We start from the raw sequence: 53,098 nt of genomic DNA on the forward strand, positions 1-53,098 counted from the left end.
GAATTCTTGGTTCTTTTCTGGTCAATATGGAGAATATCGACTATCATAATCTAATTTATAAAAAATGAATTCCTTCGAATAAAACCCAATATTATGTCCATAATGTTGATAGGCTGTATGCCAAAATTCATTTAGTTTTCTCTGTATCTCCTTGTATTGAGCAGTTAGCCTTTGCTAGTTGCTCTTTGTTTGTAAAAAGCACTCAATTAACTGAACGCGCATATAATATTCTGAGTTCCTTTCTTTATAAAATAGTCGTTACAAAATGAATCTCGTCACGAGAGCACTTTATTAAGTGCTCTTTTTTGGTTTTAAAATAAAACAAAATGAAATTTTTGTTTAAAACCATCCTTATTTTTAGCTATAGTCTTACTAACACTTTTGTGTTAAAATCCTCTAGAATATTGATCTTTATATTATTTTTTGGAGGATTTATGAATAATCAAAACAATAATGAAACAAACAACATCAGTAGACTATTGGCAATTTTTCTAATAGTATCACCACTGTTAATACCTATTGTGCTCCCTACAGCTATAATTGTGGGAATGAAACAATGGATGCCTGATGACGTTGAATATCCAAGTATAATATCACTATTGACATTATGTATTGGATTTTTCATAGTAGGAATCATCTTCTCTTTAGTATTACGAGTATTCAAATTATCTGAGGAAAAGCTAAAAGAATTAGGTTTCTTAGGGTTTACAATTTCAATTGTTAGTACCTTCCTGACGATGTATGTCGGATATTTTTGGCTAGCTAATCTTAATTTTACAACTGTGAAATTAACACCTCATGCTGTATTGATTTTTGCTATTTTATCTACGGTTCTTCTAGAGGCTATCTTTAAATTAATCGATAAATTTGATACCTCCGATGAAAGAGAATCAATAAATTAAAATTCAGCACCTCTTATCCAAGAGCACATACTCAAATGTGCTCTCTTTTATTTACTTATTAAAATAGCATTTTTATTGAAAAATCAATTTGATTCATTTTCCATATGGTATAATCTGTATTATTTACTTTTCGAGAAGGGATAACGCAATGAGAGAATACTTTGGTTTCATTTCAATGTTTTTAACTGCATTCTTATTTTTCAATCTGTATTTTGCCGGTCCTTTTTTAATTTTGATACCTATCTCAATTGTTTTAGCTATTTTGGCTCCGAAAGGTACAGCCAAAACATTAGCTTTTATTAGTTTAATAATTTTAGGCATTGTCTTCACTTGCATATACATTCTCCTTTCTATGATTGGTTCGGGATTAGCTGAAACTCATCTCAGATAATCCCTTTCTCTCAAATAAGGATTTTGTTTAGTTTATATGAATCTTTTCAAATACAATTTCTTCACCAATAATGCTCGATTCACAACCTTCATATCCGCAAGTTTCTTCCCATATTAAATAGTAAGCCCGCTTAATTAAGTTTTCTTTGTGAGGAACTCTCTCTATTTTCCATGGAGAGTTCCCATCAATATCTTCTGGTTCTGCTAATTCTTCACGATCTTGGATGACTGAACCTAATCGCTCATAAAACTCACTTTCAGCTTTCTTATAATCTAAAAAGTACATATCGCCATAGCTATATCCCATTACATCAAGAGTTGCTATTTTGTAAGCTTCCATTTTTCCTTTCCCTCCCAATTAACTATTTTATTAATTTTCATATATACAACCGCTTGTCCATTTCACTTTGCTCTATCACTGCATTTACTATTAGTAATACGAATTTTTCAGAGGTGAATTATATTGGACGAATTTTTATCATCTGCTGCACTAAATCCAGGTTCAATCGGACCTACACTCCCACCTATGCAACCTTTTCAATTTCCTACTGGGCCGACTGGTTCAACTGGGGCTACGGGTAACACCGGACCTACTGGAAGTACCGGTCTCACTGGAGCAACAGGGACGACTGGACCTACGGGTAGTACTGGATTTTCTGGTGTGACTGGACCCACTGGGCTTTCTGGCGATACAGGGCCGACCGGTAACACCGGACCCACCGGCATTACTGGACCTACTGGACCCACTGGACCCACTGGACCTACCCTATTTTTTACTCCCCTTGCACCAGAACCTGAATCTATAGATCTTCCACCAAATACAACTAACTTACTAATTATGGAGGTCTTTGTCCCCATAGAAAATGCTGGTGACAGAGTCTTATTAAACGCGACAATCGGTACAGAACTTCTTATTCAAATAGGAGCTGATGAAAGTACATCTTTTAACTTGGATGCCATTACGTATCAGTTATTCCGTAATGATGTGTTGCTAGCAGATACACTTGTATCTGGTAAATACGAAGTCGGTAGTAACATAGATATGATTTACCCCTTTAATTCCACATTTACATGGGTAGATGCCCCAGGCGATCCAATAGTACCACCAGACCCAATTCATTATCGTGTTGTTGCGAATATAGGGGAAATCAGCGAGACTATAACATCGGTTCAAGTTAGAAATCGTGGATTTTCTGCTATCAAACACCCTGGTGATCCAGTTTAATTAAAAATAGGAATCACTTTTCTCACTATAAAAATGGAATCACTAGATTATCTATGTTTAATTAATTGAACAGTTAGCTTTTGCTAGCTGTTCTTTTCTGTAAAATAACGCTTTTGTTAAGAAATTTGTTTATCTAATTCTCGTAATTCAGTGAGAGACATTTTATCTATTTTTATCTTTAATCCCATCCGTAGCGATTTCCGTTCTTTATTTCTTTCAATCATTCCCCAATATTCATTTTCAGTAAGGTATGCTTTACGATCATCTCCCCAACCATTACTATGAGTTAAATCTTTTTGACTAAATTTATATGGAGATCTATCTTCTACACCTTCGGGATTAGCATAAAAACTTGTACCATTCGCTTTAACGACAATCCATTTTTCTAAGTTAGGTTCAGGTCTTGAATACCATCCTCCTAAGTTAGTAACGAATATCTCTTGACCTTCTTGCACTTTAATTTTAGCCATTTCCATTTCCCCTCAATTCTGTACAAAATTCAAATTGTATTATTTATCAATAACTTAAAATATATAAACGATACGTAAAACTCATGTTAAGCTTGCTGTCATTAGCACTATTCGTCCAAAAGTTGTTATATAGTAAAGGTGTGGCAAGCGTTCTACTTCTACGTTGCCCCTTCCTTTATAAATGGCGAGTTGCTTGAGTGCTAGGAGAAATCCTAGCCTTTTTTAATTAGTTCCTGTAGATCCAAATCCACCCGAACCACGCTCACTATCCGATAGCTCGTCTACTTCTTCAAAATGAGCTGTTACCACTGGCGCTATGACGCCTTGAGCAATGCGTGTGCCCTTTTCGATTACATGAGCTTGCATGCTTAAACTTAATGGTCTCTCAGTATTATCCACTAACACTCCAACCTCTCCACGGTATCCACTATCCACCGTTCCAAGTACTACTCTTAACTTTGTATCACGCGTCATACCGCTACGCGGGCGCACCTGCAATTCATATCCTGGCGGAATCTCAAATGCCAATCCAGTTGGTACAACCTTTGTTTCATCCGGCCATATAATCGTGTCCTCTGCTGCTACAAGATCAAATCCAGCATCGCCTGGTTTCGCATACTTCGGCAATTCCACATCTTTCAGTCGTTTAATTTTCACTCTCAACTTCATTTTCCTCGCTCCTTATAAATAACTTTTCAATTTCTCTTTCTGTTTCTTCAACACTTCTAAGGAAAGCTGCGTTTTCCACTTCTCGTTATTCAATCCTACCAAATGATATTCCATCTTACGGATCTCGCTTTCCACCGCATTGAGTTCACTTCGCACCTGAACCGCAGTTTCTTTTTTCATTACTTACCTCCCTTTGCATCGCTAATTAACTTAGTGATTTCAAATACACCATTCTCCATTGCTTGCATTACTTTTCATCTCCTTTCAATAGCTGTTTTAGTTCCTCACATGACCCCTCATATAAATCACGGCCATCAGATAATTTAAATACATGCCTATCAATCAAACGTTCTATTAACCTGTCTTGCTCGCTCATGTTGCCTCCTAGCTGATTTTGTGTACTTTCTTTCGGATTACTACCGGCTTCGTAGCTGCTTCGTAAGGCTTCATGCCTCTATGGATTCTCTGATAAAATGTAACGTCCTTAATTCCATTCTTCCTTGCCAATTCTAAGTGCGCTGCGTATCCTACTGGTTTCGTAGCCGCTTCGTATAGATCCATACCATCTTTAACTCTTTTGAAAAAAGTTGGTTTACTTATTCCATTTTGTTCAGCGAAAACTATCATCCCCGCATAAATTCCACCGTTTCTCTTTCTTACAGGTACCGTTATAGCGCGTTCCAAATCCCATCTATACTCATTAACCCGTTGATATACATTCGATTTGCTAATGCCGTTTTTAGCAGCTTTCTCGTAATCTTCATTAGTAATAAAAGGTCCGCCATAATTCACAACGCTTCCTCCTTAACTTTTACCGTGCAATTACGCCCTGTCTTAGTTATTGGAGTTGTTGCTGCCTTTTCTATATCCCATTTACGAGTGATTACCCTGGTCATAAAAGTTTGGTAACCAATCCCGTTTGGTTTCGCTATTTCTAACCATATTTTTCCTAGCCCTTTATTTTTTTTCGGTGGTGTTGTTGCTGCCTCTTGGAATCTCCATCCGCTATTCACTCTGCTATAAAAGGTCCCTTTACATATCCCATTTTCCACAGCTAGTTTAATCCATTCAGCATACTCTCCTTCCGGGCTGTGTCTAACTGTTCTAGGTGGTGCCGTTAATGCTGTTTCTAAATCCCATTCCGCTTGATAAACACGATAATTAAGTAGTTTTCTATTGATGCCTTTAGAAGCGGCCCTTGCATACTCTTCATCTGTCAGCCATCTATTTAAAGCCATTTTCTTTTCCCTCCCGATTTAGCTAATTTCTTTCAGTTCACCGTTTTCATCGTAGCGATTCCCTTGTTTACCTGGTGGCTTCGTGGCTGCTAATTCATAGGACCAACCTCTTTTTAATCGGCTATAGAATGTATAGCGTGAGATACCATTTTGTTCAGCTATATGCATCCATTCTCCATGCTTTCTATCAAAGTCCATTTTCTTTGTGCCAATTGGTTGTGTCATCGCTCTATCAATATCCCAGTCATAGCGGTATACGCGTTGTTGCAATCTCTTTTTACTAATACCGTTAGACTTAGCTGTTTTATAATGCTCATCCAAGATAACCAGGAACATTTCCCTTCTCCTTTCTTAATCAAGATCCATAATCTCTGCTAAAGTCCTAGCACTCACTACTGTTTTTATAATTTGAATTCTTCCATGCTTTGCTATGGCATCGTTCTTTGCATCTTCTTCACTTTTTGCTTCAAACCAATCAATTTTTTGTTTCAGATCGTGATCATAAAAGTGAACTTCAAACGTAGGCGTTATAGCGTTATGACTGCCACTACACAGAAATTGTTTAGAAGTACTAGTAGCTGTATAGTCAAAACTTCCTATGACATCCTCAAAAGAGAGTTGGCCGCTTCTCATGCCACAACGCCTGTTTTCTCTTCCTGCTGCATACGATGAGTTTCTATCAACCTTGCTATAACGGCATGACGTTTTCTATCCACTTCTTCAGGTGTTCGATTCGCAGCTTCACAAACACATGGTCCGAACTGATACATCCCCATTCCAATACTGTTTTGAATTACTCCCGTTCCATTACATACGCACATAATCGTCACCCTTTCTTATTACAACTTCGATATTGCGATCCGATATTTGAGCTACTGCAAAGGCCAAATTATTGTGACCCGCTATTTGTAAGCGTAATTTGTTGAAGATATATAGTAATTCTTTGTCTGAAAATTCTGTTTTTTCTCCTGTTGGCTGTCGCAGTAATTGCCCTTCCGTTTTTTCAAGTACATCAATTTCTATAGCCTTCTTATCTTCTGCTATTTGCTGTTGTACTTCTCTTATACTTTTACGGTACCCGTAGCGCTTGCCTACCGCTTTGATTAAATCAAACAATGTTTTCGTTTCGATCCTTCTAACAGTTGGATCACCGTAGCATATTGAGCAAGCAGTTATCATTTTTTCTTCAATATGCACTTCGTGAATATCGACGTTATCAATCGCTGCACCGCATATATCGCAATATGGTTTAGATGGAGCTTGTACATCACCGTATAACATTATTCATCCCCCTTTATGCTTCTATGAATCTTTGTAAACGTTGCTTTGCTATTTCTCTTCTATAACTTGTGGCTTCGTTTTTTACAGTTAGACTTGTTTCAACCATTCTGTCATACGAACGCTTCCCAACTTGATTTTTCAGCTCTTTAGGTTCTAAATTACTTGTATATAGAGTAGGAAGTTCTTTTCTATAACGGCCATCTATGATGTTGAACAATTTCTCTTCTACCCATTCCGTAGTCTTTTCTGCGCCAATATCATCTAATATAAGTAAGTCACATTCTAAAAGTGCTCTCATAATTTGCGTTTCATTTTCCTTATTTTCGCTATTAAATGTACTGCGAATGCGTTGCAATAATTCTGGGACACTTTGAAATACTACGATATAACCTTTCTCAGAGAGATCATTTACAATTGCCGCAGCTAGGTGGGTTTTTCCGTTGCCAGGTTCTCCCCAGATCATTAGCGATTCACCGTTCCATTCTTTAAATGTCTTTACATATTTCATTGCTATTTTGTGAGCTGTCTCAGAACCATTTCTATCTAAAAACGCTTGAAATGTACTCTTGGAGAACCTTTCACCTAAATTACTGATGCTGAACAACTTTTCTATTTCACGTTTTTTAGCAAAATTTTGAGCTTCACGTATTTTTGCTTCCTCTCGTTCTACAACACATTCACAAGTGGGCAATATTTTGTTTTTAATACGTAACTGCGGTACTTCTACAGTTATTGCTGCAATGTATTTATTGCAATGCTCACATGTATATCCTTCTGTTTCTTCATTACAAGCCGATGTATTCACTATCCGAGTCATCACATTTCCGATTGATTCCGACACGTTTATTCGCTCCTTTTCTAGAATTCATTTGAATCGTTAACTGATCGAACTTTTCACGTAGTTTTTTAGGAGATAAGATGTTCCCTCGCCAAAACACATCTGCTTGGCACCAATCTATAACATCTTTAATATCTTGAAGTTCCCTGTTATCACGTTCTCGAATTAACCTAAATTCATTTGCCCATGATTCGAAGTTAGGTTCTTTTTGATTAGGATTATTACCCTTAATCAGTTCAAATAAATATTTCGCTGCATTAGTGTCGCAAGTTTCAAACTTGAGACGAGAAGTCTTTTTATCTGTAGTAATCTCTGTAGTATTCTTTGTAGTAATCTCTGTATTTGTCCCACGTTTCAATGTGGGAGCCTCTCCCGTTTTAGTGTGGGAGCCTCCCTCGTTATAATGTGGGAGGGTGTCACTTTCTAATGTGATAGGGTCTTGATATAAAATTGAAATTTTTTCAATATTCTCAACAATAGGTTCTACATACATTACATTGTTGTGTCTTGTTCCGTTAACTATGATGGTGCGAAATTCAATCAAAATTAGTTTTCTTTTTAGTAAGTATTTACACGCTTCTAATACTTGTCGTTTCGTAAATCCGAACGAATCTGCCAGTTGCTGATAACTCTTCTGAAGCTTGTCCGCCTTGAATTTTTGTTTGTAACGAATTTCGTTTGTTTTCTCATCACGTATCTCAGTTGGTTTATACCAATAAAAGATTTCACTTAATACGGTAATGGCGACCATATACGGTTTACCGTTATCTAAAGTAAGGTGCTTAAACCAACCTTGGTCCATCGTATTACCACGTAAGTTTATTCTTGCGATTTTCATCACATTGTTGTTCATTCAGTTCACCTTCTTCATTAGACGCTTTCTCTTTCGCATACCGCTATGTCGCCTTGGATTTCAATTATTTTGTATCCTGGATAGCGATCTGGAGTAATGTACTTAATCGCCCTCAATTTCGCTTCTTTTTCGTTTTTCACGCCCTCCCATACCCATGAAGGGAGAACGACTTTTGACTGATTTTTATCTAACATAGGCTTTCACTCCTTATTTACTTAGAAGAAACGACCCTGTTATAATAGAGGTACATAATAATCTATCGTTTCATGAACCAGTCGATTTGGCGTAATCGGCTGGTTTTCTTTTGTTTTGATGCTTTCACGCATCTGAATATCCAGGAACCCATTAGGTGGGGGAATACCGTTAGATTCCTGAACATTCCGACAAGCGAAGGCTTGTCCTATTTAGCTAGAGTTATATAGTGATACTTCTCGATGACTTTTACACTGTTATGTACACCTCTAGCTTTTAAATCTCGTATCATTTTTATGATGTTTTCTTTTTCTTCTTTGTCCCGCTGCTGTTTATCCATCCATTTCATCCTTCATCAACTGCTTTATGCGTTTGTAATTTAATCCTACAAAGATGAGAAATACAACCAATACCATGAAATATGAGTATGTGCTTTCTTCCATTGTTTACACCGCCTTCTGTTCTTGTTCTTTCTTCAGTCGGTCTATGATGTAGGCTTGTCCTTTTGGTGTTACGTATGTTGTTGTCCATGTGAAAGGCTCTCCGCTTGGTTTCTGTTTAACACCTTGTGCAATTTCGAAGTATCCTTTTTCAACAGCTGGTTGCGTCGGTTCAGTGGATCGCTTGAATAGTAGATTCCATTCTCTAAGTTTTGCGAATAACTGACGTTGTCCAATTTTCACATTGTGTTTAGCTACCAACTTAGCTACTTCACTCACTTTTAACGATTCATTTGATTGCATACACGCTTCTGCAAATGTTACTAGCGGTTGTTGTTGCACAATTTGTTGTTGTGCTGCTGCAAGCTTTTCTTTCTCTTCTTTTAATTTAGTGAGAAGACCGATTGCGAAATCTGGATTCGTTACTGCTTGTTCCAGAACTTGATCTGTCATGTATGCTCCATGTTTTCTAATAGAAGGAAGTACTTCTTCGAATACCCAAGTTTCGAACTGTTCCGCTTGTGGAAGTTTCGATTTAACAATTAAGCGATATAGGTTTGGTTCATTGATGAATTTTTTTGTTTGTACACCACTATTAGTAGGGACTAACGTTTCGTTCACCCCTTCAGGTTTACAATGATCTTTTATTGCTTTGTGTGGATTTGAATACCCAAGCACTTTTGCGACATCTGTTGCTGGGAAGAATTCTTTCCCTTCTTTAATAAGGATTCCTAGATTTCCAAACATGTTATGTGAAAAAATTTTAACTTCATTCATTTGGTTTACTCCTTTCATTTTGTAAATCTCAGGTTTACTTTAATTGTTAAAAAAAAGGTCTTTCGGATTTTCCTCAAGAGCTATTGCTATTTTCTCTGCTAAGTCTATTTTCAATGTTCTTTTTTCATTTTCAATGTACCAGTAGTGCATTTTTGTGATTCCGACTTTATCGGCAACGTCTTGGCAAGACATCCCTTTTTCTAGTCGTTTTAGTTTTAACTGCTTCAAGTTATTTCCTCCCTTCGTTGCCTGTGATTTCATTATAAGTAAACCTTTAGTTTATTTCAAGTGCTTTTTTCGAAAAAACACAAATAAATTTTATCTTGTAGTAAACACTATGTTTACTTTATACTTTATATATTATATACACTATTTAAAAAGGGGACATTAATGTGATCGGGGAAAAGATTAAAGAACTCAGGAAGAATAGTAAGATGACTCAAGAGCAACTAGGCGATGCTATTGGCGTATCTAAAATGGCTATTTCTTATTTTGAAAAGGGTAAAAAGTCACCTGGGCGAGAATCATTAGAAAAGATAGCTGATTATTTCGGCGTAACTACAGATTATTTATTAGGGAGATCGGAAGACCCTGAACTAAATGAAGAAGAAGATAAAACTGTATCTGAAGAAGGAAAGAACATATTAGCAATAATAGAGAGTCTTCCTGAGGATGAGCGAAAGAAAGCTTGGGAGCAATTAGAAATGTATGTGAATTACATGCAAACAAAAAAGAATAGCTAAAAAAAGAAGACTACCTTATATACGGCAGTCTTCTTTTTTTATGTATTTGATTTTTCTTTGTATGATTCATCTAGGACAATTTTCAAAATATCCTCCGCTTTAGGATTCCCCTGTTTTAATCCTAATTTCGCAGCCATTCTCACTAATTGCTCTTTCGTCATCCCCAACATCCTCCAATATCTTCATAGTAGCTTGTGAATTGTTTCACAATAATTCTATAAAACTTCATTTTCAAAAATACAGAACTTCCCCAGAAAGCACGAATGCGATTGCCCATTGATATAGGCAATCGCATTCTAATTCATATATATATCTATTACAGGCCGCCGCCACCTGGATCAACCATCATACGTTGAACTGCAGGTTTTTGTGCGTCTTGTTTAGGTTCTTCTTTTTTTGTGTCAGCAGAGAAAGTGAACATTCCTGCCATTAATAAAATAGGTAAAAGCGCTAAAATCTTCTTCAATCATTTCACCTCTTCTTTCAAGATAATTATACCATTTTTTAAAGAATATCCCAAGTATCTTTTAGGCAGTTGAGAATAAAAAATATTCCCTTTCTCCTCGAATATCTCAAGAGATTCTTCCATGAGTTTACGATCATTACGAGCAAGACCTAAATAAAATTTTTGAAACGCTGAAAGTCTCCCCTGCACTTTAAGCAAATCCATCAATATATCTTCTGCCTTTTTGTTATTACCTAACTTTATTTCTAAATAGGCCTTTTCAGCAGGATGGACTTCTAAATTCCCTACCGGCTTGTCCCAATATATTTTTAGAAATACCATTGTTTGAAGAATAAGCTTCTTTTTGGCCTTTAAACGTTGGTTAAATGGATCCCCTAAGTTTTCTAGTGATTCTTGTAGATATTTTAACGATTTATTGTAATCACAAAAAATATATGACTCTCCGAGGTTACAAAAAGCGTTTACTCTCTGAATATTGAATTGCGGATTGTTACCACATTGTTCAATTAACTTCAAAGAAAACTCTCTGCATTCAATCACATTACCACGAAGTAAATGTATCGCAGAAAGTATTTCAATAATTCGATGATTATAGCTTGATTTTATAAATCGGTTTTTTCTCACACTAATTTGTTTGACCTTTTCTTCTGCGTTTTTCACATAATTTAGGATAGATCTATAATTGCCAGTATCGTACAACAAGTAACACATCAACAAGTCACACATAGCACTGTTTTCCACATATTTTACTTTTTTACGAACATCTTCTAGCTGATTTAACAATTCATCACCGTTAAATCGCTCTAAACTTCTTTTATACAATATTTCATATACAGTGGCTGCTTCACGGTTTTTTGCATAAGATGAACCTTTTTCTTTTTCAATCATAGTATTTAACAATTCTAATTCTCCACGATAAGAAGTATATTCTAATGTTTCTCTATAACTTCCATAATCTTTCACAGAGTTCAAATTTACATATTCCATAATCATCTTTCTCCTAAGATCATGATCATCGTTGTACGCACACATAAGCGCACCGGAGAACTGATAGAATTTCATATCTCTCTTGCCACTAAAAGTCTCTGATATTGTACTTTTACCAACTTGTAATTGCTTAGCTAATTCGCCATCTGTAATGCCAATTGCAAATAAATCATCATGTAGCTTATTCAATAATCTTTGCACTGTTTTGCTCCTCCTTGCCGGAACAAAAGACACGTTATACCCATTTTTTAACTTTTGAGGAAAACGCGTCACTACATTCAAAAGATGTGTTATAATTTATGTAAGACTTGCAGTAAGTGTTTTCCCTAATGCCGTAGGGAAAGCGGTATAAGAGTGTTAGCGCACTACTTATACACGCTGTGAGTCTTTTTCACGTCCGTTTTTAGTTATTTACATAATACCACAACTTTCCCAATATTCAGTCGTGTGGTTATCAGAAAAATGTTGAGAAAGTTTTAAAATCGCTATATAACAACATCCAACACGTGGAATAAAAAATAAAAATATATATCGATAATGAAACGTATGAAGACCTCACATGCATATTTTACCACTAAACAAACATTTGTTCTATACATATTTATCAAGTCCGTAAAAATACCTAAATACTTTTTAAAAGTCAGAGTATCGACCAATTATGGTATAGTGATAAGGCGATTATTATACTCAAACTATGAAAACTACAGTCGGACAAAACATTAAAAATCTCAGAAAGTCTTTCGATTTAACGCAAGAACAATTATCTGAGAGAACAGGTTTATCACGCGGACAAATTAAAAATTGGGAAACTGATCGTCATGAACCTGATCTTGAAAGTTTAAAGGTACTTGCGTCGTTTTTTAACACCTCCACAGATGCTCTTCTTAACTTCGAGAACAGGAAAGAAGATGCGTTATTAGGATTACTATTTAATGACATCCAACGGGCTTATGAGGAGCTAGATGGACGTCAGCAAGGTCGTTTTGCAAAACAAGTTTCATTGTACGTGAAAATGTTGCAAAACAACAAGGATATATTGTGATTTGATTTCATGATAAAAGAAATCATTTCCATTTGCTAGAGGTAAAATTTTACATAATTTTACCAATCCTACCAAGAGAGCCGTTTGGCTCTCTTTTTTTACTATTCATCTTCTTATTAAAATTATTTCTCTAACACCCGATATTAATCTGCAATTCTTGTTACCACTAAAGATGGATTTCCATAAGTAGAAATTTCACCTTGTGCAACATCAATTATAATACTTAATGAATCATTTGCATTTAATCTAATTAATACTGTTTTCCCAATGGTAAATGCATTCGTAACGGATACAGGGACATCTGCACTTATAGATGTTGTGCCTTCAAATTCACTTTCTTGAACAGGTGTAAGATCATTAATATATAACCTAAATCTTAAGATAGTATCTACAGGCGTTAAATCGCGATTAAAGACTCTTGCTGTTAAATCCATATTAATTTCATATATTCCACCACTCAACACTTGGATACTATTATTTAATAAATTAAGATTTGTTCCCAAAGATGGACCAAGATTCTGAAACACTACTTTTTGGCCTACATTTGCTGTACGAAGTGTATTAGATCTATCATACAACGCTCCATAAGCTATAGTACTTCCCACTGTGCCAGTAGGTCCTGTGGGACCAGTAATTCCGATTCCTGTTGGACCTGTTGGACCTGTTGCTCCCGTTTCTCCCGTTGGACCGGTAATTCCAGTTCCTCCTGTTGGACCTGTGGGACCAGAAATTCCAATGCCAGTTGGACCTGTTATTCCTGTTGCTCCCGTCGGTCCGGTTACACCTGTACTCCCAGTCGGACCAGTAGGTCCTGCAGGTAAAGTAAGCGCTGGAATTGGTGGCAATGTAGGGCCCAACAAATTAGGATCAAATGCTGCTCCACTTAAAAACTCATTTTCTTCATTCATGTAAACACCTCCTTACAATGCTTGTACTTATCATAATTATTAAATGCTCAATACTAGAGAAATGATCTTCACATAAGCGGAATCTCTCTTTTTTATTTTCGTTCGACAAAATATGACAATATACGAATACTTTATTTGCTATGATTAGCTCGGAAATCTTACATTTTACATAATTGGAGGAACTGAGATGTACAAAAAACTAGGTACGATTGCTTTAACTGGAGCACTTGCTTTTAGCTTGGCTGCATGTGGAGATACGGACGAATCAGCAAAGAAAGTCTCTACCAATGAAAATAAAACAGAACAACCAAGCGAGAAGAAAGAGGAAAAAAAAGAATTTAAGGTTGGAGAAACAATTCAATTGGGCAATCACAAATTAACTGTTTCTAACATTGAAAAGTCTCAAGGTGGAGAATTCGATAAACCTAAAGAGGGCCATGAATTTATAATAGCTAACTTAACTATTGAGAATGGTGGCAAAGAGGAAATCAGTTATAACCCTTTCGATTTTACCTTACAGAATAGTGAAGGAAATATTGTGAACGAAACATTTACTACTGTAAATCAAAATACACAATTAAATGCCGGACAACTTGCTCCGAACGGGAAAGTTACAGGGAGTATTGCCTTTGAAGCGAAACAAGGCGATCCAAAACTTCAATTAATCTTTAAACCTAACTTCTTATCTTCAAAAGAGATTAGAGTTAATCTTCAATAAATACATACGTAGGAGAATTTAAAATGAAAAGAACAGCTGAATTTGTATTAGGACTTATTGGTGGTATTTTTGGTATTATTTGTGCATTTATTGCATTATTAATCGGTGGTATGGGGGCTGCTTTCGAAGCTGAAGGCGCAAATACGATTATCGGATTAGGTTGGGGAGCTGTAGGCCTATCAATCTTAGGAATCGTTGGTTCTGTTATGGTAAGAAATAAAGCGAAAGTTGGCGGTATCATGATGACTATCGCTGCTATTGGTGGATTTATTTGTATTTCTATCTTCTTCTTATTACCAGGAGTTTTATTATTGATAGGTGGATTAATGGGTATCTTCCGTAAAGATAAAGTTACTGTATCTGCTTAATCATACGTTATGTTAATCAAAATTAGAGGGCAAAGCTCTCTTTTTTTGTATATTCTAAATATCTTGTACTCAAATACTGGAAATTTTGATACTATTTTATTATTAAAATCTAATATATAAGGGGAGAAATACAGGTGGAAGTTGAAAAGAAATCAAAGGTTTGGGAATATATTGGATGGGGAAGCTTCATTTTAGTCGGTTCTTTCTTATTTTTTTGTGCGTTGATATTAGTATTTGGTGATCCGAAAACTAAATACCAACCTCAAGAGGTGACAGCCCAAGGTCAAGAAGTTAAAAATGCTGAAAAAGATTCGAAAAAGGAATATTCGATTGGCGAGACTATTAAATTAGGTGATCACAGATTAACTGTAACCGAAGTTAAAAAATCTCCTGGTGGAGAATTCGATAAACCAAGACAAGGCCATGAATACATATTGGTAGCAGTAAACATATATAATGGTGGAAAAGAGGATATCTCATACAATACGCTTGACTTCGAAATGAGAAATAGCCAAGGGAATATCACTAGACCTACCTTATCAATGATCAATCAAAATACCGCACTTAATTCTGGCCAATTAGCGCCCAAAGGACAAGTGGCAGGAACTCTTGTATTTGAACAACCTATAGGTGAAAAATTAAAATTACAATTCACACCTAACTTCTGGAGTAAGAAAAAGATCATCATTAATCTTTAAAATAAAAAAAGCACAGGGGAAGGAAATCCCATGCGCAATAATAACTTAGGTAATTACAGTATAACATAAAACTTCCAATACATGTTGTTTTTATTTTATTCAAATACACAAATATTAATTAACATGAACAATAATATTCGGATGAGAGTCCAATACATATTATTAAAATTAAAGTGGTTCAAGTCGGAGGAAGACACCTTAGGGTGTCTTTTTTATTTCCTTTCGACAGAATATGACAAAATAGTTGTAACTATTTCTGTTATGCTTATGCAGGAAATCTTACATTTAACAACTGGAGGGCATACATAATGGGTAAAATTTTTAAGTTTGGGTGTTTAGGGGTAATAGCAATTGTAGTCATCATTTTTATTGCTGCTGTTATTGATGGCAGTAATGATCCTAAAGAAAAGACATCTACTAATACAAAACAAGAAACGAAAAAAGATGAACCGAAAAAGAAACAAGATGAAGAGAAGAAAAAGGAAGAGATTAAACCAGCTGTAAATGACGATAAAGCTACATACGAAAAGGAAATCAAGCCTACTATCGATGAAATGATAAAGGAATATGATGAAATTTGGGAGCAGGACTGGAGACCTATTTGGGGAGAAGCGAACAAAGACCCTGAATCTCTTGACAAGAACGCTTTAAAAGAAAAAATGGAGTCAGTTGCAAATCGATATGATGCACTGTCCAATAAAAATACAGCATTTAAAAGCGGGTCAAAACTAACTGATCCTGCATTAAAAGAAAAGATTGAGAAATTCAGAGTGGAGTTTGGACTAGCTACGAACTATAGAAGTAATGCTGGAAGAGCTGTAACTCAAGGAATAAAAGGTTTAGCACCTATGAAAGACAGAATGAATGAAGCTCAAAAATCAGTCAAGCTTTCTGATCAGAAGCTTATCAATGCTGTAGCTAGCTTAACTGAAGTCGAATCAAAACTAGGTGTTAAACGTTAAAAAGCACTCGAAAGAGTGCTTTTTAATTTGTTCTCAGACATAAATAAAATTAGGGGTGATGTATATGAAAAAAAGATTTATGGGCTTATTGATAGCTACTACTTGTCTCGTATTTACGGGATGTTCAGCAGACATGAAAGTTGTAGAAGAAGATGCTACAGAGAAATTACAAGATAGCAAGTTGTCACCATACATTGAAAAGGCTAGTTACAAAGAAGGTGGTAAAACGGAAAATAGAACTTCAGTAAACATTAATATAAATGTAGATGAACGATTCTCTGATTTAGAAACAATGGAAAAATATGAAGTGATGCAAGATGCTATTACTAAGATACAGGGAACGGTAATTGACTGTGGTAATGACAACCGTTGTTTATATGATAATTTGCATATTACTTACGGCGATGACAAATACACAATGGGTGTCTATGACAAAGAATTAATCATTAATGATAATGAAAAATATACAAAGTCAAATTATTATTCTGATATGAATCAAATAAAGAAAAAAGAAGAGCCTGTTAATACTACTACGAATTCCAACTCAGTTCCTTCTTCATCTGCAGGTCAAGGGGCACCATCTACATATGACCCCAAGAAAGATTCCGCTAACTACGACTCTAATGGTAATTATAAACCAGTGGACCAAATGAAACCTGAGGAAATCAAAAAGGAACTAGAAGGAATGCTGGAAGAATCTTTAACAAGATAAAGTGAATAAAATATAGATTTGAACTATATCTCTCAATAAGATAATCAATAAAAAAGGTTCAACCACAAATTATGAAAGTTGAACCTTTTTTAAAATTAATAAAATATTCCATCAGCCTTTAAAATTTCACATGCTTGTTCATTAATATAAATTATTTCCGCTAATATTACTTCTAAATTGAATTTATAATCTTTAAAACTAATTTGTCTTTTACTTACATCATAAAATTTCAAATGTGCCTCTGGATCTATATTAAAATTTTCTTTTCGACCAATACAAGCATTATTATACTGATCAGACTTTGAACTCCTAGCCCAATCAAATAATTGTTCATCAAAATGTTCAAAACAATTTCTTACTGTTTTTGATTTTATCGGCGAATCACTTCGTACTTTCAATATTGTTCTTAAAAATTTCCTATCCTTATCATCTTGTTTTTTTCGTTCTTTTTCATCTTTAGTTTTTAAAAACTTATAAGACCCCCATAAAATTTTAGAGATATTAGCACAAGAATTCAAAGATGCTTGTGCATAAAACCAAAATGCAGGTGCATCTGCTTCTCCTACAATATCTAATTCATTTAAGGCGATATTCATTTGATCCTTAGCGTATAATACAAACTTACACTGTAAATGTATTTCCAATAAAAACGCATGTTTTGTTAAATCATTCATAAAATCACTCCCCATAATTACTAGGGGTCCCGTATATAACCATTACTAATCGGCTCTCAGAATCCCATGTATTTCTATTAGCTATTCAAGTACAAATGTATCTGTTGACAAGATTCGGACACTATCTTCACGCATATGGTGTCGGCTTGAAGGGACAGCGGTTTTCCCATATACATATCGTTCTATTTCACTTTCGTTTAACGGTGTGTCACCATCAATGTTCTTTTTAAAATCAAAGGGTGTGTCTTCCTCGAAACTCACCATAAGGTCGTAGTGGTATCGTGCATAAGGACTCTTTGCACTTGCCATTGCTAAATTTCTAGCACTAATTAAGTATAAATGATCTACAATTGTGGGGTGTGTACGAATTATTTCTTTTAGTAGATGTGTATCTTTTTCTACTAATGTTGTATTAATCTGGAAAACAGGTGAAAGTCGAAAGCCTATTGGCAACTTAGTAGTGTCTTTCGTTGTTTCTAATGATCCCATATATTTGGCTTGTAATAGAGATTCTACTAAAAGTTCTACTCTTTGTTCACAACAATGTTTGAATTTTAAGTTTGATCTGCATGGGCAAAACCCGCTAGATTTGAGTCCATCGAATAAAAGGTAATTCTTTGGACTGTACTCTACTGAATTACAAAATCCGTTTTTTAATACAAATGCGTAATCATCTTTCTCTCCATCTTCTTCCGATTTTCTAAGTGGCTCTTTTGTGATGTTCTTCAACATCTTTAAATATTGTTTCTCGGTCGTCACATTGTTTCTATTATAGGTTCTTCTTTTCACTTCCAGTCCTTCCTTTCTTTTGAATATACTTTATATATAAAGTATATGTTTGTAATAAATGTAGAAGAATTTTTGTCTTCTACTTCAATCCTTTAATTGTATTATTTTTATATTATATTTTCTATCATAATATAAAATATACTGTTCCTAATACATCAGAACAGTATATTTTCACACATATATCCCCTTATATTTATTAATAGAAATCATCTATCGCTTAATCAAGTATATCTTGATTAATACCAATATACCTTAAGATCACTGGGAGTCCCCGCCAACGTACTAACATAAAAAAACATGATAAGGAAAAGAAACCTTGATATAAAACAGGGTGTCGCGTAACAAAAATCAAAGTTTTTCATTTCCAATAAATGTATTAACCTAGATTTTATGTCATTTGGTTGGTAGGACCCTTGCTATAAAATTTCACGTACTATATCCAATGTGTAAAACCTAATTCTGCAATAAGGCCTATTCTACCACCCGTCCCCCTTATCCTCTAACAAAGTTAGTAGTAAATCCCTTATTTATTCCTCTATCTTAGCAAGTTGTTCCCCTAGGACTTATACAATCTCATGTATTTCTGCTTTTCTTCGTATTTAAGCTTGACTGAATGTCTTGAGGGTTTTTATCATGTGGGAACTATTATGGAATACGGCTGGAAGACAGATTTATCCCCTACTTTGAAAGACTACAAAAAAAGTAATCGATCAAAATAGATGGATAAGTGTCTTGTTTTCGCCATGCGGTCACTTATAAGGTATCCGTATGTATAGACCCTGTTCACTCAGCGATCTTCACCGCATACATCCTTTTACTATGGCTTGTCCTTGTAATATCGTCCCTACACGACAAACTGAATGTACTCCCTAGCACCGTAATGCTAACGATAACCACCCGAACCTTTTAGAGAATCGTCCCTGGGCAAGTTCTCGCCCTCCCTTACCAGAAGAACAGGATTCCAATGAGGGGTGCTGTTTTTGTAGGCGTATACTTTGTACCCCCTGCACGACCAACAGCTAGCCACGCCGTAACACGTTCCCTCTATATAGAAGCACGGAATTACGGCTTATCAGTTTTTATTTACGTGGTATCAGGCAATTCCACGCGAACAAAAAACAAAAAGGCATCCCAAATTCCTAAATGGCCTGTACAATCACAAGACTTCTAGGATTAGAGATGCCCGATATATATCTTTTGGACTATAAAATAATCAAAACTAGTATTTACTAGTTGATATTTATCCAAACAATGATAAAATGGGTATATCAAAGAAGCCTCGTGAAAAGGCATAGTTGTTTAAGGTTAGTGGTGGTACACTACTTAAACGTAAACACTGCAGGTTAATACAGTTAATTTCTAGCTAAGTGGTGGTACACTTGCTAGAAGAGTCATTCCCGCTAAAGGTTGGTAGCCGATAGCATATGGGAGTGGCTTTTTGTTTTGTGTTCTTATTCAATTGTCCTTAATTTATCTCGTTCGATCTTCATGATCTTCGTTTATGTAAAATATCAAATTGTGTTTTGTTTTGTAGAATGTTGCTTGTTGTGTACTACGTTACAACAAGCTTTTTTGTTTGTAAACAGCGAAATAACAACTTAAAACTACGTATAAGTGTAAATGTATACTTACGAAAAAGTGTAAAAGTATACTTTTCTACCATACTTTTAAGTTTAGTATACTCTTTCTAACTTACGTATAAGTAGAAATGTATACTTAGAACATTATATTTATAATTGATTCCTTCTTAAAAATTACCACTAACCCTTTATTAACGGTATATAGAGAATCGCTCTCTAAACTACGTATAAGTAGAAATGTATACTTTTCTACCTTTAAAATCACCCACTCTATAAAATACGCATTAGTAGAAAAGTAGAAAAGTATACTAAAATATTTTACGCTTTAGTATACTTTTCTACCTTTTCGATAAATCCGTTGAAAAAATATAAACTTTTCTTCGGTATACTGTTGCGAATATTGTATGTAAATGTTACATTTTACTCAAAGGTATACTCATTCGGAGTTTTATGGAGGAATGTCGAAAATGACTAGACAAGCAACTACATACGTAATCGGTAACTTTAAAGGCGGAGTTGGAAAAACAAAAACAGCCACAATGTTAGCTTATGAAGCAGCTACTGTATTTAACGAGAAATGTCTTTTAGTGGATATGGACCCTCAGGGTAATGCTACAAGAGTACTTGCTAAAACAGGTGACATTGAACAAATAGACAAGTCTATTACTGATGGATTTCTAAATCAAAATTTAGAGAATGAGATTATCCCAGTTATCGAGAATTTGGATATCATTCCATCTAATACTTCATTTAGAAAGCTTTCGAAAATCCTCTTCGATATGTTCCCAGAGGATGAACTTGCACAAATTACATATCTAAAGAAACTACTCGAGCCATTAAAAGATAAATATGATCGTATTTACATTGATGTACCACCAACAATCAGTGACTACTCAGATAATGCTATGATAGCAGCTGATTATTGTATCATTGTTCTACAAACACAAGAGCTATCTTTAGAAGGAGCTCAAACATATATCGCTTATATGCAGTTCTTAGCAGAAACATATGATGCAAACCTACAAGTTTTAGGTATTATTCCAATGATGCTACATCAAGGAAAACGAGTTGATAATAAAGTATTACAACAAGCTCAGGAAATGTATGGTGGAAACGTTCTAGAGACGATCGTGAGATATCAGGAACGCCTAAAAGTGTACGATATTGAAGGAATTCATAAAAACGTTAACGTTAGCGGTAATATTGATATGTGGGATGAAAAAGCTCATCAGCTATTCATTGATGTTCTCAGCGAACTAAATGAACATGAAAATTATTTTGCAACTATTAATGCTTAAGGAGGAGGTTCATAATGTCTAAAGCACCATTTCAACCTATTGTCACAAAACCTGGAAACACTTTAAATGACAAAGGTGTACAGATAAAAGGAACTAACGATTTTGGCCGTAATAGTGAGCCCGTTAAGAAACAAGTTATTAAGCCTATTATCAATAAAGGAAAAGTAACAGCTCCTGAGAAGCCTGATCAACGTTTAGTTCCAACTAAAACGGCTAAAATTTCACCAGCTGTTCTATTAAAGCTAAATACACTTAAACCATTTATAAAAGAACAAGAAAGTATGGATAAAGCATCAATTAACAGTATTATCGATATGCTTCTTGAAAGCTACGTAAATACTAAACTAACAACACGACAATCTGAAGGTTATAAGGGGATGTACAAGCACCTTTATGAGATGTTGGAAAAGAAATAAACAACAAATACAATTTTACTAGGTAATAGAACGATTCTTAGTATTTTCAATCCTAATGTTAATGGAGATGAATTTCATGGGAGTAATTACGAAAAATGGCGATAATCTAATTGATTTCGATTTATTTACAGAAGAGTATGGTTGCATAAAAGTTGAATTTAAGCAAACAGAAGGGGAAAGGTACTATATATATGCTTTTCGTAACGATTTATCTGAGTGGGATTTTAATAAAGGTGAATTAATTTTAGTTACCCACAATGAAGATAAAGTTAAAGATATCTCCTCAAAAGTGCTAACTTTATATGTAGGTGAATTCTTTTGTAAAGAGTGTTTTAGAAAAAAAGATATTGGAAAATTCTCTAAGAAAGATAATACGAAATATTGGTGTCATAATTTCTGGAAACAAACCCCGAATCGTACTAAAAAATTACTACAAGATGAAATTTTATATTCAATAGATGATATGGATTGGTCTATGGTAAAAAGTATAACTAATAATGATAAACCCCTTGTTTTCTTTGGAATATGTTCAGATTTTTGCATGACTCGTGAAGAATTCAAAAATAATGATGTAATACAAGAAAAAATAAAGTTGATGGACGACATATGGGAGGAACTAATAACAGAGGAATTAATGAATGGCCCTGAAAGTTTATTAGAAGATATATTATGCGACCATATATTCATCATTGAAGAAGGCATGTCTTTTATAGAAAGACAATATAGAGTTGAAAATGGGATTATTGATATTATAGCGAAGGATGAAAATGGCACTAAATGTATTATTGAATTGAAGACGGTTGATGATGATAAAAGTTTAGTGTGGCAATCTGCTTATTACCCATCCTGTTTCAATGAAGATGTTCGTATGATTACAATTGCTCCCAATTATTCTACTCGAATATATAACGCTCTTAAAAATATAAATAATGTTGAAATGAAAGTTTTCGGCAAAGGTCCAAACGGGAAGCTCGATATAAAAGATTTTGATACAGGAGAGTCTGTTTCGGAAATAACAGAGGAATTGCCAATTATCGTTTGAATGATTAAGCCCTACATATGTAGGGCTTTTTGTATAATCACTCTTAAGTAGAAAAGTAGAAATGTATACTTTTCTACTTTCACGTAGTTTATTATAACCCCTTACCAGAACCGCCACCACGGCCTTTTCTTCTCTTTTGCAGCAGCAACCTCATCCCGAAACTCCTGCATCATTCTCTTCGTTTCCTGCATCTCACGCAGCGTCTTCATCAGCGTCTCATCCCGCGCTTCCAATCGTTTTTCCACGCGTTCATTATGCGCTTCAACGCTTGCTTTAATTTCCTCATTCCCCTGCTTAGCCTGGTCACTCAATCGCTTCTCCATTGCTAACATACCCTGTTTCATTTCTTGCGCCATAACACCGTACTGCTGCTGGAGTTGCTCTTGAATGTGGAATGGGATTAGGTCTGTTTCCTTTGGTTCCTCTTTAATTAGATCCGGATTAATTTTTTCTATTTGCTGCGCTATCATCTTCGCTGCCTTTTCTAGCGTCATACCGTCATGCTTGCTCAACTCAATTAATTTCTCAATCACCATAATGTCACTGTCTGTGTATTGGCGTCTGCCACGATTATCTTTCTTTACAGCAAATCCTTCGCGTGATAATACTTCCATGTACTTTCTAAGGGTGCTATCACTTATTCCTAGTCGTTTGTATACTTCACTAGCAGAATAAACAATTTCGTCCGTCATAACGTCACAACACCTCCTAGTGAGAGTATTCCATGGCGTTAAAGAAATTCCTGCAATGAAAAAAAGCCCTGTTTCAACAGGGACAATTTAATTTTTATTTAACTGTTCTAAACGCAATTGAAGTTGCTCAATTTCTTTATCACGTTGTAATAACTGCTCTTTTGTTTCATTTAGTTCTTTTTTTAACTCAGGAACTTGTTTCTTTAGTTCATCTAAGCTTTTTTGATTATCTTTTAGCCACTGGAATTGTACAGTTATATCATTAATAACTTCTTTTCGGTTATTATGTCCAATTACTACTATTACGAATCCTAACGCTATAACACTTGCAACTGTACTTATAAATTCTAAATTTCCTTTTCCAATATCCTCGATGAACCTCATGTTCGGAAATACCATAACTCCATAAACGGCTGTGAAATGCATAAAGATTACGAGTTTGCTTTTTCTAGATTCTGTGTTTACAAACCAATTATTTTTAACATCTACCTTTATAAAGTAGTCGCTCAATGTTAAACAAAATCCAGCTATAGAAATACCAGTAACTAAAGCAGGCGGAAGTATTGCACCACCCATAAGATAAGAAACTCCTAACGCTACTATCGATACCCCCATGCATATAGTTACTAATTCCATCGTAGTTGACCAATTTGATTTCATAAATATTCGTCCTTCCAGTTTTCATCTAACTTTCTTCCATAAAGATATCATTAAATTGCGGTATTATGTTGTATAATATTAACTTCAAAACTTCAAAATTATATTGCTTTGGCAATTTCAACAAGTAATCTCATAAACAACGGGATCATTTGAACTACAATATAGCCAATCCCCGCACGACTTATTAGCAAGAATCCCCGTTCCTGGCTGCCTACCATAATGAATAGCCCACCGCATAACGCTACAACGGATGCAATTAGTTAGGATACTACTTTGATCCAAAAGATAGTTAGCTCAAAACCAATTCCTTATAGTTTGTTTTATTTTTTTTGAAAAAACTTCTTCATAAAAGAACATATATTCGTATATAATAAGAACTAACGTTCTGTTATTTAGGGGGAATAACGGTGTATGACTATTCAATATTGCCAAATCGAATTGTTTTATGTGTAGATCTTCGTTCGTTCTATGCCAGTGTATCGTGCATCAAGATGGGATTAGACCCACTTCATACTAAGTTAGCTGTAGTTGGTGATGTGAATAGGAGTGGTTCAATTGTTTTGGCTGCAACTCCACCATTAAAAGCATTAGGCGTTAAGAAAATGGCGAGATTGTATGAAATACCGCGGCGTAAAGATATCCTTGTGGTAAATCCAATTATGAGTACTTACATAAAATGTTCTAATTTCATTACTAAGTTGGCTCTACAATACGTGCCAATTGAGGATTTTCACCAATATTCCATCGATGAGTTCTTTATGGACATTACAGATAGTATTCATTTGTTTGCAAACGATCCATATGAGTTTGCATTGAAATTCAAGCGTGAAATATATGCGAAGACACGAATCGAATGCACGATAGGAATTGGTCCAAACCCTTTAATGAGCAAGGTTGCCTTAGATGTAGAAGCGAAGAAAACGAAAGATTGCATAGCATACTGGAAGTACGAAGATGTACCCATAAAATTATGGCCAATACGACCACTTACTAAGTTTTGGGGGATTTCGGGTAAGACAGAAGCGAAGTTAAACCGAAAAGGAATTCATTCAATCGGCGACTTGGCACAGTATCCACTCAAATACCTAAAGCAAAACTTTGGGGTCATTGGCGAAGAACTACACTTACATAGCAACGGCATTGATTTTAGCCGTATATCAGAAAAATACGTTCCAGTAACAACTTCTATTGGTAAAAGCCAAATACTTATGCGTGATTACACAATAGAGGAATTCCCAATTATTCTACTGGAACATATCGAGGAAGTTTGTTATCGAATGCGAAGGCAAAACAAACTAGCTCAAACTATTCATTTTTCTATTGGTTACAGTAAAAATTATGCTGGCGGTTTCAGAAAAACTCACACTATGAACCGACCAACCAATTTAACAATGGACATTTATAAGATTTGCACATATTTTTTACACGAGTTTTATACTGGGGAACCCATTAGAACTATCAATGTTTCTTTAACTAACTTAATCAATGAAGGCGAAGAACAAATCTCACTATTCGATAATGTAATACAACGAGAAAAAGAAATGAAACTAACGAAAGTAATGGACGAAATACGCACTAAATTTGGTAAGAACAGCATATTAAGAGGAGTTTCGTATACAAATAGTGCAACAGCAAGATACAGAAACACATTGTTAGGGGGACATAAAGCATGAACAACGCTAATATGCCAAAAGGACGAGGAATGGTTAAATGGACTCCGTTCGCAGCGATGCCGGAGCAATTCGCTGGTATCCGTGAAATTGTTAAAGAAAATACTAAGGTAGAACGGCCTACATTAACCCAGGATGAACAAGAACTTATTGAGAACATGCTATTATGTTCATTGCTTTCTGAAGAGGAGATATTAATTACATATTACGAAGGTGGTTTTTTACTTACTAACTATATGACTGTCGTTGACATCGATCCGCTGAATAAATCTATAATTTGTACGGATGCATTTTATAATAATATGACTTTGAAGTTTATTGATATTATTGATGCAAAATAAAAAACCGCTCACAATCGTGGCTCTTATTGTTACTTTACATACACATAAGCTTTATTTACAATTAAGCAGATTTTATTTCACATAAATATTATTATACTAATCTAAAGTTTCCGTATTTACATTTTTTTCTTTTTATCTCATAATTTTAATTGGGGAAAGGGAGGAAAAAATGGTTCAAATCAAAGTAACACCTGAAATGCTAGAAGACGTCGCTAATCGTGCAAATAATACCAGAATCGCATTAGAATCTATACATAATAATCTATGTAATGAAATAGATCGTTTATGTTTTCAATGGGTTGGTGCCTCTAATCAACAATTCGTTCAAATGTTCAATGATGCGAGACCAAAAGCTTTTACAGCTATCAATTCAATTATACAAGTGGAAGAAGATTTAAAACGGATTGCTGAAAAATTCCGCAATGCAGATAATCAAGATGTTACACTGGAAGAAGGTGCAATGTGTGGTAAACCTTCTTCTGATGAAAAGGGATTTGATGGTAAAAAACTTGCTAGGGATATAGCGGGTGAAATAAGTGGTGAATATGATGTTCGTCGTGTTTGGGATGGTATTGATCCATCTACTGGCGAAAAACTTTCGGGGTGGGAACGTGCTGGGGCAGGTGTCATGGCTGTAGCCGGCCTTACCCCCTTTGGAAAGATAGCTAAAGTAGGAAAAGGAGTTAAAATGACTGCTAAGGCTACTGAGGCTGCAAATACAGCTAAAAAAGTCACTGCTGGGGAAAATATCGGAGCGAATTCTACTAAAGTAATTAAAGAACTTAAAGGCCCAGTTATAGATGGAAAACGAGTCGGGAGTGGGAAAAAGGTTGATAAAGTAAAACCAATTTGGGGAAGAGACGAAAAAGGAAAACCTTTTATAGAAAAAGAGTTCCCTCATGTATCAAAAGAACATGGTTTTTCTGATGTTATTGATAATTATTCAAGATTTGCGGAGGAGTTTCCACTGGTAGGTGGGGACGGTATTAAAAGGGAATTATATCAAATAACAGGAAGTAATAATGGTAAGAAAGGTGTTTTTGAGTGGATTGTTGAGCCACATGGTGACGTGAGCCACAGGAGATTCATTGAAAATGGTGTTATGACGGGTAAGCCAAATCAAATTCCAAAAAAGTAAGAGGTAAATAATATGAACTTAAAAGATTTAAAAAATAAACATATTAAGTATGACTGGAAAACTATTTTTGTAGGTGTCCAAGAAAATTATTTTAATAAAGATGTTATTTCTGATTATGCGGTAGAATTGATGGATATTGGTGATGAAAGTAGTTTTGTTAGTGAACTTGCATGGGGAGTATCTAGTGAAGATTTAGATAAGATTATGTTAGAAATAAAAACTAATTATTTTCCTCAATTAGATGAAGAAAGCACAATGTTAGTAGAGGAGAATAGAAAACTAAGATTTGTTTGTTTATCTGAAATAAAAGAAAGATATAAGGAAGATACTGAATTATTAAATGAAATTGCAGAGTTTTATGGAAATCATAACTACCCAGAAGATATGGTAAGTTTTGTTAATTATATGCCTCAAGAAATCCCAACTACGAAAGAAGATATGATAAATAGATTTGAAAATTTTTTAAAATTAGAGAGATTGAGATTTAAATCCTAATGTATGTAATACGGGTGAGTATAGGTGAGATGACATTTTACTTACAAGGACCACTCTAGATACCATACTGTTAATATAAAAACACCTTAAAAAACTTGCAAAATTAATAAACTTAGAAAATATATAAATTTAAAGCACTTGTTTATCTATGAAAAGCACTGGATGCTTTGTTAATCTTTGAAAAGAATCCTTATTTATCAAATGAACAAGGATGAAGAAACAATCCAAAAAGCAATGCAGATTCTTATAGATGGATTAGATTCCTCAAATGAGGAAATTCGTCTTAAAGCAGCTATAGAAATATCACGATATACAAAATAACACTTTATAATAGATAGAACCGTCCGTTAAAGGACGGTTCTATTGTTATTTAACTTCATACCACCAACCTTTACGGTCAAGGTACCCTTTCATACCATCAAGTTGTGCGTCTGAAGTTGGATCAGAAACAAAGTACGTTAAGCCATCCGATTTTAAGGCGAAAGTAGCTGTCATTTTAACAGATGATAATGCTTGCATAGCTTCTTGTACTTCGTACGGTGAGAAAGCTCCTGTTTGGATGATATTTTGTTTAATTGGTTGAGCAGGTGCAACACTTGAGCTTGTTCCTCCACATTCTTGCCCGAAGTAAGCAAAGATTACCGCTGAAGTGATTGCGTCCACATTCCACTTGGACATATCTCCATCATTATCAATGAACCCTGCCTCTACAAGGAAGAATGGGCAGTTACTTGAGCGAATTACTCCAATGTCTGGACGAATTTTAGCTCCACGGTCTTTCCAACCAGTACGTTTAGCAATCTCTGCTGAAATACGAGCTGCCATAGGCGCTTCCTGCTCAGAATAGCAGAGAACTTCTACTCCGTGACCATTACCATCAGAAGCATTATTATGCCAAGCAAAGCCTACATCGTTCGGTCTGTCGTTGATATTCCTAACTTGGTTACCTACAACAGCACTTTTTGTACGACCTACATCGTCAGTATCGTCCTCCACAGAATGACCTAATGCACGTAACTTCCTAATAAATTCTCCGTTAGTTTGATTTCCTAAAAGGTGTTCTTTTCTACCTCCATAGTTAGCTCCAGGTACAATATCGTTATGTCCTCTATGGCTAGAAACTCTCATTATTCAACATCTCCTTTTTTCTCTACTTGTTTTTGTTTACCACCTAAAATTTCAACTGCATTCGTTAATGCTGAAGGTAAAGGAATCCCCATGCGTCCTGCATTTTCTAAAAGAGATAACAACTCATTCCCAATAAAGAAAAAGATTGTCGCTTCACGAATGGCGCTATTGCTTCCAAATGCCGAATCTAACTGTGCTGCCACCCCAACCAAAAGAAAAAGCACCACCTTTTTGGCGATGCCTTTGAAACCAACTTTACTTTTCAACTCTCCGTTATATCCTGCTGCGAATACTCCTGTGATATAGTCGATAGCTGCCATGATAACTAAAACTTTCAATGTTGTATCCCATCCTCCCAAAAAGTACCCGCAAAAAGCTCCGAAGGTAGCTATAAATGTTTTCATTAATACATCAATACGATCCATCTTTTCACTCCTTTGTTCAAAATAAAAAAGACCAGTCAATTACACCTGCTCTTTGTTTTCCAAATCAGCTATTCTACTATGCAAATCAACAATTTGCTCTCCCAAATCCGGAATGACTTGCTTTATTTTATTAATTTCGTGTTCATAATCTGGTGTATCTTGTATAGGTGCTGCAAACGCTATTGGTACTTCTGTTTCATCGATAGTTGGTGGCTTCTGATTTTTGATATCTTCGAGTTCTTTCTGAATATCAGCTAATTGTTGTTTAATTCTTTCTAACTCTGATGGTTCTTGCGGTTTAGGTTCTACAGGTGCTGGATCCACGGTTTTTACCCACTCGCCATTCTTGAATACAGGCTCGTACACCTGGTCAGGCGGTGAAATATATGTGCAGTTAGAAGGGATTACAGTTTCTATCCCTACGAATACATTTTCTGTATATGGAATCTGCACGGTTTTAAACTCAGCATTATACATAACGCAGTCAGGGCACTTTTCTTTACCGATAACATTCACGGCATGTACCTTACAAAGCTTCTCTTCTGTAACGATCCTTTTTGTTTCTTCTCTGTACTTCGTGACTTCCTTATAGATAGCTTTCTTTTCTTCTTGCACCATTTCTGTGTACTTTCCTTCTTCGTTGTAGCAGTAACCAAAGTTTAACACGTCATCAACTCCTTATACCGTATATGTGAGTAACGCTCGCATATCTTCATTTAATGTAGAGCAATAAACAGTGCCATCCACATCTACAATAATCCTAGCAGCCCTACCTGCACCATCAGGAACATGCGTGTCTACAGGTCTTCCAGGCTTGAATTGGTTAGGTAGTACGGCAATGGCATTGTTAGTCAATGATGTGGCTCTGTATGTTAGGGCTAATGATACTGTTCCACCTGTTCGTCGTGCTTGTGATACACGTCCATCAATATTAGTAACGTTCGGTTGGAATGTAATATCAGTCCAGTTTGTATCGTTAGACTGTCTAACTGTCCCATGTTCAGTAAGTTCAACTTGTTTAGCCCAGTCCCACGTACTTGTTCCAGCTACTAACTCAGGTACGAATATCAATGAATTGTTATCAGATCTGTGCACCGCCCATGATTTCCTACCCTTTTTCTTGAATACCTGCGGGAAGATGTCTGTATACGCTACAGTACCCGTTACTTCGCCGCCTGACTTTGGTAGTAGGTTATCAGCATTGACTTCAAACTTTCCTGTAGGATCAAGTTTCCATAAGTATCTACCACCAGGACTATTCCATGCGAAGTAGTTTCCGTTTCCGTCCACCGCCATCGTCGCCAGTTCCACACCAGCATCAGTTTTGAAAACTAGGTTCTTATTTGATGTAAAGTTTAGATGCCCTTCCATAGTGCCGCCCGATCGCTTTAACAGGTTCGTCTCGGCTTGCATATAGAAGTAGTTATCATTGGAATCGAAATAGAATATAGGTTGAGCATTCGCCCAGTCATACGCAATAAGCTGGTTTGTATTGAAAGAAAAACCTGCACGAGCTATACCATCACTTGATCCACGGATAGCTTTCTCACCTGTACTTACATCAAATTCTAAAAGCCCTGTCATTCTATCGCCTGTACGCTTGACTGCTCCATCAGCTTTTTCACCCGCAGCAATAATCCCGTCTATATCTATACCTTCAAACTTCTTACCTGCTTCAATAGCTTTTTGGATTACTGGAAATTCATTTGTAGATTTCATCGCCTCATCGGACATTATTGATTCATCTACTGTGAATGCGAATTTACAAGTTTCAATTATCTTGTTATTTGGAAAAGTAAACCTCAATTGCGCAATAACATTACCATAGGCAATCAGAGTTTGTGTACTTAAAACAACATAGTACTTACCCTGCATTTGATTTACATTCTGTACATCTTGGAATACTCGTTTACAATCAGGCTTTAAAAATGCAATTTGTACACTTATCGCTGATGAAAAATCTGTTACTACTTTGTCGTGAGTAACATTGATTAATAGTTTGGCAGAGTTTAAATCATTCTGGTAAAACCGGATGAGCTTTAGTTCCTCTTCTTTTACATTGAAATCCTTGTGCTGCATGGTATCAATTGTTATTTCTCTTATTTTAAGTATTTCTGCCAATTGATTTCACCTCTTTTATTGTTGTGATACTTGCGTTGCTTGTTGCTGTAAATTAGTTAAACAATCAGAACACACATTTATTGTGCCTAACTTACGCAAATGAGCATTCTTTTTGCACAACTCACAAAATGTATCTGTTTTTCGCAAATATACAAAGTTGAAATCAGCGAACACTTCAATTTTATCTCCTGGCTTCACACCAACACCTTCATACATATCTAATGGTATTTGTACTGAACCATCTTCTTGAATTTCTATTAATCTTCCTAAGTATCTTGAACCTTCCACTTTTGTTTCACTCCTTTTGTTATTGAGTACTCCAGTTAAATATTACCCAACGGCCGTCACCAATGTTTCCATAATAGTTCCAACCTTTATAACCATTCATGTATTTTATTGTTCCGGAACTATCAGGTAAGAATCCACCTACGTTAACTCCACTTGCACTCACTTGGGAATTAAATGATACGTAACCCTTTGTATTGAATTCTATTGCATTCGTTCCCCTTATAAATAAACGATCTCCAGACAGAATATCCATATTACCGGAAGCATCTAAACGGATACTGTTCGCGAAGGTACTAACCTGTTTAAATGAACGAAAATCTATACCCGTTTCACCCGTAATTGTTGTCTTATTGTCTCCAAATAGATGAGTATTTCCATTTGAATTAAGGTAAAGCGAACTTGGAAACGCTGGATCACCCGTGATTGTTCTGCCTTTAACAACTCCCATACTTGCAGTATAATAATCACCAAGATTTTGTTGTGAAATCACCATTGTTCCGTCGTTAAATACGCTAGAATCAACGTTCTCATGTAGCAGAATTGTCGGTTGCATTCTGCCGTCTTTATTCCAGTAGTAGCCTAAATACATTCGTGTTAAATTCGATTCCATTAAACGTATGAATTGTTTTTCTATGTGAACATAGTTAGATCCATTATCAGTGCGCAGTGTAGAACCTTTAATTTCTCCTGCTAAAATCCGTTCTGCAACGATACCTCTGCCTGTAATCGCGTTCCTAAAAGTCATTCCTCCATCAGTACTTACACCTAATCCGGCACTATTCAAAACCACAACGTAATTTGGATTGTTCTTATCCTTCGCAATTAATCCTTGTGGTGTGATATCTAATTCACTAGTTACACCTAAAATCATACTTGTGACATTTGCAACCTCTTCTGCCATCGCATTGATTGGGAGTTTTTCTCGTCCTTCTATCAAATCATTAATTGTTTTAGCAGCATGATCTAAATTAGACTGATACCTTTTGGTAATGTCTTGATTTCCAAAGGTTAATTGAACATCAAGAATATTCCCGCGCCAATCACGTAATACGCTTCGATTCACAACACGTACTTCTGCATCCAATCCAATTCTTTCATCAATAAGAAATACCCGATCACCAAGTCCACTCTGAGCAATCGGGTATTTCTGTTTCGTTAAATCGTGTATATCAGCGGTTACGCTAATTTTTAAACTTTCATTCACAATCTTTTTTAAACCGCTATCCATTGTTGCAGATAATTTTATACGACCGTCTTTTAAAGGTGGAGCGTGACGTACACCAATTCCAGGAATACTGGCAAGCGGTGATGTATACTCATGAATCAATTTAGCACCTTGCCATCCATCTTCTTCTGTGAAATCGCCATAACCTTTAGCGTATGTCCAAAATCCTGATGCATCAACTTCTTGAACTATATTAGAAGCATTCAATCTATGGCGGTACATGACGTTTAAGTCAGATCCTATTTGAGGTTCAATGGTTACAACCTTGCCGAGCACCTTAAATTCTGCCCCATAACGATTCAATGCATCTTTAAACATTTCAAGTCTGGTAGCCCCACCGCCAAATCCTTCCCATTGTAACGAGTTGTAACTTCCGTTCAATTGATAAATATAGCCACTTCCATCGAAAATAGTTGAAAAGCAAGCATTTGCAGTAAAGGATTGATTATATTCTTCATACACGCGACCATTGTCGAAGTCATCATAAAATTTCGGTACCGCTTTAATCTCGGCAGTTAATGTTTTCCCTTCACCCTGTTTTTTCAGATAAACAACTTTATATTCTGTTTCACTATCATCGACTAAAGTCCACATTTCTGAGAGTCTATTAAGAAATTTTAAATTCACTTTATTAGGAGATATCTTTGCAGAAAATACACAATTCCCATTTAACTCTTCTTCAATTAGATAGGTTGTTTGTGTGACATACTCTATATTTTCTAAATCACGTACATACATATCAATTCACCTCACTTGTAGTAAAACCTAAAATCGAATTCTATTGTTGCTGAGGTGCAATTAAACACTTCTAAGGTATTCCACCCTGGTACAAGTTCAATGAAATCCTTCTTTGTATTCCTTAAAAAGGATAACCCATTCCTACCTATATTCGGACCTGAGTAAATAATGGTGTCTGTAATATATAAAGCTGATGTTATTGTCGCTGTGCTAAGATTTGTATGATTCTTAAGCATAAATCCAGCTGTACTACCTGCTACGTCACTAATTGTTATTTTTAACTCTTGTTCAAAAGGATGGACTGGAACGTTACCAGGATTAAAAATTTGAAATCGTTGACCTGCTACTGCCTTGTGTTTATATATCCTTGAAGCAGGATCATTGATAATTCCCATACCTACTCCCCATAACCCGCTCCCTGGACTAACCCCATCACGTTGAATATCTGATGATTTACCAATCGATTCAGCGAATGGCAAGTCTGCTGTTTCAAATTCTAATTCACCAAATCCATATTTGAGTTGCTGATCTATATCAAATGTAGACGAAAGTTTTACTTTATAATGCTTTCCGCTAACGAATTGATTATCTCCATTTTGATACTCTAATCGTCTTAGTTCCCTAATATAAAAAGATTCCGTACTCAGTACCATTTCAAATAGTTTATCTCGTGTTATTGCAACATCCAATAAGTTCTGCGCCTTAAAATAAAAAGGTACGGTTATAGTCCGTACCCCGTAAGTAGATCCTGTGCTAATTCTTCCGTTCGCTCCCTCTACATCTATATAAGTAGGACGCATTTCGATCGATCCCACACGGAAGTCCTGCGCCTGAACGTTTATGTCAGATAGCTTCATAGTTTGTCCATTCATTCTTGTGAATTGCACGTCCATTAGAAATACCTCCTTACTGTGTTTTCGACTGCATTCCCTTCATTTACATGAGGTCGTACAATACGTCCTACTGTTTCACCTTCCATAACAACTTGTAGATTATCTAATTTGTCACCTAATGTTTTTACTACAGCAGCTACTAATCTGTTATCATTTTGATTCGCTGTGCTAATTGATTGTGAGTTAATCATTGCTTGTTGTCCAAAATCTGATGATGAATTAACACCTGATACATATGACGGAGCCCTATAACTCCCTGAAATAGAAGGGATTACAGGAGCTACTACATTACCCGGAAGAATGTCCCCCATCTGAATTGAATCTGACAAACTTGAAAATCCATCTTTAACAGCAGATGCCATATCTAATGCAGTACGCACAAGAGGATTTATCATACTATCCATACCTTGATCCAAACCTTGACCTACGTATACTCCTATATCTCTCATCACACGTGAAGGAGAGTGGATACGGAAAAATCCGGTAATTGTATCTTTTATGGAACGACCAATATTAAACACCTGGTCTATAAGTTTATTAGCATAACTGTAAATACCATTAATAAGACCAGAAATCATTTGTTGGCCAATCGTGAAAAAGTAGCTTACAAAACGCTGGACTGTATTTACTGCTTGCCCTAGTACCCATCCAATTGCCGAAACTACGTTATTCATTTTATTTTGTATTCCGCCTATAATAGCGTCCCAAATTCCAACAAAGAAATTTTTGAACATGCCACCCCAACTTTGTGCAAGACGGGTTATATTTTCTAATTTCGATCCGAAGAATACGTATAAATCTGCAAGGGCGTCATTCCAAATTTTCTTTATATCTCCCCAAAATTTACCGAATAACCGACCTATATCATCACCAAATTTACCAACCCACTTTAGGACTCTCCCAACACCCCATAATTGCAAATAACCCCAAATCGCTTCTAGTGCTCCAAACCAAATTTCCTTGACCCCTTCCCAAACTCCAGCCCAATCGCCAGTAAAAAGGGATGAAAAAACTTTCACAATTCCGAGTATAACTTTTAGAATTCCTTGTATAAAATCACGTATCGCTTCTAGCGTTCCAATCACAATCTCCTTAATAATCGGCCACGCAAATTGGAAAACTGCGACTATAATCGGCATTACCGATTTTATTATTTCACTCGCTACGGACCAACAATCGGAAAAGGCTTGTTTTATCTGATCTCCATTTTCTAACCAAAACTGAGCTATTTGAGAGCCGATTTCTGTCATGAATGACCATACTCCCAGTAAAAAATCGCTGATCGTCTGTTTGATAGTTGCGACAGTATTAACAATTGTTTCAATAGTTTTAGGGTTCATTCCTAACGACTTTAAAAGCGCTGTTCCGTTCTCTTCATCACCTGCGAACAACGCAAAAATACCTTGCATGAAAGTTGCAAAGTCAGTAAAAATCTGTTTAATTGTTTCAATTACTCCTCGAATCGTTTCGCCAAACGATATGATTGCCCTAGCATTCTCTGGTGACATCCCTAGCGAAGTGAGCATACTTGCTGCCCCACCACTATTACCTTGTATTACTTGCCAAAACGCTTTAAAAACAGTTATAACATTATTTATTGCATTTCGGAATGGTTCTATATGCTCGTAAGCTAATTTAAAACCTAATACGAGAGCCGTTATAGCAGCAGCTACACCAAGAGCTACAGGAGTAGTTAGTGCCAAACCTTCAAGGAGCGGCCCAATTACCATCCATACCGCAAATGCAGCAGCTCGATACCCCTTAAATAAACCAATACCAACTGCTAATGGAGTTAGAATTACAGCTAATGCGGAAGCTAAGTATAAAATCATCCCTGCAACTTTGGTTATGTTAGGATTTATTTCATTAATCTTTTGAATAAACTCGCCCACTTTGGTAAGCGCATTAACAAATCCAGCAGCAAACTCTCCCCAAATTTCAACGAATGGTTTTAAAGCTTCAGCCCAGACTTCCTTAAATTTCTCAATTGCTATCCCAAGAGGTTTAAGTGAATCTTGTAACTCTTTTATCTTTTGTTCAGCAGATTTTCGAGTCCTTGTTAGTTCATCGGATACCGCTTCATTCGTTAAACTAATTTTTTCTCTCCAAAGGGCGACGTATTGATCTAATTCAGGTTTTGACATTTTAGCTAATGCTCTAATTTGCCCCGCTGCTTCAGGACCCATTTTATAAAGCTCTTCTTTCAACTCTACTGGGATTCTTCCACTTAACGATTTCATATCTTTAACCCAATCGCGCATTAACGCTACTTGCCCGGCAAGGTTCTTCGCTAATTCCTTACCACTAAACGTTTCCCTAGTGACCTTTTCAAACAGTCCGGCAAAATTATAAACTTCATCAATTCGTTTTTGATATGCCTTAATATATTCAGCTGTTATGGCATCCTGTTGTTTTCGTATATCAGAGGGATCAGGTCCTTTTGCTGCACTCCACATCGCTGCTGTAAATATTCCAAATGTCGCAACAGTTGCCATTGCCGTCATTTGTAAACGCATAAGACCCATATTGATAATTCGTATCTGATCATTTAACTGTTTCATCGATGCATTAGGACCAACAAATTCTAATGCTAACCTAGCCGCATTACCTGAGTTGGCAAATCGGTTAAAGGCACCTACAGCAGTTAGTGCGCCCCGAGACAAGTTATAAAACGGATTTCCCATGGCAGTTAAATTGCCTTTCAATCTATCTGCCATAAGGGTCATATTCTGCATATAACCAATCGTTTGAAGAACTGATGCCATTTTCATCCGATTAAGATTTATCATTGCATCATTAGCTTTCTTCTCTGCTGCGCCTAAGGCTGTAACCTCACGAATTAAATCCCTTGTTGAACCCTGATAATTACCAAGACTCATTCCAAGGTCTAAATAAGCCAATTTTGTACGTTTTAGTTCTTCTATATGAGGAGTCATAGCAGCTTTTTGTTCAGCTTTCATTTTCCGTAATCTACGGCTGTATTCACTGTTAGAATCGCCCATATTTTCAATACTACGACGATATTCACGAGAGCTTCGACTTGTTGTTGTTACAAAATCATCCATTTGCCTTCGCATTTGTTGTATCTCACGGCGCATTTGGTCAGTTTCAGCCCTAAATTGAACTACTAATTCTTCTGTTGTTGCCAAAATCTCACCTACCTTTCATTAACCGAAGTCGAGATTTTGCAGGAATTCCATATTTTCTTCTGCTTTTTTCATTTTTTCTTCTATGGATAGCTCCTTACCGTTTTCGCCATTTAATTTGTTACGATTGAATAAATCAGTTGGTTTTAATGGCTTTTTTGGATCGTGGTGATAGGCCACACGCATCATAAGAGCATAAATGCTATATGTTTGTAATTGGTCAAGATACTGTTCATTACGACCAATCATCATATTTTGGTACTCACGCGGGGATAGGTTCATAGATTCTCTAGCTGTTAAATCTAAATATCTGAACCCATCCTGCTGCACCTTATCAAAATCTTCTTGTGTGTATTCCTTTACACTAGAAGATCCTCCATCATTTCCTTGCTGTCCGGATTCTCCTTCTCCACTTTCTGCAACATTTTCGCTTTCATCTTCTGAGCTGTCGCTTGATAGAAAAAATGATCTGTAATTACTTCTTGGATAACCTTTTTAATGTATTCCTGAGTAAGCACTTGCTTCTCCATTAACTTTTCTAATGCATCCTGAATCTTTTCACGTGTAAACCCTTGTTCTGTATGAAGTAAACCGTAATAAATTGCATCTTCAAAGATTTCTAGGTCACCTAACATCGCAACAGATACAATCTCTTGCGCTCCACCTTTATACTTCTTATTAATTTCAGAAATAGCTTTATAAGTTAACTTTAGTTCGTACTCTTTTCCTTCGATTTCAAAAAACATATATATCAATCTCCTTTTAATTGGATGTTATTTTCAAATTTAAAAAGAGCGGTAAAAACCGCCCTTATTGACCTGCACCTTTAGGGATTTCTGTGAGTGTTTCTGTTCTTACTGCTCCAGATAATTTCACTTCAACTGAATAAGAAACAAATTCACCGTTAGATGAAGAACGTTCAAAAGAAGTAATCATGTAGTTGCCAGCTTCTGCTTCTTTCGTTCTCATATTAATTTCATAAATCTCCATATATTCACCATTTCTAATGGCAGCCTTAACAGCAGGATAATACGGGTCGCCTTCCGCTAACGTACAAGAGAACGAACGTGTTTCTTTTCTTTTTCCATAATCGGAATATGATCTATCTTTTGACTCTGCTTCAATTTCATCAGCTTCAATATTATGAGAGTCTTCGGTCTGGTCAAATGGTCTAACTAATATTGTCTGATTAGTTTGATCCTTGATTTTAGCAGCGATAATAAACTCATCACCACGGTACATTTTGTTCTTAACTGTTCCAGCTGTTTCAGCCATATATTTCACGCTCCTTAATTTACATAAGCTTGTTGGTATTCAAAAATCATTGTTAATTGCGCAGAACCAACTCCACTTGGAGCAGTTGTTACTCTCCGAAAATAAATCGTAACAATCGATTCACTACCATCCTCATTTCGAAGATGTACTGTGTAACCGTTGCTTCTAATTTTATTAGCGACCTTTTCTGCTTCTTGCATCGCCTTATCTGTCGTTGCATTAAAAAACCTTACTACCATTGTGTATAGTAAGGTGTAATGATCTTTTGAAGTTTTATCATCATTTATAGATAAAATCGGATAATATACCGATGGAATGACTAGTTCTTCTGGAACTTGATCATGATAAGCGAATGTATTAACAGGTAAACTGTCGTATACAAAAGCTTTCATAGAGCCATGTATTTGTTCATACATAATTATCGTGCTCCATTCTGTACCCATTGCCTAAACTGGCGATCAAACGACCGTTGGAACATGCGCTCATATATTGCAACTGCATTATCCCAATACGGACGGCCTTCAATGAATTTAGCAGTTAGCATCATTCCTGTAGGGGCATGCGGATCATATTCAAAATTATGACTTTCCCATTTACCTGGGACGAACCTTCTTACCTGCTGCCACCCATCATTTTGAGCTTTTGCATATTCTACGTTTGTTCCAATTTCTAAAACTAACCCACCGTCAGAGGAACGCCACACATTTCCATCTCCGCCCTTATCGAACGAATTTAACAATCTACGAGTATCAACAACGCTTAATGCGATAATTTGATTCTGTACTTCCTCCAGAAACTGAAATCCACTTGCTTCAAGCCATAAAGCAACGTTTCGGTCGAAACCAGTTGCCATACGATTCAGTTTGGCGCTAAATTCACGAAAACCTCGTGTCGTTATTTCGTTAGCCATGGCTCACTCTTCCTCTCTGCTATGGCTTTTATATGATTAACCTCACCAGTAAGTGGGTGCACTACCGGAAAAGGATTACGTATATAATAAGTGATGTTTGTATTCTTCTTTATCACTTTGTCATTGTGCCTTACATCTGTACCAGACATAAATAATACTTTCATTTGTTCTGTATTTAATTGATTTGGAGATGATTGAATTGTATCTGGAGCAGCAGTTGCTACATTCTCGGCAAAATAGCAACTTTGTTCTACTATATCGGGAGTTTCATTGTAAGAATATACGGTCTCTCCCGGTTGGCCATACTTACCCGGTTGCTCTTTCTTCTGCAAATGGTAAATATCACATTCATGGATAAACATTCCTTGAAGAGACATTATATAGCCCTCATTTTGAACGTAACTTTATTCTTACCTTTATGATCCATAAACTTTTGCAAAAGATATAAAACGGAAGGTTTCACTACGCTCGCACTATCCTTTGTATAGGAGTAATCACCGCCACCAATACTTTCAGACTTGATACCCTTCATCGCAATTGTATCAGCGTTTGTATAAGCATGATACTGAGCTAACTTCTTACATGCTAGCTTCACTTCTACTGGAACCTCTGGATACTTCGTCTTATCAGTAAAATCTATTTTAGAGAGATTATAAATCTCTGTTTCTGCCTCAAGAATGTCCTGCTCCAATAGAGGAGCAGGACGTTTCTTCACTTCAGGAAGTACAGTGTAATCAATTAATTCTTGAGCGGTAATAAGCGGCATACTTATCACTCCGATTCTTGAGATTTAGATGATGTTTTGCTTTCTTTTACTTCCTCTAAATCAGAATAAGAACTCAGTAACTCATCACGTTCCTTTGCAGTTACTTTGTGCGGTTCGTTTGCATAAAAATAGCGCGCTCCACCAATATGAAGAACGCCTGTATTTTGTGTATATTGAACTAAGGGCATTTAACTAGCTCCTTTCTTACAGCTTTTCGCCAGTCATCCATGCTACTGCATCTACTTCACGGATTACGCAGTCTAAGTAAGCAAATAAGATATGGTATGTCGCATCTTTAGCAGCGGCAGTAGCACCTTGAGCGGTACGGTTATAACGTAATTCACGAGTAAATACAGGTTTTAAGTTCTCGCGTGGCGTTAGCATAGCAAATCCTGATTGCATTTCTTGTACAATCTCAACCTCATAACCTGCTAATTTAGAAACTTTGCCATCGATTAATACTGCATCACCTAAGTTAGTTTGACGAGTAGTTAGTAGTGACATTAACTTATCATGAGTTTTTTGTGTAATAAACCAAGCGATGTCATTACGAGTTTTAAATTTATCAGGTAATACTGCTACATGGTCAACAAATGCTTGAATAGTTACTTCGTTTGCAGCCAAATCGGTTTTATTTGTAGATACTTTTGCTTTCTTAACAAATCCATCAATAATTTTAACGAATGGATCAGCAGAAGAAGTATCACCATTAAAGGCTAAGTCCTGTAAATCCGTACCAAATTGTTCTTGAATCATGCTGATAATTACATCTTCCACATTTTGACCACGAGATGCTAATGCATACCATACATCATCATTTTGAATCCACTCATCCCATTTCAATTTCTTAACAGCGTAAGGGATTTGTCCAGGAGCAATTGAACCAACACCAGTTGGAGTATCATTTTTAGATGCTTCACGTAATTTACGCTTACCTACGCTTAATGTATCGATATTTCCAGCAGGAGCTTTCTTGTAGTATGGATTTAACTTAGGTAATACCGTAGCTTTATTAATTGTATCGCGTAAAAATGCTTCTGCTGCTGCCTGTGGTAATGGTACGTTTACATCTTTTAAAACAATATCTGTAGAGCCACCAGTAATAATTTGTCCGTTATTCATATATTTGTTTCCTCCTTAGTTACCAAAGTATCCAGCGTAACCGCTAGCAGATTTTTGTACGTTTGTAGCGCCATCAGTGTCTTGTTGGTTGCTGATACCTTGAGATTTTTTAAGTTCTTCTAATTGCTTTTCTAATGATTCAACCTTTTCGTTCATCTTTTGCTCAGGTGTTTTTTCAGGCTCAATATTAAGATGTTTCTTAATTGTTGCCATCTCACCTTGCATCTCCTCTAAACCTTTGAGTAACTTCTCTACTTGCTCTTGATTCATATTATCTTCCTCACTTCCTGCGCCTTCCGTTGAAGGTGTGACGCGTGTTTTTAAATTTGTTAATGATTCAATAGCAGCATCGATATCCGCCATATTTGGAGCACTAATTTTCTTACCTGCTTTTTCTACTTCTGCAGCAAGGGATATAACTGGTTTGTTCTCCCACGCTTTTACAACAGCTTCTGTACCTTTTAATTCATTGATAATCTCAATAAATTCTTGTGCAGCTGCTTCGATACGATCTAAATCAATATCACTAGCGGTAGGCGCATTCCAAAGAGATTGATAGAAAGTATCTTCTAGAGCAGAGAAAGAGGCGTTAACGTCACGGCGATGTTTATTCTGGTTAAACTTGTCTCTAACCTCGCCTTTTTCAACTTTTTCTCCACTAAAAAAGTCCTTCATCACTTGGAAGAAGGACTTCATTTGTTTATCTTCAGTTTTAGCTACTTCTTCCTCAATCACTTCTGTCTCTGCGACACCTGCTAGGGAATATCCTTTAAATTCACCTTTCTTAACAGCTTCCCATGTTTCCTCATCTGCTTTCGTAGTAAGGATCCATGTGCCTTTCTTTACAGGTTCACCATTAAGATCCATATCAGCAGGTGCAATATATGATTCAACAACTTCTCCAACTCCTGCTACAAAGTCGTGATTCTTATCAATTTGGCGGTACTTGAGCATAAACTCATGCGCTGCCTTTTCGATTGTCTTAGAATCTGCGAAATCACCATGGGCATCGATTGTATCCGGCTCATATACAATTCCATAAACAAGACGTTCTGCTTCATCCTCAGACTTAATCACCTTAACAGGCTTCTCGAAGTTTGGTTGTTCTTCAGATTTCGTTAAAAAGAACTTGCGTTGATTTGCTCCATTCTCTACAAAAGAGACATGTGAAACCTGCAAGTTCTTCAGTTTGCGTTTTTTCATTTATTCACCTCCTTTCAAGATTCTTTCTTTTTACGAAAGATATACGTTACTCTAATATGATTGCCGTAATCTGAATTATTTTCATCTACTTCAATAGAAGTGGAAACGACATCGTTTTTATCGATTAACGAGTTAATCATTTCCTTTTCGTAACACTTCTGTTCTTCTTCTAACTTAAAGTCATTTATTTCAACTTTTTCACCGTTAAAATCAACTTTATAACTCATCGATTCAACTCCTTCAAAGTTTCTTCCCTAATCTTCTGCTTCTCTTCTTCCGATAGGCCTAATATACTGTTGTCAACTGAAGGAGACATAACGCATTTGCATTCCACTCTCTCTTTAGCAGATAGAGAACTATCACGAGGAAACATACATCTCTCTCCAGAACCAGGCAGTTCAAACTCTTCCTCTACTGGAACCGTTGTACCGTCATACGCCACATGATTATCACGAGGTTGGTTATTCTTCGAACCGCTATGACGCCACTTCTTACCCGTAACAGCAGGGGATTGGCGATATGATTCAAATTGTGAAGCAGAACATGCTGCAAGGACTTCTGTCTGCGCTGTCCTCTTCGCTCTTTTACGGTCGAATTCCGGAAGCTTCGCAAGTTCTCTCGCAATTTCCTTTATGCCTTTCCCCTTCTCCAATCCCTCGTTTAAAATACGCTCTACTGCTTTGTGAGAGTTAACCTTCATGATCTTTCCTAATTCATCCGACCAACTGTCAATCCACTTTGTAGTGCGTTTTGAGAAGATATTAAACTGGATATCTGGGTCAATTGCATCCATGAAAGCTTTTGTCATGTCTTTCATTGTGTAATTAAGAAACTTCCTTGCTGCTTTGCTCAAGCTTTTAGCAAAGGTATCAGCTCCAAATAGGCTACCGGTGACAAAGTCGATAATATCCTTTATCTTGATACCCTTCTCTACAGCATCCTTTTTCTTATAGTTCTTAATCCCATCAATAAAGTATTTCTTCTGCTTCCGAAGTAGTTTAGCAATTTCTTTTTCGAATTCCTCAACGTATCCTGGTAACATATCCAATACTTCCAAATCAGCAGGTAGTGAAGTAGTGAAATCATCAGCACCAGCCTTCTCAATCCACTCATTCAATGAAGTTAGCAGTTTATCAATCTTCTGCATCTTGCATCGACTCCAGTAAGTCTCTTAAATCTTTCATAATCATGACTATGTCAGCAGGAATATCAGATTTCTGAATAGGTTCTGTTGTTTTTTGCTCAGATACTTTCTTAATTGCTTGTAGTACGAGTGCAATAGGCTGATTCGCTTCTTCCATTTCGAACGATTCAAGATTCTTGTTTAGAACTTTTGAAGCCAACTCACGTAAATCATTAAACGTAACGCCGCCATACTTACATAAAATATCAAGTATTTTCGCAAGATCTTCAGTGTTACTGATTTCCGGCTTACGCAAGTTCACATATACGTGTTTTAACTCATATGGAAGCAGGAGAATGTTATTTATGATGAACTCAAGTGAATTTCTTTCCGGTTCAAATACCTGTTCTTCAGTAATCTCTCTTGCTGCATCAGCAGTAGCACGGTTAAAATCTCTGCTATAACCTACATAAATATCAGGTAAACGGAAAGCTGATTGTACCTTTTGGCGTGATTTATCATCATATTCAAGGAATAAAGCATCATTTTGCAGAATGTCCGCTAGTGATTTAAGCTCTATATCTACGTTAGGTCTAGGTTCACCAACAACTTGTTCTTCGTCACTTTCAATTTGCAGTAGCAGGTATTTATGTTGGTTATCTTCACCTTCAACATTTGAAACATAATCAGCAATCGCTGCTTCACTTTCTTCTGAAAGAACGCCATTCTTTAATAGGATAGCCATCGGGATATGTCTTCCTTGTTTAAAATAACGAAGGTTTAGCTCTTCTGCTTTTCTAGCGCCAACCATATGAACTACATGTGATACCCAACGTGGAATGCCATAAGGACCGTTTCCTATTTTCAAATGAATTACCTCAGTTGCGTCTTTAGGGCCAAGTGATTTATCGCTAAATTCACCAGTTTCTTTATTCAAAAACCGTGGATCGCCAAATTCTTTAAAATAAGTAACGCTGGCCCCGACCTGTTGGACATAACGACGGAATATTTTTTTTCGTTTAATAGTTTTTCCATTTATGAAATAGGTTACTTCTTGTGGTTTATCATCTTTACGTGTCACCCTCATGTATTGTGGTAACATATTGATCAATTCAGCAGGTTTACCCTCTAAATTACGAATCACTTCAATATAGCCATTTCCAGTTGTTTCCCTATCATCAATTCCAGTTTCAAGAATTTCTTTGAATGGCTTTTCGAAACTAAAAAATGGAATGACTTCTGTATCTACATACGTCCATTCCGATTTCATTTCATTTGTTTCGTCTATATCATTCTGCTTATACTGCATTTCATGACCAAATCCAGCAATATTACGTTTATACGCATCTATGCATTGACCTAAAATTGTACTATTTTCTTTAATTTGCTGTAAGTCTTCTATTCTATAAGGTGGTGTAATGATACCGTTAATTGCATTCTTTTCTTTTTCATCCTCTTGTTGTCGTGATAACACTTGAGCGCTTGTACCTGCTGCTTTAATCACTCTAGCGCTAACCTGTCTTTTCCTCGTCATTAAGCTGCTTCACCTCTTTTCTTTTTCTTCTTTTTACGTAATCCAAATATGATTGTGTTAATGAAGTATCTCGTTTCATCCATGTGATGGTCATTCTCTTTTAGAGGTTTATCTTCACCACGTTGTATTGCTTTCTCATCCCATATATAAGAAGCAAATTCTTTAAATGTCTCAACGCAACAATCGTTAAAGTACGCTCTGCCAGTATTAAGCGCTATACCAACGTTCCCTATTCCTTCTTTCACGTTGTTACGAGCTTTATATACTTTTCTCTTATTACGCATCAATACAGCAATAAATGAAGCAGCAGAAGGGTCAACTACAGTTCCCTTGATTGGCAAATCACCAACGAATTCTTCATAGTCTTCGTAGTATTCCTGGTCTGTTTTCTGTTTCTCTGTATCACGGCCACTATAATGGTACTCTTTGATTTTGTACCACACTTCTTTGTCTCCATCTTCAATACATTTCCCCCATAATCCATACGCCATAGCGTTCTGCGTGCCGTAGTCACAGGACACATAATACTCAACGTAATTACGATCAATAGAAGTTACCTTGTGAACTTCTTCTTTAAACATATCGAACACAAGACCAGAAGCAGCTGCCCATAATCCTAAAATGTACCGTTTGAAGAAAACCCCACTATATAGCTTGTAATAGCGTTGTTTTGTCTTCTTAGAAAGGGATAAGTTATCATCCATAGTAAACTTCAGATGCAGTAAGTTCTTTTCCTTACGTTTATCCAACCACTCTAATTTGAACCAGTGATACGGTCCTGCTGGGTTACAGTTAAACCATATTTTCGAACCCTCTACAGAACAACGACCTGTCGCCTGATCTACGAAACTGCGAACCATTAGCGCTACCTCATCGAAGAAGCAGCCGGCAAGAGTAATCCCTTGAATCAAATCCTGAGAGCTTTCATCCTTACCACCAAAGATATAGAAAAAATTCGTTACTCCATCTTTAGTAATAGAAAGCATATTCTCACTTCGGTGGTCCTTAACCTTATATCCACGGGACTTTAGCATCTTCTTGAGTGGCGTTATAACGTTACGACGGTGCGAACCAATCGTTTTCCCACACATACCGAAGTTCTCGCCTTCGAATGATTCCATTGCCCACATAACATAGGAAAGAGCCATCGAAACTGTCTTCCCAGCACGAATGGAACCATCACAAATAATCCCGTCATACTCTTTAACGGGACTGTTAGGCTTCCACCAGGTTAATACTTTCATCTGCTTCTTGGAGAATGGCTTAAATTTGAATGGAGCAGGTTTCTTTTTACGCTTCGGAATCGTCGTCATAATCATCCCACGCTTCCTCTACCTTACCTTCTAGCGCTTCTTTGAAACCGTCGTCTTCGTATTCCTCACCATCTTCACCTTTAATACGAGCGGTATCAGCTTTCGTTTTCTCTATATCTGCTTTCAATTTATCTAGCTCTAATCTTCTCTTATCATCAACACTCGCTAGCCTATCGAATCTTTCTATAAGCTGTGATAATGTAGTCATTGCTCTCGATTGTGCATTTAAGAAGGTAGCATGTTTGTCCCAAGCGAATTGGATTTCCCACTCTTCTTCAAATCCACTCTCAGTAACTTTATTCTTTCGTAGTTCTTTTGTTGTATCTTCTTGGTATTTAACAAACATCAATCTCTGCGCCCTAATAATGGCCGCGTATTGAATCGTTATATTTTCCCATAACATATCAATTGGATTCTTCTCCATGATCTCAGCAGCTAAATCAGCTACGTCTTCTGGGAAATGTTTACGGAAGAAGCCATGCGTCATAGCGTTATGATTCCCTTTTGGTGGACCATGCCCTACAGCATTCTTATTACCATACTTTGGGTTCTTGTTTCCCGAATTCCCCACTGCATTCTTATTACCAATGGGTGCACCTGTTTTCTTGGTTTGGGTGCATCCTTTTTCATCGTTTGGGTGCACCCCTTTCCGATTCCAACCATGCCTTTTTCTCCAGGACTTAATTGTATTAATACTGACCTCATATTTCTCAGCCAGTTCCTTGTACTTCATACCTTGCATGTAATCTTCTTGAGCTAACTCGTGTTTTTGTTTCACTTCATATCACCCACCACCTTCTATATTAATAGGAAGAAACTCGTTATAACTCCCTCTCATGGTAATCCCAAATTTAGTATTGAAATTCTCTAAAACTCGTTGTATTATATTTTTGTATTTTCTCAGTTCCCAAGCCGAGAAAACATCATCACTTCTGAAAAGGGCCCGAACTCTATCGGGTTCTTTTTATAAAATTAAAAATATCCATTGTATGAACACTTCATGTTATTATGGTAAAGCTGTATTAATTCAGATTGATATGTAGGTGAGGCTAATGGAAAATAAAGAACATGAACAAAAGTACGATCTAAGTAAGGTATACACATACACAGAACATCCTGATAAAATCAGCGGTCGCTGTGATAATTGTGGAAATACCGCATTCAAAAGTTCCGTTAAAAATTTCATCTATTTAAGAGAATGCCGTAAATGCGGCATGAAGAAAAGTATCTAGCCCCGCATCGGGCTTTTTTCTTTATAAAATAAAAAACACCCATTTTGGATGTTTTTTAACTACAAATAGCTTTCTTCCATCTTTTTTAATTGTGACCAATGAGTATTCAGTTTCCCGTTAGATACATCATCGGCAGTAATCATCAATCTTTGACCTTCACTAATTTCATGGATAAAACCATTTCCTGTATCCAATAGCCATTGGTTAATATCAACGCCTATCAAACCACAATCCGCAACTACTTGCGCGGTAGTAGATACTCCTAACACAAGAATCAATTCTTTATCTTTAGTGAAACTGATTGCATCATAACTCCCTAATCTAGGGTACTCACAAACCGTTAGATTGTCATCGCTATAAATAATCTTGTTCGTCATTTTCTCCCCTCCTTTCACCCAATAATCATTCGACAAGTTTGAACAATATCCTTTATAAAATAAAAAGCAGCGGATTCCCTACTGTAATTGTTCAACTACCTCTTTAAATAACTGTTGTCCTTTTTCCGGATATCTTTCTAATCCACCATCAGCAAAGTATTCACCTTCACTATTGATTATCTCAATTAGTACTTCACCCTTCTCCCAAACCTGCAAAGAGAATGCTACACATGATTCAAATTCTTTTAACGCTTCTTCTCTGTCTGTGGTAGCTAACATAATATCCGTATCGGCATGGTCCCACATCACAACTGTATAGATCAGCACGAAATCACCTCAAAAGAATCATATTTTAAAAAATCCATAACGAAAACTAATTTATGCAGGGAAATTACATATTCATGCGAATGACTGCTCATAATGTATCTTATGTAAACAAGGTTTTCGGGAAATATGCTGTTATATCAACGTTTGTAGTACTTTTGAAAAATATCATTATAATTTCTTTTATGCATCGTTGATTTTACGCTATTTTCACTCTTAAACCACCGTTATTTCCTGCATAAACTTCACTTTGTTAACTATCTCTATTTTTATTCGAATCTGTGACACTATCGGTATGTTATAGGTGTTACGCAATCCGTATGTCATATATGAGAGCGTCACACAATCAAACAAGGAGGTTTTACTATGAAAATCAAAAGGACAGAATTAGAAAGCGGAACGATCACTTCAGAATGGGAATTAGATATTGTTGGTTTTACCTTGGCTATCGCTCAACTAATCCAAGCTCTCCACCTAGCAGGAATCATTTGATTCTTGCTTTTTCTTTTCGTTCGTTGTGTTCGTTTGTTTTGTTAGCCCCATATAAGCCACCCTGTTCCCAACCCGACTAAGAAGACAGGAATCCCTATAGGAAGTAGCGCTTTGAAAAACTCCCACTTGTAGTACCAAATAAGTTCTAAAACATCCTTAAAGCTTGTTGGACCCCACATTCCCCCCACCCCTTATCTTTCTTTAACAACAAATAAGCCACTAAGCCGATCACGGCAGCGCCTACGATAATTGCTATTGGTTTAATCATTGTCATCAGCGATTAAATGTTCAATTCCTTTTAGCCCTTTATCATCAACACAAAGTTCCATCCTTCTAAAAATCTGAATCACATCATCTAATGTTTTGATTTTATTTGCATCAATTTTATGTGGATGTGTAGATTTCATCTCCAATACTTTTGTTTCATCCATACTTCATCCTCCTATTCAAATGTCCATTTTGTTCAAATCTATGTTTAATGTGTAATTTCTATACAACAAAGAAAAAAGCACCCTCAATGGATGCTTTTAATTAGTTAATCAGTATACGGATGACGTTGATGTTCTTTACATTCACGACATACATACCATGCTTGCCATTCTTTCCTTACTTGATCGTCTTTCATTACTTTCTTTTCAAATGGTTTTTTATCAGAAACAATATCACACATACCATTACAATACAGACAAGATTTCACGTTTCGCTTCGTTTTATGAGATGTACCACTAACCTTTAGTCCATCCCCCCAATTTGAGACCAATTGCGTTCCATTTTGATTTTCTTCCCCTGCTAAAAGCCCTGAAAATTTACCTTCAAATTTTTTCATTTTACGCCGTTCCCTTCGAACTTATTTACTTTCATTATTAATTAAACGCTTTGATCAATAAAAGTCAATAACATTCAATAAGGAAAACAACAAAAAGCCATCACCGAAAGGTGACAGCTCTTGAAGGGGAAGAGAGATAACAAATGGCAATAAGTATCTCTTCAAGCCTCAGGTATTCTAGATACTCTCAGGCTTCTCCAAGCCACCGCATCATATAATTTTCTAGCTATCTTAGCTACGCGCTTTACGTTCGGTGACTGGGAGAAGACTAAGAATCTTCTCGTTTATACTCCGTAGAGCTGGCTCAATACTTCAGCTTTTCACCTTTGCTGGCCAATATCGAATTATAAAGGATTTATATCAAGACGTAAGTGTTTCTTCCGACGCCTTGTTTGAACCAATACACTAAAGGGACGGAAGGGGAATGTTTCCGTTGTATTGGCTCAAACAAAGAGTGGAACTCTTTGCCCTCGTTTTGGTCATTAATAAGAATCGTGAGTAATTACTAATGTACGAGATCACGTATACTGTTTTAGAACTTTAGAATGCAAGTGTTACTCATTTAAGAGCAACCACCCCCATTCCATTTAAAATAAGGTCAAGAAACGACATATTAGAGAGAAATAGACTTATATTTATTATCAACTCAGAGAGCAGGACAGCCTCTAAGCTGATTGATAAATACAAATTAGAAACAGTATGACGAATGCGAGTTATCTCACACCCGCCACACTGGAATATGTTATTGTAATACATTCATTGGTCTTTTCGTCTTAACGCGGGTTCGTACCGCCTTGCCCGCCCTACTATGCGGTATACGTTACCGTGACATTCTCGCATAAGAACGTTTCACTTATAGGTGTACTAATCCTCTTCGCTATGCGGTTGTCAAAGGGCTTGTACATATAATTTATAATTTTTGTCATTTTATTTAGTCCCCCAAAAAGTTCGCATTTTGACCGCGTTTTGTTCGCTATTTTTAGATGATTCCAAGTGCTGTAGCAATCAATTTAACCGCACTCTGCTTCTTCTCATAGAAATATGTCTTCTTGAGTAGCAGATCGTGATAAACATCTGAATCTTTTACTCTCTCATTCGTTAGAAACTTACGCTCAACGATTTTACGCTCATCCTCATCTAATAAATAGTTAAGCGCCTTCTCTACCTGCTGCACCTTCCATTTACTCGTATTCCTCGAATCACGTAACTCAGGGAACAAACTAATTCCTTCCTGCTCTACGTCATTACTAAATCGCATCTTGAGTGCTCTGTATTCCTTTAATACGCTTACTACTTCCTTTTGTACTTTCTTATCATCGATAGCCGGTAATAAAGTTAATTGTCTCTCCATGAAGGAATCCCCCTATTTCGTATTTTTCTTTTTACATTCAAATCAGGTACGTGAAATTTTACTATCTCTTTGTTGAATAAGGGAAACATGCATAGCGAGTAGCCCCCACCATCCACTCTGCATGGTTCCGTTATCCATTAAGCCTTTAATAATTTTCGTTTCTTGTTGGCCATCTTCTCTTTCGCTGCTTCAATGTTACTTGCTATCTTCTTATGGTCCTGATCAATCTGAATCATCCCATCAAACATAACCGGTGTTACTGCTTCATCAATGTATTGTAAGTAATCAACTGGTGCTCGTTCTGTCTGTTCTACTAAATACCCGTAAATATCAAAGTCTGCTCTTGATATAGACTTCTTCCCATTCGGTTGATGAGACATTCTTACGTAAGACTGAACAACTGATGCAGGTACAAGGAATACTGTTTGATCCTTACTGAACTCTATAAGGAAGAAACACACTGCGCCCATCTGCTCCGCTTTCTCTAAGTAATCTAATTGATGTTGTGCAATGTTACTTAAATCAAATCGAGTAAGACTCTGTGTTGACTTCGCTTCAAACGCTATCGCTCGTCCTTTATACACGCCGTCATAGTCTACTGTACTTTTAGCTTCATAGAATCCATTTAATACTCGTCCACCTGCGCTTTTTAACACCTTCACAGGAGTCGCACGCTTGTTTATAAGCGCCACTCCACCTCTCTGATACATTTCATTCGATAGATTAATAAGCTTTTCAAACGCCATTCCGCGATTACCTAGTCCCATTGTTATTCCTCGCTTTCTATTTAAAGGATTATTTTATTCGATTTCCACAAAACGGTAATTAATATATAATTAAACTATTCAAATCTTAGGTGGTGATACAAATGACTGAAACAATCCGAATTGCTCTTTTCACCCTTGTAGGAATTAGTGCTATATTTTCTGTAATTAAAGAATTTAAAAAACCAGAAAAAAGAAAGTTTTGGATTACATTCGAATCCTTAATTCTGCTCGGAGCAGCCTGGATGCTAATAGGACTTCTCATGTAACCTACATAATTAGTACACCCCCCTGAATAAAACTCAATATTATGTCAATAATATAGATGACATCAGATTTTCTCCTTGTTCCCCCTTGGAGAACCGAGCAGTTAGTTTTTTCTAGCTGCTCTTTTATTTATGAAAAAAGGTAAAATTCTTTATAATGACTCTTCTTTATTTCTCAATATAAGGAGCCTTGGATTTTCATTAACACTCCTGTAGTATATAAACAAAGAGTAAGGTAAGAGTTACTCTTTGCCATTTTAGAAGGGGTTCTGTTGGAGACAACAGGACCTTTTTTCATATAGAGATAGTTTTGTTTAATTTTTCACCATTAACCACAAAAAACATCTTATAATTGTTATATATTAAATTGAATAAAGTATTAGGAGTAGATTACATGCCAGTTACACTAGAACTTATTCTTTTCATTCTTCTAGCAATTTGTGCTGTTGGCTATTTAGTAAAGGAATTTCAAAAAACTAGGAAAAGAACACTTGGAATTTTCCTAGAATTCTTGGTTCTTTTCTGGTCAATATGGAGAATATCGACTATCATAATCTAATTTATAAAAAATGAATTCCTTCG

Annotated in this window: 75 protein-coding genes and 1 pseudogene; 19 read left to right on the forward strand and 57 right to left on the reverse strand. The window is 36.3% G+C overall.

The genetic code is table 11. The annotated features are described in order from the left end of the window. Positions 1 to 434 precede the first annotated feature (434 nt). Positions 435 to 902, forward strand: coding sequence for a hypothetical protein (locus FS742_RS26070; RefSeq protein ID WP_002088123.1), 468 nt, complete (start codon positions 435 to 437; stop codon positions 900 to 902). A 123-nt stretch (positions 903 to 1,025) separates the two neighbouring features. On the opposite strand, the gene FS742_RS26075 is transcribed toward FS742_RS26070, so the two are convergent. Both FS742_RS26075 and FS742_RS26080 read right to left on the reverse strand, forming a co-directional pair. After that, positions 1,026 to 1,238 carry a hypothetical protein gene (locus FS742_RS26075; RefSeq protein ID WP_144616227.1) on the reverse strand — a complete coding sequence of 71 codons (213 nt, stop codon included), beginning with the start codon at positions 1,236 to 1,238 and terminating at the stop codon, positions 1,026 to 1,028. A gap of 82 nt (positions 1,239 to 1,320) precedes the next feature. Further along, entirely contained in the window at positions 1,321 to 1,632 is a 312-nt protein-coding gene (locus FS742_RS26080) for a hypothetical protein (RefSeq protein ID WP_144616229.1), read from the reverse strand. Between the two features lie 123 nt (positions 1,633 to 1,755). On the opposite strand from FS742_RS26080, the gene FS742_RS28230 reads away from it, so the two are divergent. Next, positions 1,756 to 2,517: an exosporium leader peptide-containing protein gene (locus FS742_RS28230; RefSeq protein WP_144616231.1), complete on the forward strand. Its 762-nt coding sequence runs from the start codon at positions 1,756 to 1,758 to the stop codon at positions 2,515 to 2,517. 116 nt (positions 2,518 to 2,633) lie between these two features. On the opposite strand, the gene FS742_RS26090 is transcribed toward FS742_RS28230, so the two are convergent. From FS742_RS26090 to FS742_RS26150, 16 genes are all read right to left on the reverse strand, one after another. Continuing rightward, positions 2,634 to 2,987: a beta barrel domain-containing protein gene (locus tag FS742_RS26090; protein WP_144616232.1), complete on the reverse strand. Its 354-nt coding sequence runs from the start codon at positions 2,985 to 2,987 to the stop codon at positions 2,634 to 2,636. A gap of 222 nt (positions 2,988 to 3,209) precedes the next feature. Next, entirely contained in the window at positions 3,210 to 3,656 is a 447-nt protein-coding gene (gene dut, locus FS742_RS26095; protein ID WP_144616234.1) for a dUTP diphosphatase, read from the reverse strand. A gap of 12 nt (positions 3,657 to 3,668) precedes the next feature. Continuing rightward, positions 3,669 to 3,836, reverse strand: coding sequence for a hypothetical protein (locus FS742_RS27745; protein ID WP_186327218.1), 168 nt, complete (start codon positions 3,834 to 3,836; stop codon positions 3,669 to 3,671). 67 nt (positions 3,837 to 3,903) lie between these two features. Continuing rightward, positions 3,904 to 4,032: a Fur-regulated basic protein FbpA gene (gene fbpA / locus FS742_RS26100; RefSeq protein WP_144616236.1), complete on the reverse strand. Its 129-nt coding sequence runs from the start codon at positions 4,030 to 4,032 to the stop codon at positions 3,904 to 3,906. Positions 4,033 to 4,040: 8 nt separating this feature from the next. Then, complete coding sequence (locus FS742_RS26105) at positions 4,041 to 4,448, reverse strand: hypothetical protein (RefSeq protein WP_144616238.1); 408 nt, start codon at positions 4,446 to 4,448, stop codon at positions 4,041 to 4,043. Next, positions 4,445 to 4,894, reverse strand: coding sequence for a nucleoside permease (locus tag FS742_RS26110; RefSeq protein ID WP_144616240.1), 450 nt, complete (start codon positions 4,892 to 4,894; stop codon positions 4,445 to 4,447). Before FS742_RS26110 ends, FS742_RS26105 begins: the two co-directional genes overlap by 4 nt. Before the next feature lie 18 nt (positions 4,895 to 4,912). After that, positions 4,913 to 5,230 (reverse strand): hypothetical protein, encoded by a 318-nt coding sequence (locus tag FS742_RS26115; protein WP_144616243.1) that lies wholly within the window; start codon positions 5,228 to 5,230, stop codon positions 4,913 to 4,915. A 15-nt stretch (positions 5,231 to 5,245) separates the two neighbouring features. Beyond that, positions 5,246 to 5,527 carry a hypothetical protein gene (locus FS742_RS26120; RefSeq protein WP_144616245.1) on the reverse strand — a complete coding sequence of 94 codons (282 nt, stop codon included), beginning with the start codon at positions 5,525 to 5,527 and terminating at the stop codon, positions 5,246 to 5,248. Then, positions 5,524 to 5,715, reverse strand: coding sequence for a hypothetical protein (locus tag FS742_RS26125; protein ID WP_144616247.1), 192 nt, complete (start codon positions 5,713 to 5,715; stop codon positions 5,524 to 5,526). The genes FS742_RS26120 and FS742_RS26125 overlap by 4 nt, the downstream gene beginning before the upstream one ends. Further along, positions 5,702 to 6,175, reverse strand: coding sequence for a hypothetical protein (locus FS742_RS26130; RefSeq protein ID WP_144616249.1), 474 nt, complete (start codon positions 6,173 to 6,175; stop codon positions 5,702 to 5,704). The genes FS742_RS26125 and FS742_RS26130 overlap by 14 nt, the downstream gene beginning before the upstream one ends. Before the next feature lie 13 nt (positions 6,176 to 6,188). After that, the gene (locus FS742_RS26135) at positions 6,189 to 6,992 is read right to left on the reverse strand and encodes an ATP-binding protein (RefSeq protein WP_144616322.1); all 804 of its coding nucleotides are present in this window, start codon (positions 6,990 to 6,992) and stop codon (positions 6,189 to 6,191) included. Continuing rightward, on the reverse strand, positions 6,961 to 7,866 hold the full coding sequence (locus FS742_RS26140) for a DNA replication protein DnaD (RefSeq protein ID WP_144616251.1): 906 nt from the start codon (positions 7,864 to 7,866) through the stop codon (positions 6,961 to 6,963). Before FS742_RS26140 ends, FS742_RS26135 begins: the two co-directional genes overlap by 32 nt. Before the next feature lie 17 nt (positions 7,867 to 7,883). Beyond that, the gene (locus tag FS742_RS27750) at positions 7,884 to 8,060 is read right to left on the reverse strand and encodes a hypothetical protein (RefSeq protein WP_186327219.1); all 177 of its coding nucleotides are present in this window, start codon (positions 8,058 to 8,060) and stop codon (positions 7,884 to 7,886) included. A gap of 206 nt (positions 8,061 to 8,266) precedes the next feature. Further along, positions 8,267 to 8,398 carry a hypothetical protein gene (locus FS742_RS28115; protein ID WP_260869691.1) on the reverse strand — a complete coding sequence of 44 codons (132 nt, stop codon included), beginning with the start codon at positions 8,396 to 8,398 and terminating at the stop codon, positions 8,267 to 8,269. Positions 8,399 to 8,504: 106 nt separating this feature from the next. Then, positions 8,505 to 9,275 carry a phage antirepressor KilAC domain-containing protein gene (locus tag FS742_RS26145; RefSeq protein ID WP_144616252.1) on the reverse strand — a complete coding sequence of 257 codons (771 nt, stop codon included), beginning with the start codon at positions 9,273 to 9,275 and terminating at the stop codon, positions 8,505 to 8,507. Positions 9,276 to 9,314: 39 nt separating this feature from the next. Further along, positions 9,315 to 9,536: a helix-turn-helix transcriptional regulator gene (locus FS742_RS26150; protein ID WP_080011779.1), complete on the reverse strand. Its 222-nt coding sequence runs from the start codon at positions 9,534 to 9,536 to the stop codon at positions 9,315 to 9,317. Positions 9,537 to 9,667: 131 nt separating this feature from the next. Here FS742_RS26150 and FS742_RS26155 point away from each other — a divergent pair, with 131 nt between their 5' ends. After that, complete coding sequence (locus FS742_RS26155) at positions 9,668 to 10,018, forward strand: helix-turn-helix domain-containing protein (RefSeq protein ID WP_000578778.1); 351 nt, start codon at positions 9,668 to 9,670, stop codon at positions 10,016 to 10,018. 38 nt (positions 10,019 to 10,056) lie between these two features. On the opposite strand, the gene FS742_RS28120 is transcribed toward FS742_RS26155, so the two are convergent. From FS742_RS28120 to FS742_RS26165, 3 genes are all read right to left on the reverse strand, one after another. Further along, complete coding sequence (locus tag FS742_RS28120; protein ID WP_001995655.1) at positions 10,057 to 10,179, reverse strand: hypothetical protein; 123 nt, start codon at positions 10,177 to 10,179, stop codon at positions 10,057 to 10,059. A gap of 155 nt (positions 10,180 to 10,334) precedes the next feature. Continuing rightward, positions 10,335 to 10,484, reverse strand: a complete 150-nt coding sequence (locus tag FS742_RS26160) for a hypothetical protein (RefSeq protein ID WP_000721629.1) — start codon at positions 10,482 to 10,484, stop codon at positions 10,335 to 10,337. Further along, positions 10,485 to 11,672: an AimR family lysis-lysogeny pheromone receptor gene (locus FS742_RS26165; RefSeq protein ID WP_144616254.1), complete on the reverse strand. Its 1,188-nt coding sequence runs from the start codon at positions 11,670 to 11,672 to the stop codon at positions 10,485 to 10,487. 493 nt (positions 11,673 to 12,165) lie between these two features. On the opposite strand from FS742_RS26165, the gene FS742_RS26170 reads away from it, so the two are divergent. Further along, positions 12,166 to 12,513, forward strand: coding sequence for a helix-turn-helix transcriptional regulator (locus FS742_RS26170; RefSeq protein ID WP_000859164.1), 348 nt, complete (start codon positions 12,166 to 12,168; stop codon positions 12,511 to 12,513). Positions 12,514 to 12,656: 143 nt separating this feature from the next. Here the strand turns inward: FS742_RS26170 and FS742_RS28235 are convergent, their stop codons facing one another. Then, positions 12,657 to 13,421: an exosporium leader peptide-containing protein gene (locus FS742_RS28235; RefSeq protein WP_144616256.1), complete on the reverse strand. Its 765-nt coding sequence runs from the start codon at positions 13,419 to 13,421 to the stop codon at positions 12,657 to 12,659. A gap of 187 nt (positions 13,422 to 13,608) precedes the next feature. Here FS742_RS28235 and FS742_RS26180 point away from each other — a divergent pair, with 187 nt between their 5' ends. The 5 genes from FS742_RS26180 to FS742_RS26200 all read left to right on the forward strand — a co-directional run bounded on the left by FS742_RS26180 (position 13,609) and on the right by FS742_RS26200 (position 16,879). Continuing rightward, the gene (locus FS742_RS26180) at positions 13,609 to 14,139 is read left to right on the forward strand and encodes a DUF4352 domain-containing protein (protein ID WP_144616258.1); all 531 of its coding nucleotides are present in this window, start codon (positions 13,609 to 13,611) and stop codon (positions 14,137 to 14,139) included. A 23-nt stretch (positions 14,140 to 14,162) separates the two neighbouring features. Beyond that, positions 14,163 to 14,507, forward strand: a complete 345-nt coding sequence (locus tag FS742_RS26185; RefSeq protein WP_144616259.1) for a DUF4064 domain-containing protein — start codon at positions 14,163 to 14,165, stop codon at positions 14,505 to 14,507. Between the two features lie 134 nt (positions 14,508 to 14,641). Beyond that, positions 14,642 to 15,205 carry a DUF4352 domain-containing protein gene (locus tag FS742_RS26190; RefSeq protein WP_098238635.1) on the forward strand — a complete coding sequence of 188 codons (564 nt, stop codon included), beginning with the start codon at positions 14,642 to 14,644 and terminating at the stop codon, positions 15,203 to 15,205. A 308-nt stretch (positions 15,206 to 15,513) separates the two neighbouring features. Then, positions 15,514 to 16,167, forward strand: a complete 654-nt coding sequence (locus tag FS742_RS26195) for a ribonuclease (protein WP_144616261.1) — start codon at positions 15,514 to 15,516, stop codon at positions 16,165 to 16,167. Positions 16,168 to 16,300: 133 nt separating this feature from the next. Further along, positions 16,301 to 16,879: a hypothetical protein gene (locus tag FS742_RS26200; RefSeq protein WP_144616324.1), complete on the forward strand. Its 579-nt coding sequence runs from the start codon at positions 16,301 to 16,303 to the stop codon at positions 16,877 to 16,879. A 95-nt stretch (positions 16,880 to 16,974) separates the two neighbouring features. On the opposite strand, the gene FS742_RS26205 is transcribed toward FS742_RS26200, so the two are convergent. Then, positions 16,975 to 17,553, reverse strand: coding sequence for a hypothetical protein (locus tag FS742_RS26205; RefSeq protein ID WP_144616263.1), 579 nt, complete (start codon positions 17,551 to 17,553; stop codon positions 16,975 to 16,977). A gap of 81 nt (positions 17,554 to 17,634) precedes the next feature. After that, on the reverse strand, positions 17,635 to 18,342 hold the full coding sequence (locus tag FS742_RS26210) for an SEC-C domain-containing protein (RefSeq protein ID WP_144616265.1): 708 nt from the start codon (positions 18,340 to 18,342) through the stop codon (positions 17,635 to 17,637). Between the two features lie 2,047 nt (positions 18,343 to 20,389). Here FS742_RS26210 and FS742_RS26215 point away from each other — a divergent pair. The 3 genes from FS742_RS26215 (at position 20,390) to FS742_RS26225 (ending at position 22,678) form a co-directional block, all read left to right on the forward strand. After that, positions 20,390 to 21,220, forward strand: a complete 831-nt coding sequence (locus FS742_RS26215) for a ParA family protein (protein WP_144616267.1) — start codon at positions 20,390 to 20,392, stop codon at positions 21,218 to 21,220. A 14-nt stretch (positions 21,221 to 21,234) separates the two neighbouring features. Then, positions 21,235 to 21,636, forward strand: coding sequence for a hypothetical protein (locus FS742_RS26220; protein ID WP_144616269.1), 402 nt, complete (start codon positions 21,235 to 21,237; stop codon positions 21,634 to 21,636). Between the two features lie 76 nt (positions 21,637 to 21,712). Continuing rightward, positions 21,713 to 22,678: an endonuclease NucS domain-containing protein gene (locus FS742_RS26225; RefSeq protein ID WP_144616270.1), complete on the forward strand. Its 966-nt coding sequence runs from the start codon at positions 21,713 to 21,715 to the stop codon at positions 22,676 to 22,678. A gap of 101 nt (positions 22,679 to 22,779) precedes the next feature. On the opposite strand, the gene FS742_RS26230 is transcribed toward FS742_RS26225, so the two are convergent. The 3 genes and pseudogenes from FS742_RS26230 to FS742_RS28315 form a co-directional block, all read right to left on the reverse strand. Next, on the reverse strand, positions 22,780 to 23,370 hold the full coding sequence (locus tag FS742_RS26230) for a DUF3967 domain-containing protein (RefSeq protein ID WP_144616272.1): 591 nt from the start codon (positions 23,368 to 23,370) through the stop codon (positions 22,780 to 22,782). Positions 23,371 to 23,457: 87 nt separating this feature from the next. Then, a complete protein-coding gene (locus tag FS742_RS26235; RefSeq protein ID WP_144616274.1) occupies positions 23,458 to 24,030 on the reverse strand; it encodes a hypothetical protein in 573 nt (190 codons plus the stop codon). A gap of 98 nt (positions 24,031 to 24,128) precedes the next feature. After that, positions 24,129 to 24,329 (reverse strand): annotated as a pseudogene (locus tag FS742_RS28315) (hypothetical protein); the annotation flags it as partial. Positions 24,330 to 24,437: 108 nt separating this feature from the next. On the opposite strand from FS742_RS28315, the gene FS742_RS26240 reads away from it, so the two are divergent. The 4 genes from FS742_RS26240 to FS742_RS26255 all read left to right on the forward strand — a co-directional run bounded on the left by FS742_RS26240 (position 24,438) and on the right by FS742_RS26255 (position 27,674). After that, positions 24,438 to 25,703: a Y-family DNA polymerase gene (locus tag FS742_RS26240; RefSeq protein ID WP_144616276.1), complete on the forward strand. Its 1,266-nt coding sequence runs from the start codon at positions 24,438 to 24,440 to the stop codon at positions 25,701 to 25,703. Next, positions 25,700 to 26,041: a YolD-like family protein gene (locus FS742_RS26245; protein WP_144616277.1), complete on the forward strand. Its 342-nt coding sequence runs from the start codon at positions 25,700 to 25,702 to the stop codon at positions 26,039 to 26,041. The genes FS742_RS26240 and FS742_RS26245 overlap by 4 nt, the downstream gene beginning before the upstream one ends. Before the next feature lie 169 nt (positions 26,042 to 26,210). After that, positions 26,211 to 27,179, forward strand: a complete 969-nt coding sequence (locus tag FS742_RS26250) for a WXG100 family type VII secretion target (protein WP_144616326.1) — start codon at positions 26,211 to 26,213, stop codon at positions 27,177 to 27,179. A 12-nt stretch (positions 27,180 to 27,191) separates the two neighbouring features. Next, positions 27,192 to 27,674 (forward strand): DUF2247 family protein, encoded by a 483-nt coding sequence (locus tag FS742_RS26255; RefSeq protein ID WP_144616279.1) that lies wholly within the window; start codon positions 27,192 to 27,194, stop codon positions 27,672 to 27,674. A gap of 366 nt (positions 27,675 to 28,040) precedes the next feature. On the opposite strand, the gene FS742_RS26260 is transcribed toward FS742_RS26255, so the two are convergent. The 23 genes from FS742_RS26260 to terS form a co-directional block, all read right to left on the reverse strand. After that, the gene (locus tag FS742_RS26260) at positions 28,041 to 28,802 is read right to left on the reverse strand and encodes an N-acetylmuramoyl-L-alanine amidase (RefSeq protein WP_144616281.1); all 762 of its coding nucleotides are present in this window, start codon (positions 28,800 to 28,802) and stop codon (positions 28,041 to 28,043) included. Further along, positions 28,802 to 29,227, reverse strand: a complete 426-nt coding sequence (locus FS742_RS26265; RefSeq protein ID WP_000373906.1) for a phage holin family protein — start codon at positions 29,225 to 29,227, stop codon at positions 28,802 to 28,804. The genes FS742_RS26260 and FS742_RS26265 overlap by 1 nt, the downstream gene beginning before the upstream one ends. A gap of 39 nt (positions 29,228 to 29,266) precedes the next feature. Continuing rightward, positions 29,267 to 29,845 (reverse strand): hypothetical protein, encoded by a 579-nt coding sequence (locus FS742_RS26270; RefSeq protein WP_144616327.1) that lies wholly within the window; start codon positions 29,843 to 29,845, stop codon positions 29,267 to 29,269. 60 nt (positions 29,846 to 29,905) lie between these two features. Then, entirely contained in the window at positions 29,906 to 31,306 is a 1,401-nt protein-coding gene (locus FS742_RS28130; RefSeq protein ID WP_260869695.1) for a phage baseplate upper protein, read from the reverse strand. A gap of 57 nt (positions 31,307 to 31,363) precedes the next feature. Continuing rightward, the gene (locus tag FS742_RS26280; protein ID WP_144616282.1) at positions 31,364 to 31,636 is read right to left on the reverse strand and encodes a transcriptional regulator; all 273 of its coding nucleotides are present in this window, start codon (positions 31,634 to 31,636) and stop codon (positions 31,364 to 31,366) included. Positions 31,637 to 31,655: 19 nt separating this feature from the next. Continuing rightward, entirely contained in the window at positions 31,656 to 33,599 is a 1,944-nt protein-coding gene (locus FS742_RS26285) for a phage tail protein (protein WP_144616284.1), read from the reverse strand. A gap of 11 nt (positions 33,600 to 33,610) precedes the next feature. Beyond that, positions 33,611 to 34,492 (reverse strand): phage tail domain-containing protein, encoded by an 882-nt coding sequence (locus FS742_RS26290; protein ID WP_144616286.1) that lies wholly within the window; start codon positions 34,490 to 34,492, stop codon positions 33,611 to 33,613. Beyond that, positions 34,492 to 37,641, reverse strand: a complete 3,150-nt coding sequence (locus FS742_RS28135) for a phage tail protein (RefSeq protein WP_260869692.1) — start codon at positions 37,639 to 37,641, stop codon at positions 34,492 to 34,494. The genes FS742_RS26290 and FS742_RS28135 overlap by 1 nt, the downstream gene beginning before the upstream one ends. A gap of 18 nt (positions 37,642 to 37,659) precedes the next feature. Next, on the reverse strand, positions 37,660 to 37,920 hold the full coding sequence (locus FS742_RS26300; protein ID WP_144616329.1) for a hypothetical protein: 261 nt from the start codon (positions 37,918 to 37,920) through the stop codon (positions 37,660 to 37,662). A gap of 77 nt (positions 37,921 to 37,997) precedes the next feature. Further along, positions 37,998 to 38,384, reverse strand: coding sequence for a tail assembly chaperone (locus FS742_RS26305; protein ID WP_042631181.1), 387 nt, complete (start codon positions 38,382 to 38,384; stop codon positions 37,998 to 38,000). 64 nt (positions 38,385 to 38,448) lie between these two features. Then, positions 38,449 to 38,913 (reverse strand): phage major tail protein, TP901-1 family, encoded by a 465-nt coding sequence (locus FS742_RS26310; protein WP_144616288.1) that lies wholly within the window; start codon positions 38,911 to 38,913, stop codon positions 38,449 to 38,451. Between the two features lie 14 nt (positions 38,914 to 38,927). Continuing rightward, entirely contained in the window at positions 38,928 to 39,329 is a 402-nt protein-coding gene (locus FS742_RS26315) for a phage tail terminator family protein (RefSeq protein WP_144616290.1), read from the reverse strand. A 2-nt stretch (positions 39,330 to 39,331) separates the two neighbouring features. Then, positions 39,332 to 39,823 (reverse strand): HK97 gp10 family phage protein, encoded by a 492-nt coding sequence (locus FS742_RS26320; protein WP_144616292.1) that lies wholly within the window; start codon positions 39,821 to 39,823, stop codon positions 39,332 to 39,334. After that, a complete protein-coding gene (locus tag FS742_RS26325) occupies positions 39,808 to 40,200 on the reverse strand; it encodes a DUF3599 family protein (RefSeq protein WP_144616294.1) in 393 nt (130 codons plus the stop codon). Before FS742_RS26325 ends, FS742_RS26320 begins: the two co-directional genes overlap by 16 nt. Then, positions 40,200 to 40,589, reverse strand: a complete 390-nt coding sequence (yqbG, locus tag FS742_RS26330; protein WP_144616296.1) for a protein YqbG — start codon at positions 40,587 to 40,589, stop codon at positions 40,200 to 40,202. The genes FS742_RS26325 and yqbG overlap by 1 nt, the downstream gene beginning before the upstream one ends. A gap of 5 nt (positions 40,590 to 40,594) precedes the next feature. Then, a complete protein-coding gene (locus FS742_RS26335; RefSeq protein ID WP_144616298.1) occupies positions 40,595 to 40,777 on the reverse strand; it encodes a hypothetical protein in 183 nt (60 codons plus the stop codon). 16 nt (positions 40,778 to 40,793) lie between these two features. Beyond that, on the reverse strand, positions 40,794 to 41,711 hold the full coding sequence (locus FS742_RS26340; RefSeq protein WP_144616300.1) for a phage major capsid family protein: 918 nt from the start codon (positions 41,709 to 41,711) through the stop codon (positions 40,794 to 40,796). A gap of 15 nt (positions 41,712 to 41,726) precedes the next feature. Further along, a complete protein-coding gene (locus tag FS742_RS26345; protein ID WP_144616302.1) occupies positions 41,727 to 42,914 on the reverse strand; it encodes an XkdF-like putative serine protease domain-containing protein in 1,188 nt (395 codons plus the stop codon). Between the two features lie 14 nt (positions 42,915 to 42,928). Then, entirely contained in the window at positions 42,929 to 43,141 is a 213-nt protein-coding gene (locus FS742_RS26350) for a hypothetical protein (RefSeq protein WP_144616304.1), read from the reverse strand. Further along, a complete protein-coding gene (locus FS742_RS26355; RefSeq protein WP_144616306.1) occupies positions 43,138 to 44,061 on the reverse strand; it encodes a phage minor head protein in 924 nt (307 codons plus the stop codon). The genes FS742_RS26350 and FS742_RS26355 overlap by 4 nt, the downstream gene beginning before the upstream one ends. Beyond that, a complete protein-coding gene (locus FS742_RS26360; RefSeq protein ID WP_144616308.1) occupies positions 44,048 to 45,571 on the reverse strand; it encodes a phage portal protein in 1,524 nt (507 codons plus the stop codon). Before FS742_RS26360 ends, FS742_RS26355 begins: the two co-directional genes overlap by 14 nt. After that, complete coding sequence (locus FS742_RS26365; RefSeq protein ID WP_144616309.1) at positions 45,571 to 46,890, reverse strand: PBSX family phage terminase large subunit; 1,320 nt, start codon at positions 46,888 to 46,890, stop codon at positions 45,571 to 45,573. The genes FS742_RS26360 and FS742_RS26365 overlap by 1 nt, the downstream gene beginning before the upstream one ends. Continuing rightward, positions 46,862 to 47,662 (reverse strand): phage terminase small subunit, encoded by an 801-nt coding sequence (gene terS / locus FS742_RS26370; protein WP_144616311.1) that lies wholly within the window; start codon positions 47,660 to 47,662, stop codon positions 46,862 to 46,864. The genes FS742_RS26365 and terS overlap by 29 nt, the downstream gene beginning before the upstream one ends. A 274-nt stretch (positions 47,663 to 47,936) precedes the next feature. Here terS and FS742_RS28140 point away from each other — a divergent pair, with 274 nt between their 5' ends. Beyond that, positions 47,937 to 48,116, forward strand: coding sequence for a DUF8096 family protein (locus FS742_RS28140; RefSeq protein WP_144616313.1), 180 nt, complete (start codon positions 47,937 to 47,939; stop codon positions 48,114 to 48,116). A gap of 59 nt (positions 48,117 to 48,175) precedes the next feature. On the opposite strand, the gene FS742_RS26380 is transcribed toward FS742_RS28140, so the two are convergent. Both FS742_RS26380 and FS742_RS26385 read right to left on the reverse strand, forming a co-directional pair. Further along, the gene (locus FS742_RS26380) at positions 48,176 to 48,493 is read right to left on the reverse strand and encodes a hypothetical protein (protein ID WP_144616315.1); all 318 of its coding nucleotides are present in this window, start codon (positions 48,491 to 48,493) and stop codon (positions 48,176 to 48,178) included. A 78-nt stretch (positions 48,494 to 48,571) separates the two neighbouring features. After that, positions 48,572 to 48,820 (reverse strand): hypothetical protein, encoded by a 249-nt coding sequence (locus FS742_RS26385; RefSeq protein ID WP_144616317.1) that lies wholly within the window; start codon positions 48,818 to 48,820, stop codon positions 48,572 to 48,574. A 363-nt stretch (positions 48,821 to 49,183) separates the two neighbouring features. Between FS742_RS26385 and FS742_RS28145 the strand changes: the two genes are divergently transcribed. Further along, positions 49,184 to 49,309: a hypothetical protein gene (locus FS742_RS28145; protein ID WP_260869693.1), complete on the forward strand. Its 126-nt coding sequence runs from the start codon at positions 49,184 to 49,186 to the stop codon at positions 49,307 to 49,309. A gap of 41 nt (positions 49,310 to 49,350) precedes the next feature. Here the strand turns inward: FS742_RS28145 and FS742_RS27760 are convergent, their stop codons facing one another. The 5 genes from FS742_RS27760 to FS742_RS26400 all read right to left on the reverse strand — a co-directional run bounded on the left by FS742_RS27760 (position 49,351) and on the right by FS742_RS26400 (position 52,253). After that, complete coding sequence (locus FS742_RS27760) at positions 49,351 to 49,488, reverse strand: hypothetical protein (protein WP_186327221.1); 138 nt, start codon at positions 49,486 to 49,488, stop codon at positions 49,351 to 49,353. 81 nt (positions 49,489 to 49,569) lie between these two features. Next, positions 49,570 to 49,740, reverse strand: coding sequence for a hypothetical protein (locus FS742_RS27765; RefSeq protein WP_186327222.1), 171 nt, complete (start codon positions 49,738 to 49,740; stop codon positions 49,570 to 49,572). 104 nt (positions 49,741 to 49,844) lie between these two features. Then, positions 49,845 to 50,135, reverse strand: coding sequence for a hypothetical protein (locus tag FS742_RS26390; RefSeq protein WP_260869694.1), 291 nt, complete (start codon positions 50,133 to 50,135; stop codon positions 49,845 to 49,847). A gap of 979 nt (positions 50,136 to 51,114) precedes the next feature. Further along, a complete protein-coding gene (locus FS742_RS26395; protein WP_144616319.1) occupies positions 51,115 to 51,486 on the reverse strand; it encodes an ArpU family phage packaging/lysis transcriptional regulator in 372 nt (123 codons plus the stop codon). A 137-nt stretch (positions 51,487 to 51,623) separates the two neighbouring features. Continuing rightward, positions 51,624 to 52,253, reverse strand: a complete 630-nt coding sequence (locus tag FS742_RS26400; RefSeq protein WP_144616320.1) for a Holliday junction resolvase RecU — start codon at positions 52,251 to 52,253, stop codon at positions 51,624 to 51,626. A 101-nt stretch (positions 52,254 to 52,354) separates the two neighbouring features. On the opposite strand from FS742_RS26400, the gene FS742_RS27770 reads away from it, so the two are divergent. Beyond that, positions 52,355 to 52,519 (forward strand): hypothetical protein, encoded by a 165-nt coding sequence (locus tag FS742_RS27770; RefSeq protein ID WP_042510721.1) that lies wholly within the window; start codon positions 52,355 to 52,357, stop codon positions 52,517 to 52,519. Positions 52,520 to 53,098 lie beyond the last annotated feature (579 nt).

It is taken from the genome of Bacillus cereus (assembly GCF_007678085.1).
Taxonomy (GTDB): Bacteria; Bacillota; Bacilli; order Bacillales; family Bacillaceae_G; genus Bacillus_A; species Bacillus_A cereus_BE.

What these genes read in the sequence shown, in the direction of transcription:
- FS742_RS26290 (WP_144616286.1), bottom strand. Translation starts at nt 34,492, where the DNA reads ATGGACGTGCAATTCACAAGAATGAATGGACAAACTATGAAGCTATCT.
- FS742_RS26180 (WP_144616258.1), top strand. Translation starts at nt 13,609, where the DNA reads ATGTACAAAAAACTAGGTACGATTGCTTTAACTGGAGCACTTGCTTTT.
- FS742_RS26360 (WP_144616308.1), bottom strand. Translation starts at nt 45,571, where the DNA reads ATGACGAGGAAAAGACAGGTTAGCGCTAGAGTGATTAAAGCAGCAGGT.
- FS742_RS26080 (WP_144616229.1), bottom strand. Translation starts at nt 1,632, where the DNA reads ATGGAAGCTTACAAAATAGCAACTCTTGATGTAATGGGATATAGCTAT.
- FS742_RS28145 (WP_260869693.1), top strand. Translation starts at nt 49,184, where the DNA reads ATGAAAATCAAAAGGACAGAATTAGAAAGCGGAACGATCACTTCAGAA.
- FS742_RS28120 (WP_001995655.1), bottom strand. Translation starts at nt 10,179, where the DNA reads ATGACGAAAGAGCAATTAGTGAGAATGGCTGCGAAATTAGGATTAAAA.
- yqbG (WP_144616296.1), bottom strand. Translation starts at nt 40,589, where the DNA reads ATGCCGCTTATTACCGCTCAAGAATTAATTGATTACACTGTACTTCCT.
- FS742_RS26400 (WP_144616320.1), bottom strand. Translation starts at nt 52,253, where the DNA reads ATGGGACTAGGTAATCGCGGAATGGCGTTTGAAAAGCTTATTAATCTA.
- FS742_RS26220 (WP_144616269.1), top strand. Translation starts at nt 21,235, where the DNA reads ATGTCTAAAGCACCATTTCAACCTATTGTCACAAAACCTGGAAACACT.
- FS742_RS26310 (WP_144616288.1), bottom strand. Translation starts at nt 38,913, where the DNA reads ATGGCTGAAACAGCTGGAACAGTTAAGAACAAAATGTACCGTGGTGAT.
- FS742_RS26235 (WP_144616274.1), bottom strand. Translation starts at nt 24,030, where the DNA reads ATGAAATCAAATTGGTCAACTACGATGGAATTAGTAACTATATGCATG.
- FS742_RS26230 (WP_144616272.1), bottom strand. Translation starts at nt 23,370, where the DNA reads ATGACGGACGAAATTGTTTATTCTGCTAGTGAAGTATACAAACGACTA.
- FS742_RS26265 (WP_000373906.1), bottom strand. Translation starts at nt 29,227, where the DNA reads ATGGATCGTATTGATGTATTAATGAAAACATTTATAGCTACCTTCGGA.
- FS742_RS28235 (WP_144616256.1), bottom strand. Translation starts at nt 13,421, where the DNA reads ATGAATGAAGAAAATGAGTTTTTAAGTGGAGCAGCATTTGATCCTAAT.
- FS742_RS26125 (WP_144616247.1), bottom strand. Translation starts at nt 5,715, where the DNA reads ATGTGCGTATGTAATGGAACGGGAGTAATTCAAAACAGTATTGGAATG.
- FS742_RS26140 (WP_144616251.1), bottom strand. Translation starts at nt 7,866, where the DNA reads ATGAACAACAATGTGATGAAAATCGCAAGAATAAACTTACGTGGTAAT.
- FS742_RS26110 (WP_144616240.1), bottom strand. Translation starts at nt 4,894, where the DNA reads ATGGCTTTAAATAGATGGCTGACAGATGAAGAGTATGCAAGGGCCGCT.
- FS742_RS26260 (WP_144616281.1), bottom strand. Translation starts at nt 28,802, where the DNA reads ATGAGAGTTTCTAGCCATAGAGGACATAACGATATTGTACCTGGAGCT.
- FS742_RS26255 (WP_144616279.1), top strand. Translation starts at nt 27,192, where the DNA reads ATGAACTTAAAAGATTTAAAAAATAAACATATTAAGTATGACTGGAAA.
- FS742_RS26350 (WP_144616304.1), bottom strand. Translation starts at nt 43,141, where the DNA reads ATGAGTTATAAAGTTGATTTTAACGGTGAAAAAGTTGAAATAAATGAC.
- FS742_RS26355 (WP_144616306.1), bottom strand. Translation starts at nt 44,061, where the DNA reads ATGCAGAAGATTGATAAACTGCTAACTTCATTGAATGAGTGGATTGAG.
- FS742_RS26325 (WP_144616294.1), bottom strand. Translation starts at nt 40,200, where the DNA reads ATGTCTCTTCAAGGAATGTTTATCCATGAATGTGATATTTACCATTTG.
- FS742_RS26135 (WP_144616322.1), bottom strand. Translation starts at nt 6,992, where the DNA reads ATGACTCGGATAGTGAATACATCGGCTTGTAATGAAGAAACAGAAGGA.
- FS742_RS26305 (WP_042631181.1), bottom strand. Translation starts at nt 38,384, where the DNA reads ATGTTTTTTGAAATCGAAGGAAAAGAGTACGAACTAAAGTTAACTTAT.
- FS742_RS26270 (WP_144616327.1), bottom strand. Translation starts at nt 29,845, where the DNA reads ATGGTGCAAGAAGAAAAGAAAGCTATCTATAAGGAAGTCACGAAGTAC.
- FS742_RS26345 (WP_144616302.1), bottom strand. Translation starts at nt 42,914, where the DNA reads ATGAAAAAACGCAAACTGAAGAACTTGCAGGTTTCACATGTCTCTTTT.
- FS742_RS26130 (WP_144616249.1), bottom strand. Translation starts at nt 6,175, where the DNA reads ATGTTATACGGTGATGTACAAGCTCCATCTAAACCATATTGCGATATA.
- FS742_RS26200 (WP_144616324.1), top strand. Translation starts at nt 16,301, where the DNA reads ATGAAAGTTGTAGAAGAAGATGCTACAGAGAAATTACAAGATAGCAAG.
- FS742_RS26245 (WP_144616277.1), top strand. Translation starts at nt 25,700, where the DNA reads ATGAACAACGCTAATATGCCAAAAGGACGAGGAATGGTTAAATGGACT.
- FS742_RS26170 (WP_000859164.1), top strand. Translation starts at nt 12,166, where the DNA reads ATGAAAACTACAGTCGGACAAAACATTAAAAATCTCAGAAAGTCTTTC.
- FS742_RS27760 (WP_186327221.1), bottom strand. Translation starts at nt 49,488, where the DNA reads ATGTGGGGTCCAACAAGCTTTAAGGATGTTTTAGAACTTATTTGGTAC.
- FS742_RS26390 (WP_260869694.1), bottom strand. Translation starts at nt 50,135, where the DNA reads ATGAAAAAATTTGAAGGTAAATTTTCAGGGCTTTTAGCAGGGGAAGAA.
- FS742_RS26120 (WP_144616245.1), bottom strand. Translation starts at nt 5,527, where the DNA reads ATGAGAAGCGGCCAACTCTCTTTTGAGGATGTCATAGGAAGTTTTGAC.
- FS742_RS26285 (WP_144616284.1), bottom strand. Translation starts at nt 33,599, where the DNA reads ATGTATGTACGTGATTTAGAAAATATAGAGTATGTCACACAAACAACC.
- FS742_RS28130 (WP_260869695.1), bottom strand. Translation starts at nt 31,306, where the DNA reads ATGCAGCACAAGGATTTCAATGTAAAAGAAGAGGAACTAAAGCTCATC.
- FS742_RS27750 (WP_186327219.1), bottom strand. Translation starts at nt 8,060, where the DNA reads ATGTTAGATAAAAATCAGTCAAAAGTCGTTCTCCCTTCATGGGTATGG.
- FS742_RS26090 (WP_144616232.1), bottom strand. Translation starts at nt 2,987, where the DNA reads ATGGCTAAAATTAAAGTGCAAGAAGGTCAAGAGATATTCGTTACTAAC.
- FS742_RS26225 (WP_144616270.1), top strand. Translation starts at nt 21,713, where the DNA reads ATGGGAGTAATTACGAAAAATGGCGATAATCTAATTGATTTCGATTTA.
- dut (WP_144616234.1), bottom strand. Translation starts at nt 3,656, where the DNA reads ATGAAGTTGAGAGTGAAAATTAAACGACTGAAAGATGTGGAATTGCCG.
- FS742_RS27770 (WP_042510721.1), top strand. Translation starts at nt 52,355, where the DNA reads ATGACTGAAACAATCCGAATTGCTCTTTTCACCCTTGTAGGAATTAGT.
- FS742_RS26300 (WP_144616329.1), bottom strand. Translation starts at nt 37,920, where the DNA reads ATGAACCTATCCCCGCGTGAGTACCAAAATATGATGATTGGTCGTAAT.
- FS742_RS26335 (WP_144616298.1), bottom strand. Translation starts at nt 40,777, where the DNA reads ATGCCCTTAGTTCAATATACACAAAATACAGGCGTTCTTCATATTGGT.
- FS742_RS26215 (WP_144616267.1), top strand. Translation starts at nt 20,390, where the DNA reads ATGACTAGACAAGCAACTACATACGTAATCGGTAACTTTAAAGGCGGA.
- FS742_RS26150 (WP_080011779.1), bottom strand. Translation starts at nt 9,536, where the DNA reads ATGAAATCACAGGCAACGAAGGGAGGAAATAACTTGAAGCAGTTAAAA.
- FS742_RS26250 (WP_144616326.1), top strand. Translation starts at nt 26,211, where the DNA reads ATGGTTCAAATCAAAGTAACACCTGAAATGCTAGAAGACGTCGCTAAT.
- FS742_RS27745 (WP_186327218.1), bottom strand. Translation starts at nt 3,836, where the DNA reads ATGAAAAAAGAAACTGCGGTTCAGGTGCGAAGTGAACTCAATGCGGTG.
- FS742_RS26070 (WP_002088123.1), top strand. Translation starts at nt 435, where the DNA reads ATGAATAATCAAAACAATAATGAAACAAACAACATCAGTAGACTATTG.
- FS742_RS26115 (WP_144616243.1), bottom strand. Translation starts at nt 5,230, where the DNA reads ATGTTCCTGGTTATCTTGGATGAGCATTATAAAACAGCTAAGTCTAAC.
- FS742_RS26340 (WP_144616300.1), bottom strand. Translation starts at nt 41,711, where the DNA reads ATGAATAACGGACAAATTATTACTGGTGGCTCTACAGATATTGTTTTA.
- FS742_RS26195 (WP_144616261.1), top strand. Translation starts at nt 15,514, where the DNA reads ATGGGTAAAATTTTTAAGTTTGGGTGTTTAGGGGTAATAGCAATTGTA.
- FS742_RS27765 (WP_186327222.1), bottom strand. Translation starts at nt 49,740, where the DNA reads ATGGATGAAACAAAAGTATTGGAGATGAAATCTACACATCCACATAAA.
- FS742_RS26145 (WP_144616252.1), bottom strand. Translation starts at nt 9,275, where the DNA reads ATGAATGAAGTTAAAATTTTTTCACATAACATGTTTGGAAATCTAGGA.
- FS742_RS26315 (WP_144616290.1), bottom strand. Translation starts at nt 39,329, where the DNA reads ATGTATGAACAAATACATGGCTCTATGAAAGCTTTTGTATACGACAGT.
- FS742_RS26380 (WP_144616315.1), bottom strand. Translation starts at nt 48,493, where the DNA reads ATGACGAACAAGATTATTTATAGCGATGACAATCTAACGGTTTGTGAG.
- FS742_RS26205 (WP_144616263.1), bottom strand. Translation starts at nt 17,553, where the DNA reads ATGAATGATTTAACAAAACATGCGTTTTTATTGGAAATACATTTACAG.
- FS742_RS26365 (WP_144616309.1), bottom strand. Translation starts at nt 46,890, where the DNA reads ATGATTATGACGACGATTCCGAAGCGTAAAAAGAAACCTGCTCCATTC.
- fbpA (WP_144616236.1), bottom strand. Translation starts at nt 4,032, where the DNA reads ATGAGCGAGCAAGACAGGTTAATAGAACGTTTGATTGATAGGCATGTA.
- FS742_RS28115 (WP_260869691.1), bottom strand. Translation starts at nt 8,398, where the DNA reads ATGGATAAACAGCAGCGGGACAAAGAAGAAAAAGAAAACATCATAAAA.
- FS742_RS26075 (WP_144616227.1), bottom strand. Translation starts at nt 1,238, where the DNA reads ATGCAAGTGAAGACAATGCCTAAAATTATTAAACTAATAAAAGCTAAT.
- FS742_RS26320 (WP_144616292.1), bottom strand. Translation starts at nt 39,823, where the DNA reads ATGGCTAACGAAATAACGACACGAGGTTTTCGTGAATTTAGCGCCAAA.
- FS742_RS26395 (WP_144616319.1), bottom strand. Translation starts at nt 51,486, where the DNA reads ATGGAGAGACAATTAACTTTATTACCGGCTATCGATGATAAGAAAGTA.
- FS742_RS28140 (WP_144616313.1), top strand. Translation starts at nt 47,937, where the DNA reads ATGGAAAATAAAGAACATGAACAAAAGTACGATCTAAGTAAGGTATAC.
- FS742_RS26185 (WP_144616259.1), top strand. Translation starts at nt 14,163, where the DNA reads ATGAAAAGAACAGCTGAATTTGTATTAGGACTTATTGGTGGTATTTTT.